Origin of the sequence: Acinetobacter variabilis, from assembly GCF_000369625.1 — a bacterium.
GTDB lineage: Bacteria > Pseudomonadota > Gammaproteobacteria > Pseudomonadales > Moraxellaceae > Acinetobacter > Acinetobacter variabilis.
In genome coordinates, this window is the sequence record NZ_KB850112.1 from 337,997 (window position 1) to 395,667 (window position 57,671).

The window sequence follows — 57,671 nt, forward strand, 5'->3', positions numbered from 1 at the left end:
TTTGCGGGTACATTGACAGGCATAAACCAGACCCTGCTGGCGCAGTTGCTGAATGACATTTTCGTAAATATCCAGACGCTCTTTCTGGTAGATGATTTCGCCATATGGCTCGAATTCAAAAGCATCCATTGCACGTAGAATATGTTCTTCGCTGCCGGGATAAATACGAGGGATATCGGTATCTTCAATGCGGACTAGCCAGCGCCCCTGATGGGCTTTGGCATCGCAGTAGCTAGCGACTGCGGTAATGAGGGAACCAAAATGCAAAGGGCCGGTTGGCGATGGCGCGAACCGGCCCACGTAATTCTCTTCAGCTTTCCCTCCCTTTGATAAAGGGAGGGTCAGGGAGGGATTACTTAAAGACATGCTTAACCGTTATTTTGCTTCTCTTTGATCTCTGCCAAAGTCTTGCAGTCGATACATAACGTTGCAGTTGGACGTGCTTCCAGACGGCGCAGACCAATCTCGATACCACAAGTTTCACAGAAACCGTAGTCATCATTTTTAATTGCTTCGATAGATTGCTCGATTTTGCGGATCAGTTTACGTTCACGGTCACGAGTACGAAGTTCGATGGCAAATTCTTCTTCCTGAGTCGCACGGTCGTTTACATCAGGGAGCGCAGTGTTTTCGTCTTGCATCGTATTTAAAGTACGATCAACTTCTGACATCAGTTCAGCTTTCCATGCCATCAAAATTTGGCGGAAGTGTTCAAGCTGCCCTTCAGACATGTATTCTTCATTTTTTTTAGGTTGATAAGGTTCAATACCAAATAAGCTAGCAGTAGAACCACCCTCAGTCGTTTTCGGCTTAGATTTGCGCACACGTTTTGTAGGTTTTTCCTCTACAACATCAGTTTGTTCGTCTAAGACTTGATTTTGGTTGTCATTCGCCATTTAGGGCATTCCTCATCATATGCGTATGTAATACGCAAAAAATATGGTGATATGCAATTTTTATCCACCCTGTAGAAAGATTATCCTCCTACGGGGGTCGTCATCATATAGACTTTTTATGCTTTTTGATAGTCTTTGATGTCTGGATTATAGATATCACATTTCCTTTGGTTGCAATAAAGTAATTCAAAAAAAATAAAATGCAAAGTTAATAACCTGAAATTTCGGTATTAATATTTTGCTGGCTTAAGGTCACACGTTCGATATGTGTATCGAACTCCCCATTTTGTTTCAAATGTAATACACGATAGCCAGGTGTCGCCTGGTCTAGCGCGAATTCATCACTCTTGGGTTTGAACTGTACACTGGTCGATGGCGTTGATAAAAACTGGATACCGTGCCATTTATTGCAGGAATCCTGATGTACATGACCAAATAGAACCAACTTCACATTCTGGTGCCGGGCCAGTACATCTTTTAGATCTTCAGCATTCTTTAGCCGGTGCTGATCAATCCAGTGCGACTTCATCGCAAAAGGATGATGATGGCAAGCCACAACCACATACTGATTTCGGTATTCAAGCAATAATTGATCCAGCTGTTCCAGTTGAGCCTGTTCTACCCAACCATCTATCCGATCCTGGACTGCACTATTCAGTAAAATCAGGGTCCAGTTGCCAAAATGAATCGCATGAGCCTGATCTCGATCCTGATAAAAAGGAAAGACCTTGATGTCATCATGATTGCCCGGAATCTGGTAATAGGGCACCTGGCAAGACTGGATATATTCTAAATAACGCGTATAGGTTTGTGCGAACGGCACCTGTGCCAGATCACCAGTATGTACGAGTGCATCCATTTCTGGAAAATTGTGTTGAATATGCTGCATGACTTCATGGAAGCTCTGCTCGGGATTCATATTCGCGAATTCCAGATTGGGCTGATCCATCAAGTGGGTGTCAGAAATCTGGATAATGGTCCATTCTTGTGGTGATGCAGGATTGAATTGTTCCGATGTCATGTCTGCTCCCTTAAACCTGACGGGACAGCCTGCTGATGCTGCTGTAGCCATTGCAGTGCCATAATCACAGGTGCATTTCTAAGGCGACCATTACTCAGCAGGGTCGGAATATCGGCATAATCCAGAATGTGCAGCTGGATATTTTCCCCTTCATCCGGCATGCCAAAAACACCGCCTTCTTCAGGCAGTTCAGTCTGGGCGACATAAAGATGAAACAGTTCCGAGCAGGCACCGGCAGAAGGATAGAAACTGAAAAGATGCTGCAAGGAATCAATGGTACAACCTGACTCTTCGAAAACTTCGCGGCGAATACAGGTCTCAGGCGTTTCATTGCCATCCAGTACACCGGCAATGACTTCTAGTTGCCATGGCGTATCCTGATCATCCAGTCCCCCAATACGGAACTGTTCAATCAAGCCGAATTTTTGCTGCTGATCGTTATACAGCAGTACCCCAGCGGCTTCAGGACGATGGATGAGCTCACGCTGCAATGCAGGTGTATAAGATTCCTGATGGAAGACACGGTGACGTAACGTGACTTTTTCCACCTGAATAAATCCCCGATATAAAAACTCACGGGCCTCTATCCTAAAATCTTTTTTATTATAAGAGGCTTGTTTAATAATATTCATAACTCAGAAAAGGATGAAATAACTTATTTTTTTCATCCTATCTGAGATTTTTATGAAAACAACTGTTTTTTTTACAGTTTTACACCTTGTGGTACAATTTTTGACCAGAGCTATGGAAATCGTTTTTCATCTGGTTAAGTCCGGCTTCAATCTCTGCCTGCGTTACAGCCGGGGTCTCATCAGCAGATAACTGGCTGGCATAATCCCGCACATTCTGGGTGATTTTCATTGAACAGAACTTCGGTCCGCACATCGAGCAGAAGTGAGCTGATTTATGCGCCGCTTTTGGCATGGTTTCATCATGCATGCTGCGTGCTGTGTCCGGATCCAGGCTCAGGTTAAACTGGTCTTCCCAGCGGAACTCAAAACGGGCTTTAGACAGGGCATTGTCACGGGCTTGAGCACCTGGATGACCTTTGGCCAAGTCGGCAGCATGTGCAGCAATCTTGTAGGTAATGATGCCGTCTTTCACATCTTTCTTGTTCGGCAAGCCTAAATGTTCTTTCGGTGTCACGTAGCAAAGCATTGCCGTACCGTACCAGCCAATCATCGCGGCACCAATCGCCGAAGTAATGTGGTCATAACCCGGTGCGATATCTGTGGTTAATGGCCCAAGTGTATAGAAAGGTGCTTCCTTACAGACTTCCAGCTGCAGATCCATATTTTCCTTGATCATATGCATCGGTACATGCCCCGGACCTTCGATCATCACCTGAACATCATGTTCCCAGGCACGATGCGTTAGTTCACCCAAAGTGCGCAGTTCAGCAAATTGTGCTTCGTCATTGGCATCCTGAATACAGCCCGGACGTAAGCCATCCCCGAGGCTGAAAGACACATCATAGGCTTTCATGATTTCGCAGATTTCATCGAAATGGGTATAAAGGAAGTTTTCCTGATGATGTGCCAGACACCACTGTGCCATGATCGAACCACCACGTGACACAATACCAGTCAGACGATTTGCGGTCAGCGGTACATAACGCAATAACACACCGGCATGAATCGTGAAGTAATCCACGCCCTGTTCAGCCTGTTCAATCAAGGTATCTTTAAATATTTCCCAAGTCAGGTCTTCAGCTACACCGTTGACTTTTTCTAGAGCCTGATAAATTGGGACTGTACCAATTGGCACTGGTGAGTTACGGATAATCCATTCACGGGTTTCATGGATGTTTTGACCAGTCGACAGATCCATAATGGTGTCGGCACCCCAGCGGGTGGCCCAGGTCATTTTTGACACTTCTTCTTCAATACTTGAACCCAGCGCAGAGTTTCCGATATTGGCATTAATTTTTACCAGGAAATTGCGACCAATAATCATTGGTTCCAGTTCAGGGTGATTGATATTGGCAGGAATAATGGCACGGCCTGCAGCTACTTCCTGACGGACAAATTCAGGCGTGATTTCCTGTAAATTTTTGGCACCAAAATTCTGTCCCGGATGCTGGCGCATATCGGTACCTTCCAGCTGACGCAGGTTTTCCCGGATCGCGATATATTCCATTTCCGGCGTAATAATGCCCTGTTTGGCATAATGCATCTGGGTCACATTCTGGCCATGTTTAGCCCGGCGTGGTTTCTGAATATGGGCAAAGCGGATGTTGGCAGTACGGATATCACGTAAGCGTTGGCGACCGAACTCAGAGCTTAAATCGTCCAGCATTTCTGTGTCATTACGCTGTTCAATCCAGCCTTCACGTAGATTTGGCAGGCCTTTATTCAGATCAATTTCAACGTTTGGATCGGTATAAACCCCTGAAGTGTCATAGACCATCAGCGGTGCATTATATTCACCACCTAGGCCAGTCGGGGTTTCGCTAAGAGAAATTTCCCGCATGGGTACCTGAATATCAGGACGTGAACCTTGCAGATAGACTTTACGGGAAGCCGGCAGAATGCGGGTCAGATCACGCGCTTCCTGTTCGTGTGGAGTAAGGGGAGTTTCAGAAGAAAGATTCGTTAACTGGCTCATTGCAATGATCCTTATGAATGACATCAACGAATCAAGCACGACCAAAAACGTGGACAGAATTATCAGGGAGTAGATAAAACAAGGGTAGTCGTTTTTAGATGGCTTGATTCCTACGCAGGTATTAACCTGATCAGGTTCAACGGTACTCACTATCAAATGGCCGAAAAGGCTGATTTAAGTGATCTCAGCGAGTTATTACTCGCGCTCCGTCAAGCGAGGCTAAATCTTAGCTTAGTTGGTATTTAAAAAGTAGCTTTAAATTGGAAGGGGATGCTGATTTTTGGCTATCTCATCGATTTTTAAGAAAAGATTGTTTTAAAGACAGATGGCATCCTTAAAACAGTCTTTACCGTAGTTCTGTGAGGGTGGGGTGACTTGGGCATAATATAAAATCTGTTCAGTGCTGGAACGGTTACGATAATCCGCAGCTAAGGCACGCTGACGCTGTTCAGGATTCATGTCCAGAAACTCTAAAAATAATTGTGCCTGTGTCGATAACTTGGATTTCTGACCACGCGCCAGACCGATAATAGTTTCCAGATGGCTGGTTTCTACCGAATAACGATCACGATAATCTTCAGAGATTGGTGATTGCTCGCTGCCTCTAAACAGGAAATAAGTATATTGTTTCAGCAGATATTCGGCATCACGCTGATAGCTGCTTTTCGGATAGGTTTGCAGATAATCTTCCCAGAACAGAGCGCGAGCGGCAATATTGGCGGCTTCAAGCTGCAAACGTTTTTCGACCAAGACCGGTTCCATATTCTGCTCAGCCAGATTTTCAATAAATACCTTTTCGGCAGCCGGTAAATACGGTGCAAAGATACGCGCCAAGTATTCCGGGCTACGACGATATTGCAGCGTGCCATTGCCCTGATCCAGCAGTTCTACATAGGCCTGACCTTTATGCTTCAATAAATACTGGTCACGCGTAGTTAACTGTTCAAAGTGGCTTTGCTGAATGGTGGGATGTTGAGCCATTTCCAAGGCATATTGCTCGAAAGCACGTTGCTGGAATTCGGTACGTTCCACATGCAGGAAGCGTTGATACATTTCAGTAGAACGCTGCATCAGGTGTTTCTGCTCGGCCAGTTCCATCAGCGGCAGACACACTTTAAGATCCTGATTAATCTGTTCCAGTGCAAAAGTGGTGCGCTGTTCATTAATCTGGGACATGTTTTTTTCAATATTTTCACACATGAGGGTGAAATCGTTCGCGGGAGATTGAACGGTTTTAACCTCGGCCTGTTCCATTTCAACCTGCGGTTCTGAGGATTGCTGGCATCCGCCTACGAACAGCAAACTGCTGAAAACAAAACAAACTTTGAATATCGAATGAATTCGCGTTAACACTATGCTTCAGGACTCTATATAGATGAAATCAGAAATAACTGCCTTACTGGGAGCTATATTGTATAGATCTAATTCAAGTTCTATGTGTAGTATTGTGAATGGCTTTGTTAAGCTAGGATGCAGGATGGGGAAAGTAGGAGGAATATTGAATAAAATCGTGGATCTATAAGAGAAAAGTAATAAAAGTCATACGTAAAAAATCAAAAGAAATCTTTAGTATTGCTGGGTTTAAAGCGCCTTAATCTGATGATTTAAATGGCTGTAGGGGTGAAAACTATAAAATGAAATTAAAACTCATCGTCAGTGCCTGTTTATTGGGGGCCAGTCCCACACTGTTTGCGCTGGATCTGCTCGAAGCTTATCAGCGTGCCCAGCAGAATGATCCGAACTGGCAGGCGAATCTGTTGCAATACCAGTCGGATCAGCTCAATCTGGGCATTGCCAGCGGAAATTTATTGCCGACTGTGACTTTATCTGGAAATGTGACCCGTAAAAACCAGTCTGCTGATAATTCATCGATAGAAGGCTTGCCTGTTGAATTTGGGGAATTACAAGGTTCGAGTACGACCACACGTCAGATTGCAGTCACTGCACGTCAGCCACTATTTCGTTGGGATGCCTGGCAAGGTTATAAGCAGGTCAAAACTTCAGTAGAACTCAGCGAAGTTAATTTGCGTCTGCAAAAGCAGCAGCATATTTTGCAGGTGGCAGAAGCCTATTTTAACCTGAGTTCGACATAAAAAATAAATAAAAAAAAGCCTTAGCATCTGTAATATCTTGGTTACGAAGACAAAACATTTCAGAGCAAGGCTTTTTCATGGACTATATTACCGAATTATTTTGTATCTTGGATGATTTCTGCAAAAAGTTTAATGAATCTTTAGAGAAAGCTCTAATTTCTGATCAAAAAACAACAATGAAAAAGTCAGCTTTAAGCTTGTCTGAAGTCATGACCATTGTCATTTTATTTCATAAATCCGGGTTTAGATTTTTCAAATATTTTTATTGTCATATGATCATCCCATTTTGGAAATCAGCTTTTCCCAAGCTTCTTAGTTACAATCGTTTTATTGAAATTATGCCGCGTTGTTTGCAAGCTTTGAGTAGTTTCTTCCATCAAGTTAAAGGAGAAGATACCGGAATTTGTATTATTGATTCGACTAAATTGGTCGTTTGCCATAATCTTAGAATTAAAAGACATCGTGTATTTAAAGGCTTAGCTGGTCGTGGTAAAAGTAGCACAGGTTGGTTTTATGGATTTAAAGTCCATATTGTTATCAACAACTTGGGTGAAATTATTAATCTCAAGATTACATCGGGAAGTGTTCATGATGTTGCTGTACTTGAATCTTTAACCCAAGAGTTAAAAGGTATTTTACTGGGCGATAAAGGCTATCTGAGTAAAGCAAAAACTGAAGCTTTAGCAGCAAGGGGGCTCAGACTATTAACCCCGTCACGCAAGAATATGAAAAATAAACCCATCCAAACTGAAGAAGAAAAACAATTGCTTTGCAGAAGAGGATTGATCGAAACAGTGAATGATCAGTTAAAAAACTTACATCAAATTGACCATTCACGTCATCGTTCGGTGAATAACTTTATGGTGAATATTATGGCTGCTATAGTGGCTTATTGCTTAAATCCAAATAAGCCAACTTTCCAAAACTTGCTAAAAAGCTAAAATATTTCATCGAACTCAGGTTATTTTAATGTTTTACGTCAGCAGTCTTTAACTACGGCTTATCTGCAAGAAGAGCAGGCTTTATCAGAACAGTTAAGGATGATGAATGCCAAACTTCGAGAAGGGCTCGTGGCGAGAAGTGATGTCAGTGAAGCCAATGCCCAATATCAGAGTGCGCAAGCTAACCGGATTTCTACACAGGTGCAGTTGGTTCTAGCTCAGGAACAGTTGGCTAAGTTGATTGGAGCTTATCAGGAAAATCTGGCGGTTCTGCGTGAGGATTTCCAGTTCCAGAAACCTGTTCCGAGTAATATCGGTTCCTGGACCGAACTGGCACAAAACCAGAATCTGGAAATTTTGCAGGCACGTTTGCAGAAACGCTATTCTGAAGATGCCAAACGGGTGGAGCAGGCGGCTCTCTATCCTCAGGTTGAAGCCGTTGGAACCTATGGCTATTTAAAGCAGACCCCTGAAACAGTGTTATCAACCAATGGGGATTTTGACCAGATTGGTGTCGAGATTAACTGGAATCTGTTTACCGGTGGCCGAACCCAAAAAAGTATTCGTCAGGCGGGCGTGAATGTACAGAGAAGTGAGGCCCAACTGGATGCCGCCATTCGCAAAGCCAACACCGATGTCAAACAGTCTTATCTGCAGGTAGAAACGGATGAGGCTAAACTGAATGCACGTAAAGCAGCGATGCAGTCTTCAGATATCGTTTCTCAAGCTTCCAGAGCTCAATATCAGGAAGGTTTAAAAACCATGGTGGATGTATTACTGGCGCAGCGCAATGCCTTCTCTACCAAGACCGATTATCTGAATGCCAAATATGATTATTTGCTGCATGTACTGCAATTACAGGCTTCAGTAGGACAATTGACAGAAAAGGAACTGGCAGAGATGAATGCCTGGCTCATTGAATATGACCGTTCTTAAAGAAGGCTAACAAGTTGTCATCAAACTTTCATGATAGTCATGCTTTAATCACAGTTCATGATGTATTTTTGCCTTTTCCTGTTCAGGAGTAGATTTCCTTGAGTCCCAATAATCCTGTGCTCAGTCATCACATTTCTTCGCAATTCAATGAAGAATTGCAGGATGTAAATACCAAGTTCATGACCATGGGTGGCATGGTAGAACAGCAGGTAGCCAATGCCATTCATGCGCTGCTGGATACAGATGCTGCCATGGCGGTCGATGTGCAGTTTCAGGACAATACTGTGAACCGCTTGGAAAGTGAAATTGATGAGGCGCTCACCCTGATTTTGGCTCGCCGTCATCCCGCTGCCATTGATCTGCGTATGGTGCTTGCCATGTCCAAGGCCAATACCGATCTGGAACGGATTGGAGATGAAGCATCGAAAATTGCCCGTATTGCCCAGACTTTGTGTGAAGAGGGTGGTTCACCACGCGGTTATATGGAAACCCGACATATTGGTAATCAGGTTCGGGTGATGATTCATGATGCATTGGATGCCTTTGCCCGTCTGGATGTAGACCAAGCGCTACGCGTGATGCAGGCAGATGCTGACATTGACCGGGAATATCAGTCCGCTACCCGTACCTTAATGACTTATATGATTGAAGATCCACGGCATATTAGTCGGGTGATCAATGTGCTTTGGGTGCTACGCTCACTGGAACGCATTGGAGATCATGCACGTAATATTTCGGAACAGGTTATTTATATGGTCAAGGGCCTGGATGTGCGTCATAGCAGTGTTGAAGAAATTGAACAAAAATTTCAGCGTTAAGCAAACCTAAATAATGATAAAAAGCTTGCATTGTGCAGGCTTTTTTTATTTCAAAAATATGCTCTTGATATTGGGAAAGCTAGACAGGATAGGCGTTCCCTAATATTACTATGAGAAAAATCACATAAATAACAATTACTAATAAGCGTTATAAATTTAATTAAAAGAAATGTGAACTATTTATCAAAAAACATACAAAATTTGTATGTAATTTAGCAAAACGGGGGTTGATTTATGAAAATGGAATTATTTTCAGAAAGTGAAAAGATTTTTTCATGTGCTCATCAAACCAATAGATAAGAAAGAAAAACGAAGCTCTTTTGTTATCAGTCACATACTTCTGGTCTAAACCTAACCCTGCTTTCATTTACTCAGTGAAATTATACATTTAAGAGAAAATTCATGATCATTGATGAAAGTCAAAGAGAAGCTTCCCGAATTTACTTTTCTGTGCAGTTAAAGTTTGTGATCGCGTTAATGGGTGCGTATTTTTGAACCGTATTTTCCATCTGGATTGCTCAGGACTGGATGCATGATTTGAGCACTTATGTTGGTTACTTTTGGGCTATTTTTCTGATTTATGGTATTGCCATTATTCCAGGATTTATGAACTCATTTGCGGCATTGAGCCTGATGATGGACAGACGCCCTAAACGCCAGCCATTAGCAGTTTATCCAGGGATTACCACGTTGGTGGCTGCTTACAATGAGGCCGCGTCAATTGAAGACACTTTGGTCAGTATTAACAAGCAAAAATATCCGGGAAAATTACAGGTTATTGTGATTAATGATGGTTCTCAGGATGAAATCGCAGAGATTGTCCGCAAAGCAGAATCAAGATTTCCCTGGCTGACTTTACTGGATTTAAAGCAAAATGCAGGGAAGGCGCATGCCTTAAATGAAGGCCTGAAACTTGCCGAACATGATCTGGTGATTACCGTCGATGCGGATTCTTATCTCCATCGTATTGCTCTGATTAATATTGTTGAGCGTTATGTGGCAGATCCTCCAAATACACGTGCGGTTGCGGGTAAAATTCTGGTACGTAACTCGCGTACCAATCTGCCGACCAAAACTCAGGAATGGGACTATTTTCTGGGAATCTCGGCAACCAAACGCCTGCAATCTCTCTATCAGGGAACTCTGGTAGCACAAGGTGCTTTCTCTATTTATGGCCGTAATGCCCTGATTGAAGTCGGTGGCTGGCCTGAATGTGTAGGTGAAGATATTGTGCTGACCTGGGCCTTGTTAAATGCAGGTTATCGGATTGGCCATTGTGAGGATGCCTGCCTGTTTACCAATGCACCGACGACGCTTAAAGTGTTTGTTAAACAGCGTCAGTGTTGGGCTCGTGGCATGATTGAAGCATTTATTAAGCATCCCAGTATTTTAATCAAGCCAAGACTCTCTACATTTTTTATTTACTGGAACCTGTTTTTCCCGTGGCTGGATATTGCCTTTACCTTTGGGTTTATTCCGGGAATCATTCTGGTATGTTTTGGACACTACTGGATTGTCGGGATCATGACCTTGGTGTTATTACCAATGGCATTCCTGTTGGGCTTCTTAAATTATTCGATTGAACGCAGAATGTTTAATGACCTGGAGCTGAAGGTCCGCAAAAACTTCAGTGGCTTTTTATTGTATGTATTGGCCTATAGCTTCCTGCTTCAACCTGCCAGTATTTTAGGCTATATGGATGAAGTGTTGAGAACACGAAAAACCTGGGGAACAAAATGAACACTATGAAAATCGGATATGTATGTGTTCCTCTGCTCATGAGTTTGAGTACTGCCAGCCTGCCCAACGGATTAGATGAAAATCAGACATCAAGTGAACGAGCGGCTGGAACAGAATTCTTTCTGAGTGACGATAGCGAAGGCTTCCAGATTCGTAAATTGTCAGCGGAATTCTTGCCTCAATATGAAGATGCCGATCATTATGTGGGTATCCTTGGCAGCGCTTATCAATATAGGGCAGATGACTGGAAACGTGATGGTCAGAAAGTCTCATTTATTGGGCGTGATAGAGTCCGCTACAGCCAATGGCTGGACCTTAGAAGCAGGGTTATTTGAGCAAGGTGATCATACTTTATTGACCTTTGATGGCAGTTACCGTACCGCACTTGCAGAAAAGACAGCAGTAGAACTTTTTGCTAATCGTGACTGGGTTGAAACCCAGCCTGCACTTGATGCAGGAACGAATTTTACTTTTGTTGGTGCAGCACTGGATCAGGGTTTAGGTGAACATGTCACTCTCGTGGGGTTAGCGGGAACACAGTTTTTCTCGGATGATAACCGCCGTGATCATGGCCGCCTTAGACTGATTTATCAGCCTTCACTAGATCTAAGTCTAACGCTTCAGGCTCGTTATCGTATGTATCGCAGCAGTGAAGAAGATGTGGGTAGAGAGTACTTCAACCCAGAAGATTATCAAGAATCGATGCTCGCTCTTGGCTGGCGTCAGCGTTTTGCTGGCTGGTCTGCAGGCTTAACGGCAGGCTTTGGCCGAGAAAAAATCAATCAGGATCCGAGTCAGTCTGCCCGATTATTCGACTTAACTTACAAAGTCCTGTTCGTGGCTCGCAATTTCTGCGGATGAATGCCGGATATAATCGTAGTGCTTCGTTCTATGGTCCGAATTACGATTACCGCTATATTAAGGGTGAATGGATTATGCGGTTTTAGCACTGGATAATGAATCTTGATTTTAAGCGGTCTTTAAAGACCGCTTTTCTTTTTTAGAGAGAGTTGAATGAAGAGCTAACCTAACTATGCGTTTCTTCCTCTGCATCATCTTCAAAAGTCTTGGCAATTTTTTCAATATTCAGGCTCTTCGCCATCGCATCAAAAATTTCCTTATACACGCCGTCTTGATGATAAAGCGCGTCATGTTCACCGTGTTCGGCAATACAACCTTCTTTCATCACGTAGGTATAGTCTGCATCAATAATTTGAGACAGGCTATGCGAAATAATAATCACGGTACGGCCTTGCTTGATCTGATCCAGACTTTGTTTGATCTGTTCTGTCGCAATGGCATCCAAACTCGCCGTCGGCTCGTCCAGAAAAATAATCGGCGGGTTTTTCAGGAACATCCGTGCAATGGCAATCCGCTGTTGCTGACCGCCAGACAGTTGCAAGGCATCGGAATCATAACCATCCGGTAGCTGTAAAATCTGTTCATGAATCGAGGCTTTTTGAGCAGCAGCAATCACTTCATCCATACTGGCATTGGTTTTGCCATAACGAATATTGTCAAAAATCGTGCCCTGGAAAATATGGTTTTTCTGTAGTACCAATCCAATATGATCACGCAGATATTGAGTGTCATAATCTTTTAAATCAATCCCATCCAGTTTGATCTGGCCTTCCTGTGGTTCATAAAATTTATCCAATAGACTGATCAAGGTTGATTTTCCCGCTCCCGATAATCCCACCAGTGCAGTAATGGTATTGGGACAGATTTCCATATTGATATCCTTTAAGGCATGATGCCCATTCGGATAATAAAAATTCACGCCACTTAGCTCAAATCGGCCTTGGACAGGTGGTTTTTGCTGTCCGCTTTGCTCAATTTCAGCATCTGCTTCCAGAATATTAAAGAAGCTTTCTGAATAAATCATGGCATCATTCACTTCATCATAAATCCGGTGCAACGAGCGAATCGGGGCAGAAACGTTATTAAAGAGCAGCACATGATACATGATCATGCCGATACTCATCTGGCCATCCAGTACAAAATAGGAAGTCAGGATGATAATCAGGACTATGCCGATCTGTTCAATAAAGGTTTTTAGGCCATCAAACAGGAAGCTGGTCTGCCGGGTTTTCATCTGGTTATCGGTCAGTTCACGCTGCAAGCTCAGCTGCTTGTCTGATTCAATCGATTCCCGGTTAAAGGATTTGATGACTGTAATTGAATTGATGATGCTGAGAATCCCTTGGCTCTTTTTTTCCCGGCCATCTCTTAGACTACGGCGCCATCCACCAAGTTTTTGTGCCTGTTTATAGGTGAGCCAGAAGTAGATCGGTACAATCGCTGTGGCGACCAGTCCGACATAAAAATTGGCATAGTACATCAGCCCGAGTGCGACAATTGCACTGGTAAATAGAGGAAAAATATCAATAAAAAAGATCTGAACCAGTCGGGTGAGGGAGCCAATTCCGCGGTCGATCCGGGTCTGTAATTTTCCAGCCTGGTTATTGTCCTGATTAAAAAATGCCAGCCGGTATTTTAAAAACTTTTCAATAATGCCTTGAGCCAGATCTTGGGAAATAAAAATCCGCAGCTTTTCTCCATAAAACTTCTGCCCAAACTGGACCAGTGCATTCATCACCTCTTTACCAAGTAAAATGGCAGAGATAGTAATCAGTATATGCCAGCCTTCATCCAGCCCTTGTCCTTGTTCCAGCAAAGCATTGATACTGTCGACTGCATATTGCAGGGTCAGTGCATTGACCTGAGCAGTAAAGGAACCAATCAGGGTCAGAATGAGGGTCGCAATCACCAAAAGCCGATAAGGGCTGACAAAGGGACGAAGTTTTAAAAACAGCTGCCATAAATTCATAAGCAATTATTTTTATTGTCAAAGTTGGATTTAGTCTAGGCAGGAATAGAGGTGCTCACAAGAGTAAATGTTGTATTTATTTGTGAAATTGGATTGTAATTTTTCTGGATAAGTCTCAATCTTTTCAGCAAGATACTAAAATTTTTAGACTGATTTTAAATGACTTTGGACCTGTTTACGCCAGAACCTCAAGTGAATTTATTACCCTTTGATGGGGTGGCAGAGGATTATGGCCAGATTTTAAATGAGCAGCAGAGCCAGCAATATTTACAGCATTTTTTGGCTCATCTAGCCTGGCAAGCGGATGAAGTCACTTTATTTGGCAATCACTATGTCACTGGGCGAAAAGTCGTCTGGTATGGCGATGAACACTATCAATATCATTATTCCGGAAGTTTCAAACAAGCTCATATCTGGACACCGGGGCTATTTCGGTTAAAGCAGCATATTGAGAAATTGGTGGGTCATTCCTTTAATTCCTGTCTGGCTAATTTATATGAAGATGGTTCGCAGGGTCTGGGCTGGCATAGTGATGATGAAGCGGCTTTATATCAGGGGACATCCCAAGAAAATGTGATTGCATCCCTCAGTCTGGGTGCAACCCGCAAGATGAGCTTTAAACATAAGACAGAAAATAAAACAGTAGATCTGCTTTTGCAAAGTGGTCAATTGATTGTGATGCGTGGACAGACTCAACACTACTGGAAACATTGTATCCGGAAAACGACTCGGATTTTGGAACCCAGAATTAACCTGACTTTTCGTTATTTTTTTTCTTAATTAAATTATCTTTGATAAAACAAAAAATATTAGTTCATTAGCATTTAAAATTCTTTCTCCCTCAGGGAGAAAGTGAGGATGAAGAAATTTCTTTGGTCATTGTTTTATGATTAAAAAATGATTGATGAAGGCACTCTATTCTTGTAGATTGAAAGTATCCCAATGAACTAAAAAAGAGATTCTTTAATTCAAAAAAATAGCATCTCGAAAGATGCTATGGCTGATATTCAAAAAGAAATTTAAGGTTGTAGTCCAACCGGATGCCGATACCAGCTTTCAATCAAGAGGGCAGCAGCAATACTGTCCGCTGACAATTTTTTGCCGCGACCTTGTGCTTGATAATGATCCAGTTCATCCCGTGCTTCACGAGTGGTCAGACGTTCATCCACCATCAAGGTTTCAATATTGGTCTGATGACGTAAACGGCGGGCAAATTTTCGTGCTCGTGTCGACAGTTCAGATTCACTATCATCCATATTCAGTGGCAGGCCGACCAAAAATAAGCCTGGCTGATAGCTTTTTACGATTTTTAGCAACTCATCCCAGTTCGGGATCCCATCTTTCATGGGAAATAAAGGGAGGGGATTGGCACTTTCAATCAGGGATTGGCCGACTGCCATTCCCATTTTCTGTGTACCAAAATCAAACGCTATAATGGTGTTCGGCGCGTTTACATCAGGCATGTCCAATCTCGGAAGATAACCAGGTTCGGTCTACGCCCATTTTTTTATAGGCAGCATCCCAGCGGTCGTTATAAGGTAAGTTAAAAATCAGGTCCATATCGGATTCACAGATCAGCCAGTCACCTCGGGCAATCTCTTCTTCAAGCTGATGTTTACCCCAGCTCGCATAACCCAAGGCGATCTGATAGCGGCCTACACCTTCATTATGCGCAATCGCATCCAGAATATCTTTAGATGTGGTAATACAAACATTTTCACCCACAGCAATAGAGGAATGCCAGGTCGGCTGACCGGTATGCAGGACAAAACCAGCCTCTGGTCGCAAAGGTCCACCTTGCAACACTTCATGGGGATTGACATTATCCGCTTCAATATCCAGATCATTCAGCAATTCTTTAATTTGAATGCCAGCAGGGCGGTTAATAATGATCCCTTGAGCGCCATCTTCATCATGACGGGCCAGATAAATGACCGTGTGGGCAAAAAAATCGTCACTTGCATGGGGTGGCGCAATCAGACAACGATGAGTCAGATATTGTTTAGTCACCTGAGCGGCTCTCCAAAAGTCTATATCGTTTGTGATCGTGGTAGATGATTTATCAGGGCAAAAGACTGGATTTTCAATTCTGCAAATTGTCTATTCCTTTATTTACTTATCCCACAAAAATGCACCACTGACAACTTAGCTTTGTAGATGCTGAGTATAAAAAAACTACAAATAGGTATTTTTTATTTTTTCAATAAATCAATAAAATCAGTTTTATTTTATTGATTGATGCGACAGAATGTTCAATAGAACGTCCGAAAAAAAATCAGAGTAAGTTCTACAGTGGTAAAAGAAGAACCATACGCTAAAAGCACAAGTGATCTATCATCCGAATAGCAAAAAAAATCATAGGGTTAGATATATCGAATGGCAGTCAGCATGATATTAAATTGGCAAGAAAAACGGTTAAGAAATTCAAACATTGTGAATATGTTATGACCGATTTAGGGTACTACGGATTAGAGCAAGATGGCTTTAAGTTATTGATGCCAATAAATAAAAAGAAGAATTTACCCTTATTTAATGTTGAGAAAAAGTACAATAAAATGATTGGAAAAATACGAGTTGTGATCGAACACATTAATAGTCAATTGAAAAGATTTAGAATATTAAGTGAACGCTATCGAAATAGACGGAAAAGATTCGGTTTACGCATTAACTTAATTGCTGCACTCGTAAACCGGATAAACTTGCAATAATGACTTTCGCAAGAGATCTATTTTTAATTGTTTAATAATCAAACTAAATAATTAAATAGAAGAAAATATTAAATTTTATATTTAAAGCGGAGTGCTTTATTTTTTATTAATTTTTTATAAGTTATTTTAAACTAAAAGACTATTAATAAAAAATCCCTGCACTAGTCAGGGATTTTTTATGAAGCATGATTTATGTTTGCTGAAACTTTAACTGTCTTAACTGACGTGCATGCTGCAAGGTGGTTTCATTAATTTCCACGCCACCCGTCATACGTGCAAGTTCCTGTATAATTTCACTTTCTTCCAGATTAATAATGGTACTGCTGGCCGGATCAGTCTGACGTTTTTTCACCAGTAAATGCTGGTCGGACTGTGCAGCCACCTGCGCCTGATGGGTGATACATAGAATTTGTACATGCTGTGCCAGATCAGCCAATAAGCGACCCACGATTTCCGCAGTTCCGCCACTGATCCCGACATCGATTTCATCAAAGACCAGTACTTCAGCTTCGGTTTTTTCTGCATTCATCACCTGCATCACCAAGGCGATACGGGATAATTCACCGCCTGATGCCACCCGTGCCAGAGGTTGGGCTGGAATGCCCTTGTTGGCAGTAAACAGAAGCTGGATAAAACTCAAACCCTCACTTGATGGATGTTCCAAAGGCTCAAATTTAAATTCAAAATGTGCTTCAGGTAGGGCAAGCTGTTTCACCTGTTCGGTCAGTTTCTTCGCCAGCGGTTCGGCCGCATCACGGCGAATCTGATCCAGATGTTGGGCTTTGCTTAGAAACTCCTGATAAGAGACCTCGACCTGTTCAGCCAGAGTTTCCGGGTCTTCTAGCTGATGCAGTTGTTCAAGTTCAGCCTGCCAGGTCTCATATTCTTCTTTCAGCAATTCTGGCTGGGTGCGGTATTTGCGTGCTAAACGGTGAAACACTTCCAGTTTGGAATTCAGTTCTTCCATACGTTCCGGATCAAAGCTTTGCCGATCCATAAACTGGCGTAAGGTCGCCGTCGCATCTTCGAGTTCACTTTGGGCATTGAGCAATGAAGTGTAAATCTGGGAAAGCTGCTCGCTACGACCGGCATGCGATTCCATACGGCGTAAAATTGAAGCCAGTTCCTGCGAAATATTCTGTTCACCTTCGTCCAGGCCATTCAGGCTATAGACACAGTCCTGCATAATCGCTTCATGATGTGAAAGACGGTCAAACTCCTGCTCAATTTCCTGATAATCCGTTTGGACGACTTCCTCCAGTTCTTCCAGTTGCAGCTCCAGAGTTTCCGTACGTTGCTTACGGGTTGCTTGTGCATCTAGCGCGGCCTGATGCTGGCGAATATTTTTATGCCAGGTGCTATAAGCGTCACGTACTTCCTGAGCTGATGCATAAAAATTGCTATAGCGATCTAGCCAGTGTTTGGGATAAGGCGGTTCTAGAAGTTGCTGCTGACTATGCTGGCTGTACAGCTGAACCAGTAAGCGACCAATTTCTTTAAGTTCTGACAGGCTGCTTGGGCGGCCATTGATCCAGGCCTTGCTACGTCCAGTGGCAAAGATCACCCGGCGTAAATGAATTTCCCCTGACTCATCATCGAGTTCATGCTCTTTTAACCAGCCTGCTTCAGGGCTGTCTTCCTGATAGCTAAAGGTCGCGGTTACATCGGCTTTTTCGGTGCCATAACGCACATAATTGGTATCGGTTCGTTCACCCAGGCAAGCAGATAGAGCATCCAGTAACAGGGATTTACCTGCACCGGTTTCACCAGTAAGAACGTTAAAACCTTTATCAATATCAATAGCAAGATGCTCGGCCAAAGCAAAATTGATCAGAGTTAAATGTGTCAGCATAAACGCATCCGGGCTGCGAAAAGTTTGAATGAAATAGCATGTCAGTTGCTTCAGTCTAGCAACGCGGCTGTTATTATAAATCAGGATAAATCGATTTCATTCTATCTTAAATTTCATGGATTAATACACGCTTATTTGAATGTTGTGTCACAGGAACCAAGATCAGGCTACTGAAGTTACAAAAGATATTTTCATTTTTCTGACATGCTTGAAGGTTAAATTAAATCAGATCGGAATATATTTTGCTTATAAATGGCGGGAAAAATCACGGCATTTTCCAAGATCTGCTGAAATCACTTAAACAGCCTGGAATAAAGACAAGCAGGGGTACCCCATAATTTCATTCAAGTCAGATAAACTTCGATTGATTAGTTGCGGGTGCACATTTAAACTACAGCAATCAAAATATTACAAAATGCTTTATCTGGAGAAATGGCATGTCAGCTCAGTTTGATCATGTATCAGTACTTAAAAAATCGAATGTGTATTTTGGCGGGTTATGCATCAGCCATGTGGTGCAATTTGAAGATGGCACTAAAAAAACCTTAGGGGTAATTTTACCTTCAGAAAATGCATTAACTTTTGAAACACATGTCCCTGAGCGTATGGAAATCATTTCAGGTGAATGCCGTGTGCAAATCGCTGACAGCGAAGAGAAAGAACTGTTCCGTGCTGGTCAGTCGTTCTATGTGCCAGGCAATAGCCGTTTCAAAATCGAAACTGATGACGTGCTGGACTATGTTTGCCATTTTGAAGGCTAAACAGACCTACAGATGAGCTGTAACCGATCAAGAAATTTTGTTCTGAATCGGTTAAACTAAGCTTGATACAGAATCCTGTGAAGTTGGCTTTGCAGGATTTTTCTTTTGCTACCTATTTCCCAATTTATTTTCGAGGTCGTTCATGGCTAAACCTGAGTATTATTATGGCGTCCATTCAGTAGAATCACTGCTGGAGCTTGAGCCTGAACGTGTCTTGACTCTTTTTACCCTGAAAGGTCGTGATGATCAGCGCCTGAAACGTGTGCTGGAATTGGCTGAGCCTTTCGGCATCAGTGTCCAGCAGGCCAGTCGTGACAAGCTGGAAAAACTGGCAGGTTTGCCTTTTCACCAAGGCGTTGTGGCGGCAGTTCGTCCGCATCCAACCTTAAATGAAAAGGATCTGGAAGATCTATTGAAGCAAGATTCTCAAGTACTTCTATTAGCACTCGATCAGGTAACTGATCCACATAACCTGGGTGCTTGTATTCGTACTGCCGCAGCGATGGGTGTAGCGGCTGTGATTGTACCGCGTGACCGTTCAGCAAGCCTGACGCCAACTGCACGTAAAGTAGCAGCGGGTGGTGCAGAAAAAGTGAAGTTTATTCAGGTGACCAATCTGGCGCGTACTTTGGGTCAAATCAAAGATGAATTTAATGTACGTGTGGTTGGTACGATGCTGGATGAAAAAGCTTTACCTATCCAGAAATTTGATTTTACCGGAACAGGTGTATGCGTGGTGATGGGTGCGGAAGATACCGGTTTACGTCCAATTACCCAAAGCCAATGTGACCAGACGGTTTATATTCCGATGGCAGGCAATCTGCAAAGCCTGAATGTAAGCGTGGCAACAGGGATGGCTCTTTATGAGGCCTGTCGTCAGCGTCAAGCTTAAGTCCTTTTTATTGTTTATTCATAAATACTGTTAAAGAAGAAGTCTATGTCTCCCCGAACCCAAGGTTATGCCTTTGTCTTAATTACCATGTGTATTTGGGGAGGTTTTACCTTAAGCACGCGCTTAAGTGCCCAATGGGGGATTAGTGCCTGGGATCTGGTTGGATTACGTTTTCTATTGGCTTTTCTGATTCTGATGCCAGTCCTGATTTATAAAAAGGACACAGCCTTTTTATGGAGTAAGGAATCCTTTCTCTTAGCCATGGTCGGTGGAGTGGGGTATTGCCTGACCGCCTATACCGCTTTCCATTATGCACCTGCAGCTCATGCTGCCGTATTTCTCAATGGCTGTATTCCGCTTAGTACCGCAGTGGCTGCTTTTGTATTATTTAAACAGGGGTTTGACCGACATACCTGGATTAGTATGGCGATTATGCTGCTTGCGGTTGGTAGTATGAGCTGGCTGATGTTCCGGGAGTCTGGTGTTGCCTTGGGATTAGGCGATCTGCTGTTTTTCATCAGTGCGATGTGGTGGGGTGTGTTCACTGTACTGCTACGTCAATGGAAGCTATCTGCCTGGCATTCTATGGCTAGTGTGGCGATCTGGTCAGCCATCGTTTATGTGCCAATTTATCTGCTATTCTTCCCCAAACATCTGGATGCGGCTGAACCTTGGCAAATGGCTTCCCAAGTTCTCTTTCACGGTATTTTTGTGGTGATTGTAGCGACACTAACTTATGTGGAAGCGATTAAGCGTTTAGGTGCATTTAAAGCGGGCAGTATCGTGACCCTCGCACCATTCATTGCTGCCATACTGGCTGTACCGTTATTAAATGAACCTCTAAGTCTCGCGATTGTCTCTGGTTTGGTAGGTATGGCAATTGGTGCCATACAGCCTTGGCGCTGGTTGATGCATCAAGATAGTCTGAGTCAAAAACTGGAAGAACAAAAAAAGCAGTCCTAAAAGGGCTGCTTTTTATGTGAACTCTGACTGAGTTCGGGTTAATGATTTTGAGCAGCCATCTGAAGATACTTTTCATGTAAAGGCGTGAGATGGGCATAAAGATGTTCCAGCTCACCATCATTTAGCACAATATCATCAGCCATGGCACACTTTTGTTCACGCGGCATTTGTGCGGCAATGATCTTCTGAATTTGCTCTACATTTTGTCCATCGCGCTGTGAAGCCCGTTGAATTTGCAGTTCAATAGCAGCATCAATTAATAATGTATGTTGTGTCAGTTCATGCTGATTGGTTTCAAACAATAAAGGAGACACTAAAATCGCATAAGGACTTTGTGCTGCATGCAACTGTTGAAGAATTGAAGTGCGAATAGCAGGGTGAGTGATGTTTTCCAGTGTTTTTCGTGCTTCTGGAGAATGAAAAATATGTTCGCGCAAAGCACGGCGATTCAATGAGCCATCCTCAAGCAAAAACCAATCGCCAAAAGCTTGCTGAATCTGCTGTAGGGCTGGTTGACCAATATCAACGACTTCACGAGCGACAATATCTGCATCTACGACAGCAATCCCTTGTGCTTCAAACCATTGACTGGCAGCAGACTTGCCACTGCCAATTCCACCAGTTAAACCGAGTACAAATTTCACTTTACTGACCTAAATAGATTTTCATGATCTGCTCACCCCATAAAAAGGCAATCCAGCCGGCAATAGCAATATAAGGGCCAAAGGCAAAGGGCTGATTTTCTTTACGGACTTTAAGCAGGATAATCCCAATAATCGCACCCACTAATGAGGACAATAATACAATTAACGGTAGAAGCATAGGGCCCATCCAAGCACCTAGGGCCGCTAACAGTTTGAAATCCCCATAGCCCATACCTTCCTTACCGGTCACCAGCTTAAACAGATAGTACACCACCCATAAGCATAAGAAGCCAATGATATATCCCCAGATGGCAGAATTAGGGGTCGTATAAATCGCATAACTATTAATACCCAGGCCGAGTGCAGCCAGCGGTAGGGTATAGCGATCGGGTAATAACTGGGTGTCGAAATCAATAAAGGTGAGGGCAATCAGGACATAGGTAAAAACCAAACCAAACAGCATCTGTATTGTAGGCCCGAATACTGCCACCACTATCAGTGCACAAGCAGCTGTCAAAAGCTCAATAAATGGATAGCGGATACTGATAGGATTTTGACAGTTACCACATTTACCACGTAATAAGATCCAGCTAATCACCGGAATATTCTGATACCAGCGAATAGGAGTCTGACATTTCGGGCAGGTTGAAGCTGGCTTGCTTAAAGTAATTTTGCTTTCATCAATAATGGGCTGATCTGGATGCAAAAACAGCTGGCAATCTGTACGCCATTCCTGTTCCATCATTTTAGGGGTGCGGTAAATGACAACGTTTAAAAAGCTACCAATACAGAGACTAAAAAGCCCAACTGCGAGATAAAGCGCAGTTGGGTTTTGACTGAAATATAAAATAAAATCTTGCATTAAACCACGGAACCCATTTGGAAAATTGGAAGGTACATTGCGATAACAAGGCCACCAACAAGGACACCAAGAATTGCCATAATCAAGGGCTCCATCATGGAAGTTAAACCGTCGACCGCATTGTCGACTTCATTTTCATAATGGGTTGCGACTTTATCCAGCATGGCATCCAATGCACCTGATTCTTCACCAATTGCAACCATTTGTACGGCCATAGAAGGGAATTTATCGGTGACACGCATGGCAAATTGAAGCTGTTGACCTGTCGCAACATCTTCCTTGATTTTTAATACCGCCTCCTCATAGACCACGTTATTGGTTGCACCAGCAGTCGATTCAAGCGCATCAATTAATGGCACACCGGCAGCAAAAGTGGTGGCGAGAGTGCGGCTATAACGGGCAATGATTGCTTTATAGACCAGATCACCAAAGATGGGCGCTTTGAGCGCAGCTTTATCCAGTAAATCGCGAAATTTTTTGCTACGCTTTTTCGCTTCAAGGAAAGCAGTAATCACTACGCCAATTCCAATAATCAAAAGGAACCAATATTTTTGCATCCATTCGGACATATTGACTACCATTTTAGTAAATGCAGGTAAGTCCGCACCGAATGAAGAGAATAAGTCTTGGAATACAGGGACTACTTTCACCATCAGGATAATTGTGACGATCACAGCTACTACAATAACTGTAGCTGGATATTTCATGGCTTTTTTAATTTTTTGCTTTAACAGTTCACTTTTTTCTTTATAAATTGCGACACGATCCAGCATGGTTTCCAGAGCACCCGATTGTTCGCCAGATTCGACCAAAGAGCAGAATAGATTATCGAAATATTGCGGGTACTTACGTAGAGCACCAGCGAAAGTATTCCCGCCTTCGACTTCACCTTTAATTCCAAGCACAACCTCGCGCATAGAAGGATTTTCCAAACCTTCCGCAACAATTTCAAAGCCCTGAACTAACGGTACCCCAGCTTTCATCATAGTAGCGAGCTGACGGGTGAAGATAGTGATATCCAGTGTAGAAACTTTTTTCTTCATCAAACCTTCGAGAATATTTTTTTTCTTTTCTCGAATAGTTTTGATCGTAATGCCTTGTTTGCGCAAGTTCACTTTTGCTAAGGCCATATTTCGTGCCGGCAATTCCCCCTTGATCTTGGCGCCTTTGCGGTCAACCCCTTCATAACTGAAGATCGGTGTCATCTGGCCTTTTTTTACTGCTGCCATAGCTTTATCCTTATTTTATATTCAGCACGATCATTCGCTGGTTACACGATTGACTTCCTGTAAAGAAGTCACCCCCTGCATAACCTTCACTAACCCTGATCGGCGTAAATTGTTAAATCCTGCACGCGCGGAAGCTTCAGCAATTTCAATGGCATTGCCATCTTCCATAATAATTCTTGAAATTTCAGGTGTGACTTTCATGACTTCGTAAATACCGACCCGGCCCTTATACCCTTCACGGCATTCATTACAGCCGACTGGCTCATAAATCTGAAATTCAGGGCTTTGTAAATCTGATTCGGTAAAGCCCATTTCCAGCAAACTTTGCTGAGGAATATCAGCCGGCTTTTTACATTGTGAACACAAGCGACGGGCCAGACGCTGCGCAATCACTAGATTGACCGAGGTCGCAATGTTGAAAGAAGGGACGCCCATATTACGTAAACGGGTCAGGGTTTCCGGAGCACTGTTGGTGTGCAGGGTTGACATCACCATATGACCTGTTTGGGCTGCTTTAATTGCAATTTCAGCTGTTTCTAGATCTCGGATCTCACCAACCATGACGATATCTGGATCCTGACGCAAGAAGGATTTTAATGCCGCTGCGAAAGTCAGGCCAACTTTATTGTTGACGTTCACCTGATTAATCCCTTGCAGATTAATCTCGACTGGGTCTTCCGCAGTAGAAATATTGGTATCTTCACGATTTAAGATGTTTAAGCCCGTATAAAGGGATACGGTTTTACCGGAACCAGTAGGACCGGTAATCAGTAACATCCCTTGCGGTTTATCTAAGGCTTCCATGAATAACTCTTTCTGCTCAGGTTCATAACCTAAAGCATCAATTCCCAGCATGGCACTAGACGGATCTAGAATACGTAGAACCAGTTTTTCACCAAACAGGGTAGGGAGTGAGTTAACACGGAAGTCGATAGCTTTGTTTTTTGAAAGCTTTAATTTAATACGGCCGTCTTGAGGCACGCGTTTCTCAGAAATGTCCATTTGCGACATAACTTTTAAACGTGACGCCAAACGGTTTGCTAGTTGTAGCGGCGGTGTTGCAATTTGACGTAAGACTCCATCAACACGATAGCGTACCCGATACATTTTTTCATAAGGTTCAAAATGTAGATCCGATGCGCCCATACGAATGGCATCAATCAGTAATTTATTAATATATTTGACAATCGGGGCTTCTTCACCTTTGTCTTTTTCGTCTTCTTCTTGAGTCGGATCGGCTGTATCGACATTTACATCCAGATCGAAATCATCGTCGAAATCAAAAGTACTTTCTTCAGTAAAGTTTTGCTCGATCAGTTTCTCGAGTTTATTGTGTTCAACAATAACGGTTTCAATATTCAGTTTGGTGGCAAAACGAATTGCATCCGTTGCTTCAATATTGGTTGGATTGCTCGTGGCAACATAAAGAACATTGGAATTCTTATAAATTGGCAAAATTCGATGTTTAGTAATTAGCTTTTCATCGATATCTTCACGCAGGATTTGTCCTGGATCATAAGCGCCAATATCAAATAAAGGCTCACCAAATTCTACTGAGATCGTTTCAGCAATGGTGGTAGGGGAAAGATTATGGTGACTGACCAAATAGGCCACGATATCCGTTTTTTCTTGTTTGGCATTGGCTAAAGCAGTACGCATATCTTCAGCCGATAATACCCCTTCATCGACCAGGCGACGAATAAACCCCGTAAATCTTGGTGACCCCTGCAATGCTGTCATGCTTCAATATGCCTATCAATTCAATTTTTTTAATTTACTATTCTAAAATTATACGTTTGTTATACAAAAATACCATAGCTGAGAATGCTGCAATCTTCCTGATATTCAGTAAAAGCTTGAACTGGTCGGAAGAACCGGGCATTTTTTTCAGTGATAACAAAAAATATCCATTTTGAATAGTCTAAACTGAGAAATAGGATGAATAAAACTATTCTTTAAATTTTACAATTCCGTGTAGAATGTGCCCAATTCAAGATATGTCAGTGAAATAGGTTATTTATGTCGGTTTCGACGATTACCCCTTGGGTAGTGGGCAACTGGAAAATGAATCCAATGCAAGCAGATGCCCAGGCTTTGGTTCAAAATTTCAAAGACTTGCTTGAGTCTGCGCCAGTTTCAACAGAGAAATGTCATTTGGGTGTGGCACCGACAACCCTTGCCTTAACTCAAATTCAAACTGCATTTGCTTCTGCAAATCGCCCTGTATATACCGTAGCACAAGATGTATCACGTATTTCAGGTACAGGCGCTTATACCGGGGAAGTAAGTGCTGAATTATTGGCTGATAGCCAGATTCGCTATGTATTGATTGGACACTCTGAACGTCGTGAAATTTTTGCTGAAAGTTCACAGATTCTAAATGCTAAAATCAAGAATGCCTTAAATGCCGGCTTAACCGTAATTTACTGTGTGGGCGAAAGTCTGGAACAGCGTGAAGCAGGGCAGGCAGAAGCAGTGGTTCTGCAACAGATTTGTGATATCGCGACTGTGGTTGTAGGCGAGCAGTGGAAAAATATCGTGATTGCTTATGAGCCAATCTGGGCCATTGGTACCGGTAAAACAGCTTCTCCGGAAGATGCGCAGGCCATGCATGCTCAGATCCGTCAGGGCTTGAGCCAGATTACAGGTTATGCTGCGACTATGGCGATTTTATATGGTGGTAGTGTAAAACCGGAAAATGCAGTAGAGTTAGCAGCCTGTCCTGACATTAACGGGGCATTGGTGGGTGGTGCATCACTCAATGCTGAGTCGTTCCATCAAATTGCTCAAGCATTTGCAAATACACAATAATTAGGAGTTCAGCATGCAAACTTTTGTGCTGGTAGTACATATTATCTTAGCGATTTTGATGATTGTCTTGATTTTGGTTCAGCATGGTAAAGGTGCGGATGCAGGTGCATCATTCGGTGGCGGCGGTGCGGCAACGATCTTTGGTGCCTCGGGTTCGGGTAATTTCATGACCCGTTTGACGGCAGTTTTTACCGCATTGTTCTTTGTAACCAGTATTACTTTGGCGATTCTTGCCAAGAAACAGACCACTGATGCGTACAGTTTGTCTTCAATTCAATCAGCTCCAACTGCGCCTGCGCAACCGGTTGAAACTTCACCAACTGCACCACAAACGACCGAATAATTTTAATTAAACCTTTCTTTTTTTCAGTGATGCGACTAGAATGCGTCACAGCTGCGGTGGTGGTGGAATTGGTAGACACGCTACCTTGAGGTGGTAGTGCTTTCGGGCGTGGGGGTTCAAGTCCCCCCTTCCGCACCAACTTATAATCCAGAACATAAGTTGGTGTATGCAGCTAAAAAAACTTCTGTTGTTGCGGGATGGAGCAGTCTGGTAGCTCGTCGGGCTCATAACCCGAAGGTCGTTGGTTCAAATCCAGCTCCCGCTACCAATCAATCCTTTTTTAAAGACGCAAACTTTTAAAAGGCAGCTTAAATCTGATTTAAGTTGAGAAGGATTATTTGCATGTTGTTGCGGGGTGGAGCAGTCTGGTAGCTCGTCGGGCTCATAACCCGAAGGTCGTTGGTTCAAATCCAGCCCCCGCTACCAATCCTTTAAAGATGCAAACTTTAAAGGCGGTTTAATGATAGAATGTTAAGCTGAATGTTATTTGTATGCTGATGCGGGATGGAGCAGTCTGGTAGCTCGTCGGGCTCATAACCCGAAGGTCGTTGGTTCAAATCCAGCTCCCGCTACCAATTTTTCAGTAACAGATAACAAATATGCAGAATGATGTGGTTGTGATTGAAAAGTTCGCATCTTTTGTATATAATTTTTGCACGTTGATGCGGGATGGAGCAGTCTGGTAGCTCGTCGGGCTCATAACCCGAAGGTCGTTGGTTCAAATCCAGCTCCCGCTACCAAGTTTCTTAAAAGAGGCTCACAACTATGGTGGGCCTTTTTGCACAGTGGGATTTGAAAAAAGTTCAAATTGTGTATTAATTGGGGCGATTTACGCCCTTTTTTATTGGCTATCGTGTAGTGTCGACAATATTTGGTCAAATCTCCATGTTTCACTACTACTATAGTTTGTATTGGTTTGTAGTGGTCAAATAGATCATAAAATCGCACCAGATGACGAGAGTAAATGAAGCTATCAAATAAAACTCAAGCACTTCAGGACTTGATTGCACCAGCAGTTGAAGCCTGTGATGTAAACCTGTGGGGGATTGAATTCCTGCCACAAGGCAAACGTTCATTATTACGGATCTATATCGACAAACCGGTCGATGAAAATGCAACACCTGTTGTCAATGAAGATGGCGAAGAAGAGCAGGGTCGTGGTATTGGGGTTCAGGACTGTGTGCGTGTCACACAGCAAGTCGGCGCGATCTTGGATGTACATGATCCAATCTCAGGTGAATATTCGCTTGAAGTGTCTTCACCAGGTTGGGATCGTCCATTCTTCCAGCTCGAACAGATGTCAGGCTATATTGGTCATACCGTAGCACTACGTCTGATCAGTGCGGTAGATAACCGTCGTAAATTCCAGGCAAAACTGATTGCAGTCGACCTTGAAAATGAAATGATTCAAGTTGAAGTAGAAAAGCAACAGATTTTGGATATCGACAGTCACAATATCGATAAAGCAAACTTGGTCTATCAAGATTAATTCAATTAATAAGAATCTGAACGAATAGGTGACTTATGGCACGTGAAATTCTTACCGTGGTTGAAACGGTTAGTAACGAAAAAGGTGTAAGTCGTGAAGCAATTTTTGAAGCGCTAGAACAAGCTTTGGTTGCAGCGACTAAGAAGAAATTCTACGAGGGGACTCACTCGGAAGAAGCTCGTCTTCGTGTAGAGATTGACCGTAAAACTGGGGATTACCGTACTTTCCGTCAATGGGAAGTGGTGGCTGATGAAGATCATGAAATGCCTGCTTGTCAGGATGCGATCTCTGATGTGGATCCAGCACAATGGTCGATTGGTGATATCCGTGAACTGGAAGTAGAATCAATCGATTTCGGTCGTATTGCTGCCCAGATCGCGAAACAGGTGATTGTACAGAAGATTCGCGAAGCAGAACGTGCGCTGGTTGCCGATGCGTATGAATCTAAAGTCGGTGAGCTGATCTATGGTGAAGTGAAAAAACAAACCAAAGATGGTTTTATCATTGACTTGGGTGACAACGCAGAAGCGTATCTGGCACGTGAAGAGATGATTCCGAAGGAAATCCTTCGTCCGAAACAACGCGTAAATGCGATTCTATATAGCGTTAACCGTGAAGGCCGTGGTGCACAATTATTGTTGTCACGTGCTAAACCGGAAATGCTGATTGCATTGATGAAAAAAGAAATTCCTGAAATTTCTGAAGAAATCATTGAAATTAAGGCCGCAGCTCGTCAACCGGGTGTTCGTGCTAAAATTGCAGTGAAAACCAACGACCACCGTATTGACCCGGTGGGTGCTTGTATTGGTATGCGTGGTACACGTATCCAGGCTGTACAGCAAGAGCTCAATGGCGAGCGTATTGATGTGGTGGTTTGGTCTGATGATCCTGCGCAATATATCGCAAGCGCATTAGAACCAGCAGATGTATCTAGTATTGTGATCGATGAAGATGCACGTACTGCAGACATCATTTTCGCGACTAGTGATCAGCTAGCTCGTGCAATTGGTTCACAAGGTCAAAACGTTCGTCTGGCATCTGAATTGACTGGCTACAAGCTGGATATGATGCTGGAAGAAGAATACTACGCACGTCAGCAGAGCGAAGCACAAAAATACCTAGACATGTTTGTTACACGTCTGGATATTGCTGAAGATTTGGCGATGGCGTTGGTAGAAATGGGCTTCACCTCGCTTGAAGAAATTGCTTACGTACCGCCAGAAACGTTTGATGAAATCGAACTGGATGCGGAACTGGTTGAACTACTGCAAAGCCGTGCGAAAGAAATTGCACTTGCTGATGCATTACAACAGCAAGAAAACGTACAAGCGCCAAGTGAAGAACTTGTTGCAATGGAAGGCATGACAGCAGAGATCGCGCAAGCTCTCGCAGCTCGTGGTGTGGTAACCGTAGATGACTTAGCTGACCAAGCGACTGATGATATTGAAGATATCGAAGGTCTCGGTGCTGAGAAAGCCGGTCAACTTATTATGAAAGCGCGCGAATCATGGTTTAACTAGGAGGTAGTATATGACGGACAAGTCGATTAAAGAGTTAGCACTCAGCGTGGGTCGCCATGTTGATAAGCTCCTAGAGCAGGTTCGTGAGGCAGGTTTACCACAGCGTAAAGCTGACGATATTATTACCACCGAACAACAAGATCGCTTAATGAATCATGTGAAAAAGACACAAGGTTCAGATGGCCATGCAGGACAAATCACGTTGAAACGTAAAACGACCAGTACTGCTAAAGTGGCAAGTACTTCAGGTAAGGCGAAAACGATTAATGTAGAAGTTCGCAAGAAACATACATTCGTCAAGCCAGACCCGGAACAAATTAAAGCAGAAGCTTTAGCGAAGGCTCAAGCTGAACAGCAAGCGAAAGCAGAAGCTGAACAGAAGTCAGCACCAGCTAAAAAACCTGCTGATGCACCTAAATCAGGTACAAACAATGCAAGCAAAGCACTAGAAGCAATGCGTGCAGCTCAGAAACAAGAAACTGAGAAACAGGAAACACCTAAAGCCGCTGTTGTGGTAACACGCAAATCAACTAATAAACCGATTGTGAAAGCAGCGGTTAAACAAGTTGAAACAGCAGAACAGAAAAAAGCGCGTGAAGCTCAAGCCGCTCAATTAAAAGCAGCTGAAGAAGCAGCACGTCGCAAGGCAGCTGAAGAAGCACAACAACGTACCCTTGAGCAAATGCGCAAGATGGCGTCGAAGTATTCTTCTGAAGATACCACTGCAACCATTCGTGTGATTGATGATTCTCCACTTGCGGCTGGTCTGGTTGGCCAGGCATATGAAGACTCATTTGCGAAAGAAGACCGCGAAATTAAACGTGGTACTAACACTTCAAATACACGTTCACCGAAGAAAGGTGGTCGTCGTGGTGAAGAGCAGTCTTTCCGTGATAACTCACATAAACGTGGTTTGAAATCTAGCCAAGCGAATAAGCATGGTTTTGAAAAACCAGTGAAAAAACAGGTTTATGACGTTGAAATCGGTGAAACGATTGTCGTGGCTGACCTGGCTGCGAAAATGGCAGTTAAGGTTCGTGAAGTCATCAAGTCACTAATGAAAATGGGTGAACTGGTTACTCAAAACCAGGCGATCGATCAGGAAATCGCGGCACTTGTGGTTGAAGAAATGGGTCATAACCCGGTACTGGTTTCTGAAACTGCAGTCGAAGATAACCTGCTTGAACAGGCTGAAGAAGCACGTGGTGCGCAAACTACTCGTGCGCCAGTTGTTACGATCATGGGGCACGTTGACCATGGTAAAACATCGCTTCTAGACCGTATCCGTCGTGCCAAAGTGGCGCAAGGCGAAGCAGGTGGTATTACCCAGCATATTGGTGCTTACCATGTAACGACTGATAAAGGCACTATTACATTCCTTGATACTCCGGGACACGCAGCGTTTACTGCAATGCGTTCACGTGGTGCCAAAGCGACTGATATCGTAGTTCTAGTTGTAGCAGCAGATGATGGCGTGATGCCACAAACTGCAGAAGCAATCGATCACGCTCGTGCGGCGGGTACGCCAATCATTGTTGCAATCAACAAGATGGATAAAGACTCTGCTGATCCAGATCGCGTATTGAATGAATTGACCACCAAAGAAATCGTACCTGAAGAATGGGGCGGTGACGTTCCTGTAGCGAAAGTATCTGCACATACTGGCGCGGGTATTGACGAACTTCTTGACCTGATTTTAATTCAGTCTGAATTGCTTGAATTGAAAGCATCTGAAGAAGGTGCGGCACAAGGTGTTGTGATTGAAGCACGTGTTGATAAAGGCCGCGGTGCAGTAACTTCTATTCTTGTACAGAACGGTACGTTGAAAGTGGGCGACCTGGTACTTGCTGGTTCGTCTTATGGCCGCGTTCGTGCCATGACCGATGAAAACGGTAAACGTATCAAGTCTGCAGGTCCTTCGATTCCAGTCGAAATTCTGGGTCTTCCAGAAGCGCCGATGGCAGGTGACGAAGTTCTTGTTGTGAATGACGAGAAGAAAGCACGTGAAGTTGCCGATGCGCGTATGGATCGTGAACGTCAAAAACGTCTTGAACGTCAATCTGCAATGCGTCTTGAAAACATCATGGCGTCTATGGGCAAAAAAGATGTACCAATCGTCAATGTAGTATTGAAAACTGATGTACGCGGTACATTGGAAGCACTGCATGTTGCATTGGCTGAGCTTTCAACGGATGAAGTAAAAGTACGTATCATTGGTTCTGGTGTTGGTGCGATTACTGAATCTGACGTAACACTTGCTGAATCTTCAGAAGCGGTTCTTCTTGGCTTTAACGTACGTGCCGACAGTACTGCACGTCAAAAAGCAGATGCAGACAGTATCGACATTCGTTACTACTCAGTGATCTATCAATTGATTGATGACGTGAAAGCAGCGATGAGCGGTAAGCTGGCTCCTGAACACCGTGAAACCATCTTGGGTGTTGCTCAAGTACGTGAAGTATTCCATTCAAGCAAATTTGGTGCTGCAGCAGGCTGTATGGTACTTGAAGGCGTATTACACCGTAATAAACCGATTCGCGTATTACGTGATGACGTGGTGATCTTCCAGGGCGAGCTAGAATCTCTTCGTCGCTACAAAGAAGTGGTGGAAGAAGTTCGTGCCGGTATGGAATGTGGTCTTGCGGTGAAAGGCTATAAAGACATCAAACCTCTCGATAAAATCGAAGTGTATGATGTGCAATTGATTAAACGGAGTCTTTAATGGCGGGTAGTCAACGTCTGAAGCGTATGGCGGATACGGTACAACGCGAGTTGTCTGAACTGATCCGTCAGGAGCTGAAGGATCCACGTCTGGGTGGTCTGGTGACCATCTCAGCCGTGAAGGTGAGCCCAGACTTAGGATATGCAGAAGTTTATGTCACAGTAATGGGTCGTGAACTTGGTGATGAGCAAAGTGAAGCGGCAAATAAAGAAACACTCGATGTCCTGAATAAGGCATCCGGGTTCTTGCGTCATGAACTGAGCCGTCGGATCAAGACACGTATTACACCTCGTCTACGTTTCCATTACGACAAAACCAATGCATATGGTAACTATATGTTTGGTCTGATTGCTGAAGCAGTGAAGGACTTACCTCCTGCTGAAGACAAGAAAGATGAAGAATAAGCTTTTATAAAGCGCAATAAAAAAGCCACCTTAGGGTGGCTTTTTTATTGTTGAACTTTTAAGTAGAACTGGCTAACTATTACTTTGAATCCTGGTCATTCATTTTCTTTTCATAAAATGCACGACGGCGGGTTTTCTGCCAAGGCAATGGACGTTCCAGCGTTTCTGGCACTTCACCACTCATCGAGCGTAAACGTAAATGCAAGGCGGCTTGTGCCATCAGGTTGGCAGATACCGGTGCAGTAATGAAGGCAAATAGGGTAATCAGTACTTCGGCAAAACCTAAACGGCCATAGATGGCTGAGAAAATAATAGAAGCGATCAGGAAGCTTCCCAATCCTAAGGTACTGGATTTGGTCGGTGCATGCAGACGCATAAACAGGTCGGGTAGACGTATCATCCCAATACCGCCCACCAGCATAAAGAACGCGCCAATCAATAAAAAAATCGAAACTAGTATTTCTAAAATCAAAGGCATTTAAAAACTCCTAGTCGATGACATGGCCAGTGGTGAAATAGCGGGCAAGGGCAGCGGTAGAGACAAAACCCAGCATGGCCACCAGTAAGGCACCTTCAAACATGAAAGTGCTGCTCCAGTAGATTCCCAGAATCACCACCAGACAGGTTGCATTTAAAAATAGGGTGTCCAGTGCCAGCAAACGGTCGACGATTGATGGACCCATGACCAGCCGGATCAGACACAGCAACATGGAAATCGTGACAGCACCCAGACAAATCAGCAATGCATAAGGCAGAATGGTCATGCTTCAGCTCCTGATTGTGCGCTAAAAATTTTAATCAATGGTTGTTCATAGCGCTGTTTGATGGTTTCGATTTCGGCCTCTTCATCATCCGTACTTAAGGCATGCACCAGAATATCGCCACGGTCCTGATCAATCCCCGCAGAAACTGTACCTGGTGTGGTGGTAATAATCATTGCCAGCAATGTATTCACTTCTTCATGTTCGGTATCCAGAGGAACACGAAACCATTTTGGATGCAGATTTTTGGTCGGTCCCAGTACTAAAATTGCGACTTTAATGTTAGCGACAATGATGTCCCAAACAACGACCCAAAACAGACGCATTGCCGGGATCCACCGGATATTCGGTGTGTAATCAATGAAAGGGGCGACTATTCGGGGAATCAAAATGGCCAGAAATATTGCCATGAGTAGTGTCCCGGCTTCCATATTATGAGCCAGCATGACCCAGCTCATCGCTACAATGACCGAAACGAAAGGATGTGGGAACCAGCGTTGAAGTAATGATTCAGCCATTAAAGTCCCTCCGCCGGTTTAAGTTGATTGTCGTCGTATTTGTTCTGTTCAATATACTGTTTATCAATCTGACGCTGTTTAAATTCAGAAATATGTTCGCCATTTAAGGTATTTTCTGAAATGACATAAGGAATCAGATGGGCATTTGGATCAGGCGTTTCACCACCGTATTTGGTTTCCGGTAAATAACCCGGATCAAATGGCTGTACACTGATGAACTTACCTTCAGCATCACGTTTTAGCAATGCGGCTTCATAAATCGAATTGGTTTTAATCTGTGCTGCGGTCTGATAATTATATTGATAGATCGGTGCAGCAAAAACAACGTAGGCTGTCAGACTGAGCAATAGTAGATAAATAACCCGGTCATTACGTGCCGGTGCCTTACTTGGTAAGGCTTCATACTTGCTAAATTCTTCAGAATTTTCATCCTGTTCAGGTTTGCTTGAACGCCAGAATAAAATAAAACCGACCCGGGTAAAAGCCAGAATACTCAGTAAGCTGACCAGTAGAACAGTGAAGATAATCAGCATTTGATGCTCAGACTGTCCTGAAGCTTGCAGAATAAACACTTTACCGAAGAAGCCACTGAAAGGTGGCAAACCGGCCATCATTAATGCAATGATGAAATATACAATGGAAACCAAAGTATTCTGTTTCATCTGTGGGGCAATTTTAAAATGGTCTTTAAACTCGCCACGCTGTGAGGTAATCCAGCCGGACAGAATATAAAAGGCTGCGCCAATCAGGGTACTGTGCACCATATAGTACAAAGCACCTGCCCAAGCTTGGGTGCTGTTCATGGCAATCGCAATCAGAATAGTGCCGACTGAAGACAGGATCATAAAGCCGACGAAACGACGTAGACGTTCAGTTCCAATTGCACCGAATGCCCCATACAGTGAAGTAATCACCCCGATTACCAGCAGACAGTTCATCAGGATCTGATGGCTATATTCATCATCAAATACGGTGCCATTGACCCGGATAATCGCGTAGATCCCAACTTTGGTCATGATGGTAAACAGGGCAGCAACCGGAGTAGTTGCAACAGCATACGTTTTAGGAAGCCACAGGCCTACCGGTAACATGGCTGCCTTGATCCCGAACACCACAAATAGCATCAGCCCGCCTGCAACGGCCAGCTTATGTTCATCGCCTGCCAAAGTTGGCATCAGACGGGCAACATCAGCCATATTCAGGCTGCCAACACTGCCATAAATCATGCCGAGCCCAATCAGGAACATGGCAGAAGCAAGCAGGTTAATAGCCACATAATGCACACCGAGCTGGAAGCGTGCCTTGCCTTGCCCATGCAAAAGTAGGACATAGGATGCCATTAATAGGATCTCGAAGAACACGAACAGGTTAAACAAGTCACCGGTCAGGAAGGCACCACTAAGCCCCATTAATAAAAAATGGACCATGGCGTGGAAATAGCGTCCGCGAATATCCCATTCTTTGCTGGCATACCAAACGATTGGCAAAGCGAGTGTATAGGTCAGTACCAGCATCAAGGCAGAGAGTTGGTCCAGGACCAGTACAATACCAAAAGGGGCGGCCCATTCACTTAAAGTGTAGACACTAATTTGCCCTTGGCTGCTATTGATCAGATAGCCAACCGCCATAATCAAACCCAATAGGGTCGAAATATGACTCACGCCACGACGCCATGGCTGACGCCAGTCGGTAATCAGAGAACCAGAACCCGGGTTACCTAACAGTACTAAAATAAAGGCAGTAAAAGCCGGTAAAAGAATACTGAAAATAGGAGTGTGCTGATTCAAGAAGTTAAGAAGATCAGTCATTACGGCTCATCCTCACGTGGGTCATGTTGCGGTATTTCTTCTTTGGAATCAACGTGATCTGTTCCTGATTCATAACGGCTACGTAAGGCCAGCTGTACAATAAAGGCGGTGGTGGCAAAACCGATTACAATTGCGGTTAAAACCAAGGCCTGAGGTAAAGGGTCGGTGACCTGCGTGGCTTCGGTGAGCACTGCAGGCGAATTCATCTGAATACGGCCCATGGCAAATAAAAACAGGTTCACTGCATAACCAATCATGGCCAGTCCAAGAACGACCGGAAAGGTACGTGCCCGCAGAATCAAATAGATCCCGGTGGCAGTGAGTAGACCAATTGCTGAGGCTAATAAAAATTCTAAACTAATCATTCTATTATCCTCTTGGTACTGGACCAGTCATACTTGAGTGACGGGAGTCACCCAGAACAGAAATCATCAGCATGGTCGCTCCGACTACGGTGACATAGACACCGACATCGAACAGGGCAGCAGAAGCGAGATGCATATCGCCAAGTAATGGTGGATGGACATGAATATGGGCACTAGTCAAGAAAGGACGTGACCAGAACCATGCTGCGATGCCAGTTAGGCCTGCAATAGTCAGGCCGACACCAATCCAGATTTCATAGAGACGTCCAGATTTAGCTCCCAGCATTTTTTCTGCATGATCCTGACCAATAGCAACGTATTGAATGATCAAGGCCAATGAGGTGACCAGACCGGCAATAAAACCGCCACCCGGAAGATTATGGCCGCGCATAAAAATATACAGACTAACTACCAGTGCTACCGGTAAAATCCACGATGCTGTAATACGCAGCATCAAAGGGGAGGGGTTAAAACGGTAAGTCAGGCCTTGGGTAATGGTGGTACCATGAGCACGCATACCATCCATCAGACTCAGCACCCCAATTGCAGCAATCCCGAGTACAGTAATCTCGCCGAAGGTATCGAAACCACGGAAATCGACCAGAATTACGTTAACGACGTTTGTACCGCCACCAAGCGGAATCGATTGTTGGATGAAGAACCAGGAAATTGAATTATGGTCACGCGTCATAACCAGCCAGGCAACTGTTGCAATTCCTAGACCTCCGCAGATTGCAATCACTGCATCTCGCCAGCGTCGGGTCGGGCTGGATTCATAAGGCGTCAGTTGTGGCAGTAAAGACAGGCTCATCAGTAGCAGAACCGTCGTTACTACATCGACTGTAATCTGGGTTAAAGCCAAGTCGGGTGCCGAGAAACCAATGAAAACCATGGTGACGACCAGACCGACCGCACCACTGATCAGGATGGCCTTAATCCGTTCATGATGGAACCAAAGCATCATCCAGCAGGCAGAGAACAGCAATAACCATAGAACGATGGCCAGAACCGGTGCATGGGTCAGTTCCCGGCTACCGGTATCAATCCCATTGACTACAAGAGGGTAGCCCACCAGACCAATGGTAAACAGTACAATCCATAAAATATAACTTTGCAGTTTGCCATTTTCAGTCGCACGGCGGAAACGTCTTGAGTTCAGTAACAGATTTTTCAGGAACAGATCAAATAGTACACGACCTTGAAGTTTGCCGAGTTTTGGATCCAGATCAATTTCCCGGATTGCGCCACCTTTGGCCAGTGCAAAATAGAAAATCGCACCGCCGAATATCGCAATAATACTCATCACCAAAGGTAGATTAATACCGTGCCAAAGGGCGAGATGAGTGCCTTCAAAGGCAAAATTCTGGGTTGACGCTTGTGTGGTGCTATTTACAATCTTTTCGACCAGTAATCCTGGTAACAGGCCGACTGCGATACACAGGAAAGCCAGTAAAATAGCCGGTGCACGCATACCAAATGGTGGCTCATGCACATCTTTATTTGGGACTTGCTGGCCTAATGGACCATCAAAAAACACGCCATGTACCAGACGAATCGAATAGGTGACAGCGAAAATCCCGGCCAGTGTTCCTGCAATAGCTGCACCGATCATGACTGGGCCACTTAAGTTTGCGACCAGTTCGGTAAAGAACATCTCTTTGGACAAGAAACCATTAGTTAATGGAATACCAGCCATGGAGGCGGCAGTAATCATGGTCAGCGTTGCGGTAAAAGGCAGCATTTGCCAAAGACCGGACAATTTTCGCAGATCCCGGGTACCGGATTCATGGTCAATGATCCCGGCAATCATGAACAAAGCAGCTTTAAAGGTTGCATGGTTAATGATATGGAAAATTGCTGCTGCGACGGCGAGTGGTGAGCCAATACCCAGCAGACACATGATCAGGCCTAAATGGCTAATAGTTGAATAGGCCAACAGACCTTTCAGATCTTCTTTAAAGATGGCAAAGAATGCTGCCACACATAGGGTAAATAACCCGATAAAAGTAACAATATTATGGAACAGTGCCGCGCCTGCAAAAATTGGCAATAAACGCGCAACTAAAAACAAGCCCGCTTTGACCATAGTGGCAGAGTGCAGATAGGCAGACACCGGCGTCGGTGCTGCCATGGCATTTGGTAACCAGAAGTGAAATGGGAACTGCGCACTTTTGGTAAAAGCACCGAGTAAGATTAATAATAATGTCGGTACAAATAGAGCATGCGCCTGAATCTGTTCGCCCATCATCAGGATCTGGTCAATCTGATAGGTACCCGTAATCTGTCCAAGCAGAATAAAACCACCCAGCATAGATAAGCCGCCCATCCCGGTAATGGTCAGAGCCATACGAGAGCCGCGTTGAGCCGCTTCGTAATTGCTCCAGTAACCAACCAGCAGGAAGGAAGAAATACTGGTGAGTTCCCAAAAGATCAGGAGAATCAGAAGATTATTAGACAATGAAATGCCGAGCATCGCTGCCATAAACAGCATCAGCAGGAAATACAGTTTACTTAGAGAGTTTTTAGGGCTGAGATAGTAATAGGCATAGATATAAATCAGGGTGCCAATTCCACTAATCAGCAGAGCAAACAGCATGCCCAAAGCATCCAGCCGGAAACTGAAATCGATTCCAAGCTGGGGTAGCCAGGACCAAGTCTGGGTAATTACCGTTCCATTAAATACAGCAGGCGCCTGACTCAACAGTAATAAGAAACTGCTGAGACTGACGGCAATTGCTCCTAAAGCCGTTACCCCGCGTGAAAATTGCTTCAGCCACGAGACAAGGGTTGTGCCTAATACTAACGGTAACAATATAATAATTGGCAGCACACTCGTATCCATTGTCGTGATATAGGTTAAGGTCAACCTAGGGTGAATCTTTATCTTTCAAGGATTACAGGACCGCAAAGAGCGACCCAAAACTTCTCGATCTTGAAAGCCAGAATGATATTCAAACAGAATAAAACAGTTGTATTGCGCAACTTATAAACGATAGCAAATTCCGATTTTACAACGAAAATTGCAAGTAAAACCGATCATATTACAGGATAACCACAACATCAATGTTTTTATGTAGAACTTGTAGATTATACGTAAGCTTGATTTTGATATGGGGTGCATGCTTGAACATCTCGTACAAATTTGACCGAAAATAAAGATCAAACTCCCTGCATTTATTGATAAAAATTTATAACTTCTTGATCAGGAATGCAGAAAATCCAAACCTATTCTTGCATCCTGATTTTATTTTTTAAATTGCATTATCGTTTCAGGACTATTTAAGAAGATTGAGGCAAGCTTTGTGAATTATCCTGACTCAAGAGCTGTAAAAGCTCCTGTTGCTGTTCTGCGCTTAGCTGTTCCTGAATCAGTTGCAGAACAGACTGAGCCGTCAGGTTGGCTGTTTCTGGTTCTTGAAGTGCATCTTCAACTTTTTCTATATCAGTATGATTTTGGCTAATTTCAAGCAGCAACTCTGCATAGAAATGATCATACTGAACCTGCATTGGATTCAGATGGATGTGATGCAGCTGTTTATTTTCCAGTTTTAGACACTGAAAATCCTGAGCCTGTTCCAGCAATTCCGGCCGGTTTCCAGTCACAATAATCTGCAAGCTAGGAAACGCCTGATGCAGACGCGGTAAAATGACGGCAGCCATGTCCTGATCCAGTTGATGGTCAATTTCATCAATCAGCAAAATACCAGTACCCTCCTGACAAGGAAATAAGCTGTGTGGATTAAGCAGACAAAGGCGTCGTACAATATCTCCCACTAGTGCAATCCAGTTCCGGATACTGCTCGACAGCTGCTGAAAGCTAAAAGTGTGATCTTGATAACGCACCATTAATTGCAGCTTGGGCTGGTAATCGAGATAAATCTGGCGAAGTTCCGGCAGCACAATGGATAAAGCTTCACGCAAGGCAGTCAGGCTTGGCGTATGCATATGCGCTTTGGCTTTTTCAATTTGCTGGGCCAGCTGATCTGCTTGAATATTGTCCGATTGCTGTAACGCCTGATCTAGAATCTGGTCAATGATCTTGGCACTTTGTGCATTTTCAATATCACTGACTTCACGAAACCATTCAAAGAAACGTGCAAAAGTCGTAAAAGGAATGGCGGTAATTTCATAGGCATGCGCAGTCTGAAAAATGGCCTGATTATTTTTGCTGAGTAAATTAATTTCATTGACGAAGCGCTCAGCCGGATAGTAGGCGACCATAGGCAGACCGAGCAAAGGGTCATGTTGCCTTGCCTTTTGATAGAGACTCACCATGGCCTCGAGTTGCTGGGTTTCCGCTTTGGTAAAGCCAATGCCCTGACTATTTAAAGTTTTGTATAACTGCCAAGAACAGGATTGGGCAGGGGCTGCCTCTCCCTGTGCCGATTCAGGCAATGACCTCAAATCGTCAGGAAAACGCACCTGGATATCAATTTTGGATTGCAGGCGGTTTTGCAGGATATCCTGATCCAGCATGCTTAAACCTGCGGTACGTAAGTCACGAAAACGTGCAGAAAACCAGGTCAAAGCCTGATAACTCAAGCGCAGCAAGGTGGTTTTACCCGAACCCTGATCACCTAGAATTAAAGTCACAGGTGTTTTTTGCAGATCAAAATCAAGTTGGATATTAGAAAAGTGCAGAGCATGTTTAAGTTGTATTTTTTCGATGTGCATGGATCACCTGTAGCGTGATTTTTACATCTATGTTTTACCTTAGCCGACGGCTTGGCGCAGTGACTGTGGCATCCTGATTTTCAGTTGTTGAATGAGGTCATAAATGTGATGAATATTTAAGCTTACTTTAGCACGAGTACAGGCCACGTACAGCAGACGTAACTCTTCGTCACTAATTTTATGGTCTTTCTCGTTCAGCTTGAACTGGTAGTCATCCTCAATGTGTACCCGATCCCATTCCAAACCTTTGGCCTTATGCGCGGTAGAGATAATGTAGTCTGCTTGCCCGATTGGGGTGATTTTGGCGAGAGCAGTTTTCAGGGGATCAGTACCATGTTCATCGACCAGTTTGACTAAAGGTTTGATATCACTACCTTCATTGGTCTCGCAGTACTCGTGCACATCATGCCAGGAATTAAACCAGGCCAGCTCAGGTACATCAACCACACGCTTGCCTTGTTTCAGCATCGCAGCGGCATCAACAAAACGGTTTAATTTGACATGATCCGCTTGCAGGCTGACTTTATCGCCACGTACTAAACCGGCAAGTAATAGTTCCATAGCACGCGCATTGGTCCGACATAGAATCGCATCGCGTAGTTTGGTATGTGGTTTATTGACCACTTTGGAATTTAAGTGCGGATTACCGAGTAGGGGCACAGTTTCATTCAATGCTCCTAAAATGGCATTGGCATTCAGCGCAATTTCAGGCCCGAAACGGAATGAAGTGGTTAGACGAGATTCAGGTAGTGGCAGCTGCTGCATGGCATTCACTGCACCACGCCAGGCATAAATCTGCTGATGTGCATCACCGACGTAGATGACCTGAGTACTACGCTGTTTTAGTAAAATTCCCAGCATCAGTGGGTCGGCATCCTGTGCTTCATCAAACAGCACATAGTCGGTAGGAATATTAGGCTCAGACAATGCCCAAAGTTTCAAGTAAATATCATGACCAATCCCGGCCTGATGATTTGGATCTATCGACTCTAGCCAACGGCGTTCTACAGCGGGATAAAGTTTCTTTTGCAGCGCTTCAATATCATCTGGATGTAGCCAGCTCGGTGCCTGAATATGCCGCGGGGCAGGATATTGCGAACTGGTCGAGCAGAAATAGCCAACTGCATTCGCGACCAGACTGGCCAGACGCGAAGGCATCAGTACATATTTTTCATAACGTCCGCCCATCATCCGGCGCAAGGTCATAGGCTCAAGGCGATATTCTTTGGCAATGAAGCTCGGACTTAAACGTGGTAGACGTAACTTATCCGTGACTCCACGTGGAACACTGCGAAAAGCCAGAGAGTGAAACGTACGGCAGTCCACACCCCGATGAAACTTGTTTTGTGCTTCTGAGGCAATCGATTTATTAAATGCCAGATACATACCGCGCCGTTCCGGCATGGCATCACTGATCATTTGCAGGGTCGTGGTTTTACCTGTGCCCGCATAGGCAATGACTTTAAAAGATTTTCCCAGACGTGCGTTATCAATGGCAGTTGCCTGCTCATAGGTCGCTTTAGGCTTTTGCAGATCAGACACAGGTAGATTCATTCACGACTTAATGTTGACGATTGGCTTTTTCAACCAGACCAGATAGACCCTGACGGCGTGCCAGTTCATTCAGGACCAGTTGCGGATCCAAGTCGAAGTAACCGAGCATCACAATGGTATGGAACCACAGATCAGCCACTTCATAGATCAGGTCATTCTTGTTGTCTTCAGAGGCTTCAGTTTTAAAATCTTTAGCCGCGATCACAGTTTCAAAGCTTTCTTCACCGACTTTTTCCAGAATCTTGTTGAGGCCTTTATGGTACAGCTTGGCCACATAAGAGGATTCCGGATCAGCTTTCTTACGCTCTGCCATCATCTCGCCCAAGTATGACAATACTTCAACCTGTTCAGACTGAGCGGTTGAGGCATTCATGGCAAGCGTATGTGGATTTGTTGATTTTTCACCGTAAATTGCAGCAGGATCTTTGATTTGTGCATCCACAATTTCCCAGCCATTTGGTGTCAGTTTACGATAGAAACATGACTCACGGCCGGTATGGCAGGCAATACCACCTTGCTGTTCAATCTGTAAAATAATCACGTCCGCATCACAGTCCAGACGGATTTCATGCACAGTCTGGAAATGACCAGATTCTTCTCCCTTATGCCATAACTTATTGCGTGAACGGGAGAAATATACCGCCTGATTTTTTTCAGCAGTTAAAGTCAGCGCTTCACGATTCATCCAGGCGACCATCAATACACGACCAGTTTGATGGTGCTGGGCAATGGCAGGGATCAGACCTTGTTCGTTAAATTTTACTTCATCGAGCCATTGCACGTTGTTCATAAGGGTTTCCATTAATTGAATCAGAATATAAAAAGATGGATAGGAAATATCCGTCCATAGTGTACGTGATCTCGTCGCATTTGCGGCAAAAATCTGTGCCTGAAAAGACAGGATGTGTCGTTGGGCGTATTCAGATTATAAACCTGAGCGATTGAATCTCTAAAGTGCAGAAATAAAATAGCCGCCCTTAGGCGGCCAGAATATTCTTGACGAAATTACCAGTGCTCACCCGGGAAGATTCGCGCATAGGCCTTTTGTACCCAGTTCAGTTTTTGTGGCTGACCCACTGATGCTGAAGAGCTTGGGAACAGGTTATAACCGATCGACATCAGGACATTGTTGATGTCTGGTGCAATCGCATAGGTAATCGAAGCCAGACGTCCCAAATTGGTTGCGACTTTCTTCGGACGTTTCACAATCGCATAAGCAACCAGTTCAGCTGCCTGTTCCGGAGACAGGGTAGGCACATATTTATAGATCTTGGTCGGTGCGATCATTGGTGTACGAACCAAAGGCATATAAATTGAAGTGATTGCAACTTTATGTGAATGGACTTCTGCAGACAGACAGCGGCTGAAAGCATCCAGTGCGGCTTTAGATGCGACATAAGCCGAAAAGCGGGTGGCATTCGCCAATACACCAATCGAGCTGATATTGATGATATGACCTGCACGGCGAATCATCATTTGCGGCAGGATATTCATCACCAGACGTACTGCACCAAAATAATTCAGCTGCATGGTACGTTCAAAATCATGAAAACGATCCACTGATTCATGCACCGCACGGCGAATCGAGCGGCCCGCATTGTTAATCAGGATGTCGATATGATCGACTGAAGCAATAATCTGTTTGGACACTTCATCAATGGATTCCATGTTGTTGAGATCACATGGAAATACTGAAGCTTTACCGCCCTTGGATTCAATTTCTTTTTTTACTTGTTCTAGGGTGTCTTTGGTACGCGCGACCAGTAAAACATGTGCGCCAGCATCTGCCAGGTGATGTGCTGTCGTTAAACCTATACCACTGGATGCGCCTGTAATAAGAACAGTTTTACCTGCAATACGTTTTTCCAATTGTTTCTGTAGTCTAGTTTTCACGTTTGTTATCCCTAATTTGAAGACTGCGTTCAAATTATTTTTATTAAAAAATCAAAGATGGCTCTAACAGAGATAAGAGCGAAGATGAGTACTAATATGATAACTAATTATTTAAAAAAATCTATACATTAAACTATTGAAAATAAAATAAAAATTAGAGTAATTGCTCTATTTGTGTTCGCCGTTTCAATTGATTTTTATCATGAAAATAAATAACAAAGCAAGTGATTGTATTCAAAAAATAAATAAAAAAACTCCAGCATTTTTGCTGGAGTTTTCTGCTTTAAAATGGCGCTTAAACTGCTGTGAGAGATTGTTCCAGATCCGCAATCAGGTCATCAATATGTTCAATCCCGATTGATAAACGAACCATATCTTCACTCACACCTGCTGATTTAAGCTCTTCAGGATTGAGCTGGCGGTGGGTGGTGGTTGCAGGATGACAGGCGAGACTCTTGGCATCCCCAATATTGACCAGACGGGTGAACAGTTGCAGGGCATCAATAAAACGGGCACCGCCTTCACGACCACCTTCTACACCAAAAGTCAGAATGGCAGACGGTTTACCTTTCACATATTTTTGTGCCAAAGCATGCTGCGGGTGATCTTTCAGACCGGCATAATTGACCCATTTTACTTTCGGATGTTGTTGTAAATATTCTGCAACCTTCAGCGCATTTTCAGTATGACGCTCCATACGCAGGCTCAAAGTTTCCAAGCCTTGCAGAATTAAAAATACATTTTGTGGGCTGATCGCTGCCCCGGTATTACGCAGAGGTACGACACGAGCACGCGCTATATACGCCGCTTCACCTAAAGCTTTGACATAATTCACACCATGATAACTCGGATCCGGTGTATTCAAAGCAGGGAAACGCTCGGCATGTTGCCCCCATGGGAACTTGCCACTATCCACGATAATGCCGCCAATCGAATTCCCGTGACCACCAATATATTTGGTCAGTGAATGCACCACGATGTCGGCACCGAAATCAAAAGATTTCTGTAGGACTGGGGTGGCAACTGTATTATCAACGATGACTGGTATGCCATATTCATGGGCAATCTTGGAAATCGCTTCCAGATCAATGATATTGCCCAGCGGGTTACCGATCGATTCCACAAAAACCAGTTTGGTTTTGTCATCAATTAGGCCACGTAATGCCTCTGGATTTTGATAATCAAAGAAGCGAACTTCTATCCCTTGTTTAGGCAGCGTATGCGCAAACAGGTTATAGGTGCCGCCATATAAAGTAGACACTGAAGCAATATTGTCACCCGCTTCAGCAATGGTCTGAATCGCATAGGTAATCGCAGCCATACCCGAAGCCAATGCCAGCGCACCAATTCCGCCTTCCATAGCTGCAATACGTTGTTCCAGCACTGCCGTGGTTGGGTTCATGATACGGGTATAAATATTGCCCTGAACTTTTAAATCAAACAGGTCTGCACCGTGCTGAGTATTGTCAAAAGCATATGAGGTAGTTTGATAAATGGGAACCGCAACAGCTTTAGTAGTAGGTTCCGGGCTATAGCCTGCGTGAATCGCTAAAGTTTCTGCTTTATAAGTCATGATCGTTGGTCTTCTTGTGTTTTTTGCTGTATTGAAACTGCTCAAATATTAGCACTTGAAATATGAAGAAAAGTGCATATTTATTCAAATGAATATCTTAATTTACGATATAGCATCACCAAAATAATGCAAGTTTAGGTGTCAGAAATACTGTTTGAAAAATAAACAGGATTAAACTTGTAACAAGGCATTAACTTCACGTGAATGGCTTATGTTTTGAAGACTTTCTGCGTATAATAGCCGATTATTTTTTCGCTCATGATTGAGCAGGGGAAGTTTGTTTCTTCCCCATTTGGTTTTTCAATTGAGGAGTCCTACGTGGCCCAATATATTTATACGATGAACCGAGTGTCCAAGATGGTTCCGCCAAAGCGCGAAATTCTCAAGGATATCTCCTTATCATTTTTCCCAGGCGCAAAAATTGGTGTGCTTGGTCTGAACGGTGCAGGTAAATCTACTTTGCTTCGTATTATGGCGGGCGTAGATAAAGATTTCTCTGGTGAAGCACGTGCGCAACCGGGTATCAAAATCGGTTACCTCGAGCAAGAACCACCACTTGATCCAACCAAAGACGTTCGTGGCAACGTTGAAGACGGCGTACGTGAAGCACTTGATGCATTAGAACGCCTTGATCAGGTATTTGCAGACTATGCAGATCCGGATGCAGACTTCGATGCTTTGGCGAAAGAACAGGAAAAACTGGAAGCAATTATCCAGACTTGGGATGCGCATAACCTGAATAACCAGTTGGAACAGGCTGCAGCAGCATTAAATCTGCCTGCATGGGATGCAGATGTAACCATGCTTTCAGGTGGTGAACGCCGTCGTGTTGCATTATGTCGTTTACTGCTGTCTAAACCAGACATGCTGCTTCTCGACGAACCGACCAACCACTTGGATGCAGAATCTGTATCTTGGCTGGAACGCTTCCTGAAAGACTTTCCGGGCACCATCGTGGCGATTACGCACGACCGTTACTTCCTGGATAACGTGGCCGAGTGGATTCTGGAGCTTGACCGCGGACATGGTATTCCTTACCAAGGTAACTATTCTTCTTGGCTGGAACAGAAAAATGCGCGTTTAGAACAAGAGAACAAGCAGGAAGAATCTTTTGCTAAAGCATTGAAAAAAGAACTTGAATGGGTTCGTTCAAATGCGAAAGGCCAGCAGAAGAAAAACAAAGCACGTATGGAACGTTTCGAAGAGCTTAACTCTCGTGAATTCCAGCAACGTAACGAAACTTCTGAAATCTACATTCCACCTGGTCCACGTCTGGGCAACAAGGTGGTTGAAGTTGAAGGGATTAGCAAATCGTTTGGTGACAAACTGCTGTATAAAGACTTGTCTTTCACAGTACCACCAACAGCGATTGTCGGTATCGTAGGTCCAAACGGTGCAGGTAAAACTACACTGTTCCGTATGATGACGGGCGAACAGCAACCCGATACCGGTACGGTAACTTTAGGTGATTCTGTAAAAGTTGCTTATGTGGGTCAGATCCGTGACACCCTAGACGATAATAAAACCGTTTGGGAAGAAGTGTCTGGCGGTCTGGACATCCTGAAAGTGGGTGATTATGAAATTGCATCTCGTGCTTATATTGGACGCTTTAACTTTAAAGGCCAAGATCAGCAAAAACGCGTAGGTGAATTGTCAGGTGGTGAGCGTAACCGTTTACAACTTGCGAAAATCCTGCAACAAGGTGCGAACGTAATCCTGCTCGATGAACCATCAAACGACCTGGACGTAGAAACTTTACGTGCGTTAGAAGATGCAATTCTGGTATTCCCAGGCTGTGTGATGGTGGTATCGCATGACCGCTGGTTCCTGGACCGTATTGCGACTCACATTTTGTCATTTGAAGATGAGACTCCAGAATTCTTCACCGGTAACTATACCGAGTTTGAAGAGTATCGCCGTAAGAAATATGGCGATGATCTGGCAGCGAAGCGTCAGAAATACCGAAAAATTGGTGCTTAATCAAAGCGCATAAAAAAAACCAGCCTTCGGGCTGGTTTTTTATTTAATATTGGAAACTCATTTGGCTATAAGTATTCGATAACAACCGCGCAGCTTTTAAATGACCTTGCTGTTTAGCCTTATTCAGCCATTCTTCAGCATGAAAATAATTCTGATCTAAACCTAGACTACCTTTAAGAAAGTGTTTACCCAGTCTATATTGCGCTTCGACGTGTCCACGTGTTGCTGCACTTAAGTAGTTCCAGAAAGCATTGCGTTGATAACTTTCTTGCTGCTCTAGTTGCGCAATTTGAAAATGTTCGACTTGGCGTTGCTTTAAAGCATGGCAAAGCTTTTCAAGTTGCACAGCTTCCAGATAACAGGTGTCTGCTTCAGACATAGAATTTTCCATATCTGAATTTGTTGGTTCATCGTGAGAAAACAGAAAATGTATGACTTTTTTGAGTTTAAGCATTTTTTGTTCCTCATGTTTGCCATTATTAATAATTAATTAAACTATCCACTAAAGACTACAATATTAAGCGGTTTTATTTCGGTAATGAATTGCATGCTTTTAGTCTCATGTTAATATTTTTGTGTATTTAATGAGCAAAAACAAGCAGTAGAAATAAAAAAACTTCATTTTAAAAGTGAAGCAAATTGGAAGAAATATGAATTTGTTGTTCTAGTCGACATTTTTATATTAGGGGTTAGAAGATTTAGTTTTACTAATAAAAAAATCTTGCATAAGCATGCAAGATTTTTCGGCTTTGAAAATGAGTAAACTATAGAAATCAGATCTCCCACTCATGATTGCATTCACGGCATTTCCATTTTTTTTGACTTTGCATGAAAGCCTGCATGGAAATTTTAAAATCAGGTAAATCTTTATAGAACATGAAGCCTGCGATCAGACAGATTATAAACACGATCACAGTAGCGGTCTGTAAAGTCGTACCTGCACCATCTCCAAAAATCCACATCGCGATGCTAATGATGACCAATAGCAATAATACAAACAGGGCAGGCACCAGCATGATCAGGCTTTTAGGCACGACAGGACGCGCCGCCGGTTGACCTGGCTGAGCCACGGGCATGATTTTTGGGCTTTGACATTTAGGGCAACGATATTGCATTACAACTCCAAAATTCTAAATTACTGATTATTTTATCGGAAGATACGCAAAAACCGAAATACCGCCAATATAAAACAGACAGACAATAAAAAACCCAAGTCACAATGCTTGGGTTTTTTATTAAGATGTTGCCATCTTGAATATGGCGTCCCTACGGGGATTCGAACCCCGGTTACCGCCGTGAAAGGGCGATGTCCTAGGCCTCTAGACGATAGGGACAAATGAGGCAAATACACAGGTAAAGCAAGACTTATTTGGTGGAGTCAAGGAGGATCGAACTCCTGACCTCTACAATGCCATTGTAGCGCTCTACCAACTGAGCTATGACCCCAGTCTGTGTGAGCGCTATATTATGGATATAACGCTCAGCCGTCAACTAAAAAATAAATTAAGCTTGATCAACTGCTTCATTTTTCGGCAGTTTCAGACTCTCATTCAGTTTCTCCCAAGCTTTTACTTCCTTTTTGCTAGGGCCACCGACAACTTCCAGCGCGTGGCGCAGACGAGCAAAAGTCAGATCCGGACCAATGGTAACCATGGTCTGCATAACTGGGGTAGAAGCGGTTGAACCGGCAATCGCAATAAAGAACGCTGGCATAAAGTCACGTAATTTAATACCCATCTGATTCGCCAAATCCATCAGCGTTTGGCTGACAGTGTCATTGTTCCAGGTGAACAGGCTTTCCAGACGCCAGATCGCAAATTGCAGGCTTTGACGAACTTGTTCTTCAGAAAGTTTTTTGCTTTCGAACTGTTCTTTAGTCAAAGTCGGGAAATGGTTGAAATAATGCGCTGACCAATTCACTGCTTCAGACAGCAGATTGATCCGTGGTTGAATTGCAGCAGCGATTTCTTCCAGTTTGGCACGGTCTGCTTTCCAGGTCAGTAGGGTATCTAACAGTTCAGCAGGAGAGAGGGCTTTAATCCACTGACCATTTAACCAGTTCAGTTTCTCAACATCAAAGATTGGACCACCCAGAGAGACACGGTTAATATCAAAGTGTTCAATCATTTCAGCCAAAGTGAATTTTTCACGCTCATCTGGCATTGACCAGCCCATACGGCCCAGATAGTTCAGCAACGCTTCTGGCAATACACCGATGTCTTTATAGTAATTGATTGAAGTCGGGTTTTTGCGTTTCGACAGTTTTGATTTATCCGGATTACGCAGTAGCGGCATGTGGCACAGGACTGGCATATCCCAACCAAAGTATTTGTACAGCAACTGATGTTTCGGTGCAGATGGAATCCATTCTTCACCACGAATCACATGCGTAATTTGCATTAGGTGATCATCAACCACGTTTGCCAGATGGTAAGTTGGCAGACCATCAGTTTTTAGCAGAATTTGCATGTCGACTTGCGCCCAGGGAATTTCTACTTCACCACGGAGCATGTCATTAAAGGTACATACCCCTTCAGTCGGCACTTTCATACGGATCACGTGCGGTTCACCAGCTGCCAGACGACGTGCCACTTCTTCTTTAGACAGTTTTAGACCGCGACCATCGTAGCGTGGAGTTTCGCCACGCGCCTGCTGTTCAGCACGCATTTCATCCAGTTCTTGCGCTGTTGCGAAACAGTAGAAGGCATGACCTTTATCTACCAGTTCTTCTGCGTATTTTTTATAGATGCTCATCCGTTCTGACTGACGATATGGTGCATGTGGACCACCGACATCTGGGCCTTCTGACCAGTTCAGGCCTAACCAGCGTAGTGAGTCCAGAATCATTTTTTCAGATTCAGGAGTAGAACGCAGCTGATCCGTATCTTCAATACGAAGAATAAATTCACCACCGTGCTGTTTGGCAAAACACAGGTTGAACAGGGCAATATAGGCAGTTCCCACATGCGGGAAACCGGTAGGAGAAGGTGCAATACGAGTACGAACAGTCATAGCTGGATCTAATCTTAAATATAAAATTGCAGCTATTATAACGAAAAAGCCACATCACTTAATGCTTTATTCAACATTGAATGATGTGGCTTTTCAGGATGAGCAAAATATAACGAAGGTGGAGAACTAAAACTAAGTCTTATGAATTGCTCGGAGAAAAAATACTTTGCACAAAACGGGTAAAGCGCAGGTTTTGAGCTGCAAAAAAGCTTTGAGTCGGATTTGATTTGAACGCAGTCAGCGCTTTAAGTTCATCCTCAGTATGAAAAGCATTTTTATCAGCTTTATGTTGCTGAATTGCTTTTTCAATTGGTGAGGTTTTCACTTCAATTGCATTTACAGAGGCTTTAGGTAGCTCTGTTTTTACAACTACAGCATGGCCAAGTTGAATCGAGAACAGCATGATAAGACTTAGGATGCTGGCTGTGAATATTTTAAATTTCATATCCAAACTTCCTCCTTAGCTCTGGTTAATCTTGTTTTGTTAAAAATGTTGTTATAATACTGGCTACAATCTAATCACATTCAGATATAAAAAAGTAGAACCAGGTCACATTTTTTACAAAAAACTAATATTTCTCTGTGGAAAATTACTAAATTTCAGAATTTCCACATTTAAGTTGCCTATTTGTAACAGATAACTGTGTAGAGATCGTGAAGAACTGTCTTATATTGTAGCAGGATATTAAATTTTTAGGTGAAAATGTATCCGAAATGAATTGTGAGCATATATATCAAAAATAGAATATGATTGGATAAAATATTATAAGCACATGATTGTTAAGTGCTTTTTTATTTATATAGTGCTGGATAAAGATAAATTAGCAATGAGCTCCAATCATGAAAAAGATAATAACTTCTACTATTTTAGTATTACTTGGCGGAAGTGCCATTCCTGGCTATGCTGCTAAAGACTTTCTCAACGTTTCCCATGATCCGACCCGCGAATTCTATCAGGAATATAATGAAGAATTTGGCAAGTTCTGGAAACAGAGAACCGGGCAAGCAGTCAATTTTAAACAGTCGCATGGCGGTTCAGGCAAACAAGCACGCTCTGTGGTCGGTGGTTTGCAGGCCGATGTAGTCACATTGGCACTGGCCAATGACATCGAAGAAATCGTTAATGCAGGCTTAATCAAAAAGGGCTGGCAGAAAGAGTTCCCAAGTAATTCGGCTCCTTATACCACTACGATTGTATTTCTGGTTCGTAAAGGCAATCCAAAACAGATTAAAGACTGGAATGATCTAACCAAACCAGGCGTTGAAATTATTACGCCAAACCCAAAAACCGGTGGTGCACCGCGCTGGATTTATCTGTCGGCTTGGGGTTATGCCCTAAAACAGCCAGGTGGTAATGATGCCAAAGCCAAAGAACTGGTGAAAAAACTCTATGCCAATGTCAAAGTATTGGATTCAGGTGCGCGTGGTTCCTTAACGATCTTTGCTGAACGCGGGATCGGCGATGTATTACTCTCTTGGGAAAATGAAGCGTTATTGGCGACGCAAGGTCTGGGTAAAGATAAATATGAAATTATTTATCCTTCAATTTCCATTCTGGCTGAACCTTCAGTGGCGATTGTCGACAAGACCGTGGATAAAAATGGTAACCGTAATTTGGCCAAAGGTTATTTAAACTATTTATATTCACCAAAAGGGCAGGAGCTGGCAGCAAAATACTACTTCCGTCCACGTGATGCCAAAGCAGCAGCGAAATATGCAGCTCAATTCCCAAAAATCCAGACTTTTACTATTGATAAAGTCTTTGGCGGCTGGGCAAAAGCGTAGAAAACCCATTTTGTGAATGGAGCAATTTACGATCAGATCTCTGCGGAAAACCGTAAATGATTTTAATTACCGAACCTTAATTTAGAAAGTGGATAATTAATTATCCGTTTTTTTTATATCTAAAGCATAAAATGCTATAAAAATAGAATAAGTCTTTAATCTAGATATTTTTATTACGCAGATTCAAATCCCAAGTGCAACACATTTGTAGTTAGTTGAAAAAGTTAGGTGTATTCATAGAATCATTAGACTTTTTCAACTCGCAATTGGAAAGCACACAATGAAGAAATACACCCAACTTTCTCAAGATGAAAGATACGAAATTTATGCTACTTTGAAAAGTAAAAGTTCAATCGCTACCCTTGCTCGGGAATTAGGACGTTCACGATCAACCATCTACCGTGAATTAAAAAGAAATACTGGGCAACGTGGATATAGAGCTCAACAGGCAGCTAAATTTGCAAGTCAAAGACGGTACCGTCCTTCATCATCAATGACAGCATTTGCCTTCGCTTATATTGATTATTTGATTGGTTTGGACTGGTCACCCGAACAAATTTCAGGTGCTTTAACACAACGCGGTTGGCTGGATGTACCTTCACATGAGTGGATTTACCAGTACATTTATCAAGATAAATCAAAAGGCGGTAAACTTCATCTACATTTAAGGCATCAGAAGAAATATCGAAAACGCGGTTACAAAAACACGGATCGTAGGGGTCAAATCATTGATAAAACAAGTATTCACTGCCGAGACCAGGTCATTGATCAACGACAACGTTTAGGAGATTTCGAAGGTGACACGGTGATTGGTAAACATCATAAAGGTGCTTTATTGACTCTCGTTGATCGAAAGAGCCTGTATGTACATATTGTTCATTTAGGGCCAACAAGAGCATCCTCTCAAACGATTACTTGTGCATTAGATCGTTTACAAATGAGCCATGCTTATAGTGTGACATTTGATAATGGCAAAGAATTTTCCGAACACAAAAGAATTACTGATGCTGGCATAGAGACGTATTTTGCTGATCCTTACAAGTCTATTCAGCGAGCTAGAAATGAAAATACGAATGGTTTAATCCGTCAATATCTGCCAAAATCATCATCGTTGGATGGCGTGTCAAACGAACAAATAGAGCAGATAGAATTTGCACTCAACCATCGTCCTAGAAAAACACTAGGTTGGTATACACCGAGTGAAGTTATGGCTGGTTTTTATACTGTTGCACTTGCCGCTTGAATCCGCCTTATATAAAACATGAAATTAAAACAAAAAATAACTAAATATTACCCTGTATGCACTTTGTTTGCTCAATTGCGAAAAATAACTTTATTTCATATAGTTATATCTAATGAAGATAATCTCCCGATGCTCTTATGAAAACTCAATTAAAATCACTGGTTAGTGTTGCCTTATTGGCAACAGGTCTGACATTTACTGCAACTGCGAGCCAAGCCGCGGATCGTGAATTCCTGAACGTTTCTTATGATGCAACCCGTGAATTCTATGACGAATTTAACAAATCTTTTGGTGCCTACTGGAAAAAACGAACCGGTATTGATGTGAACTTTAAACAGTCACACGGCGGTTCAGGTAAACAGGCCCGTTCTGTGGTCGACGGTTTAAAAGGTGATGTGGTTACCTTGGCATTGGCAAACGATATTGAAGAGATCGTAAGATCTGGCCAGATTCAGCCAGGCTGGCAAAAAGAGTTCCCGCATAATTCTGCACCTTATACTTCAACGATTGTCTTCATGGTGCGTAAGGGTAACCCTAAAGGAATTAAAGACTGGAAAGATCTGACTAAACCGGGCGTAGAAATTATTACACCAAACCCGAAAACGGGTGGTTTGCCACGTTGGGTTTACCTGTCAGCTTGGGGTTATGCAGAGAAACAGCCGGGTGGTAGCAAAGCCAAAGCCCAAGAATTTGTCGGCAAGCTTTATAAAAACGTCAAAGTGATGGACTCTGCTGCACGTGCATCGATGACTACATTTGCTGAACGTAATATTGGTGATGTGCTGTTAACTTGGGAAAATGAAGCTCTGGTAACGCAAAAAACTCTGGGTAAAAATAAGTTTGATATCGTTTATCCATCTTTGACCATTTTGACTGAACCCTCTGTAGCCATCGTAGATCGTACAGTGGATAAAAATGGCAACAAATGGTTAGCTAAAGGTTATATCAACTATCTTTATTCTCCACTTGGTCAGGACATGGCAGCACGACATTTCTATCGTCCACGTAATGAGAAAGTCTTAGCCAAATATTCATCACAGTTCCCGAAAATTAAAACCTTTACCATTGATGAAGCGTTCGGTGGCTGGGCCAATGCACAGAAAACTCACTTTGTGAATGGCGCGATCTTCGACCAGATCTATAATTCGAAGCGTTAATCCATTGATTAAAAAATAAATTTAAAATATAAAAAAAGCTTCCTCGATGGAGGCTTTTTTATCGACTGTCGAAAAATAAAAACGGTTTTCTCTATAGAAATTAATATTTATCTACAAAAAGTCGTTTGGAGCTTTAGCTAAACAGAGTGATAATGTGCAGTTAAATTTTTCGCCCTATTGATTGAGTTTTTATGTCACATATTTCTGTATTACTTCACGAAACGATTGATGCCTTATTGGCTGGTCGCAATACGGGAATTTATGTGGATGGAACCTTTGGCCGCGGTGGGCATACACGTTTATTGCTTTCCAAATTGGATGAAAATGCACGCGTCTACGCCTTCGATAAAGACCCGCAAGCATTGGCTGTTGCTGCAGAACTGGAACAGGAAGATTCACGGTTTAAAATTATTCATGCCAGCTTCGCTGATTTAAAACAGGCACTGGCTGAGCAGGGTATTGCAAGTGTAGATGGTGTGATGGCTGACTTAGGGGTGTCTTCACCGCAGCTGGATCAGGCAGAACGTGGTTTCAGCTTTATGAAAGATGGCCCGCTGGATATGCGCATGGACAACTCGCAAGGTCCGACTGCAGCCGAATGGCTGGTAGATATTGAAGAAGAAGCACTGGCTAATGTGATTTTTCAGTATGGTGAAGAGCGTTATAGTCGCCGTATAGCCAAAGCGATCAAGGCTGCTGGATATATTGATACCACAGCCAAACTGGCGGAAATTGTGAAAGTTGCCCATCCAAAATGGGAAAAAAATAAACATGCTGCCACCCGAACTTTCCAGGCAATTCGTATTGCTATTAATAAAGAATTAGAAGATATTGAAACTTTCCTCCCTCAAGCGGTTGAAATTTTAAAACCAGAGGGACGTTTGGCTGTCATCAGCTTCCACTCACTGGAAGACCGGTTGATTAAGCAGTTTATTCAAAAAGAATCAACGCTTGAAGAAGATTCAGGCTGGGGAATGCCGCAACAACAAAAGGATACGCGACGTTTAAAGAAAATCGCCCGGGTCAAGGCAAGTGATGAGGAAGTTAAAGCCAATCCTCGTTCACGTAGCGCATGGCTGCGCGTGGCAGAACGTTTAGCTTAATAGGCACATCATGAAAACTGAAGTGGTTGATAAAAAAACAGAAAAGTTATGGCTGAAAAAAGTCATTGTTTACCTCATATTAATGTTGATGGTCTTCATCAGTGCGGTATTTGTCGTCTTCCAGGTCTTTGAATACCGTCAGGATAACCGCAAACTGAGTACCTATCTGCGTGAACGGGATGACCTGAATGCAGAGTGGGGACGTTTGCTGATTGAACAGCAGACCTTTGGTGCGACCGCGCAGATTGGTACCCGTGCAGTGACTCAGTTAAGGATGTATTCACCTCCGATTTCACAGAGTGTCGTAATTTCCTTACCACAACCTTCAGATGAGAAAAAATAAGGCTAGCGCTCGAACATGGTAGACAAGAGAAAGAAGCAACCGGTACGTAAAAAGCAGTCCGTCACCGAGAAAAATGCCTTAAATGTTTATATCAACCGTTTTTACATCATGTGGGCCGTGGTGCTGCTGTGTTTTGTAACACTGATCGGCCGAGCTTTTTATGTGCAGATTATTAATAAGGATTTTCTGCAAAATAAAGCCAATGCCAATATTCTGCGAACCAATACCATCAAGGCTATGCGTGGAGTAATTTATGATCGTAATGGTATTCCGCTGGCGATCAGTACGCCGATTATGAAAATCGTGATTGACCCACGTGACTATTTTGATAATAAAAAACTTTATGATGAGACCATGCTGGCGCTACAGAAAGAGCCGAATAGCCGTAAACTGAAACGTCAACTCCCAGATAAAAACCTGAATCTGGATGAGCTGGCTGATGCAGTGGGTATGGATCGTGCTGAATTGCGCAAAAAAATGGAAGAGCGTCCACGTTCACGTTATCTGATCCTGAAAAAAGAAGTGCCGCCACAACAGGCAGAACTGATCATGAAGCGTAATTTCCAAGGCGTCTATACCGAGAAAAACTATAAGCGCTATTATCCGCAGCCGCAGCCAAACTCCCAGATTATTGGTCTGACCAATAGTGAAGGAACTGGGATCGAAGGTCTGGAGATGCAGCTGAATACCCGTCTTGCCGGTCAGGATGGTGAACAGCAGATTATCCGTGACAAAAAAGGCAACCGCGTTAAAGAGCCGGAAGTGATTAAAGAAGTCGAGCCGGGTGAAAATATTACCCTGAGTATCGACTCACGTTTAC

General features: G+C 43.4%; 51 protein-coding genes, 7 tRNA genes, 3 pseudogenes and 1 riboswitch (2 of these 62 running past the window's edge). Of the genes and pseudogenes, 30 read left to right on the forward strand and 31 right to left on the reverse strand.

Annotated features, from left to right (window positions below):
* The 6 genes from gluQRS to F897_RS04150 form a co-directional block, all read right to left on the reverse strand.
* Positions 1–366, reverse strand: the start of a protein-coding gene (gluQRS, locus tag F897_RS04125) for a tRNA glutamyl-Q(34) synthetase GluQRS (protein ID WP_005233493.1). The gene continues 555 nt to the left of window position 1, outside the view; the window shows 366 of its 921 coding nt (coding positions 1–366); the start codon lies at positions 364–366; its stop codon lies off the left edge, out of view.
* A gap of 2 nt (positions 367–368) precedes the next feature.
* Positions 369–896, reverse strand: coding sequence for an RNA polymerase-binding protein DksA (gene dksA / locus F897_RS04130; protein WP_004787252.1), 528 nt, complete (start codon positions 894–896; stop codon positions 369–371).
* A 208-nt stretch (positions 897–1,104) separates the two neighbouring features.
* On the reverse strand, positions 1,105–1,917 hold the full coding sequence (locus F897_RS04135; RefSeq protein WP_005233494.1) for a metallophosphoesterase: 813 nt from the start codon (positions 1,915–1,917) through the stop codon (positions 1,105–1,107).
* Positions 1,914–2,549 carry an NUDIX domain-containing protein gene (locus F897_RS04140; protein WP_005233495.1) on the reverse strand — a complete coding sequence of 212 codons (636 nt, stop codon included), beginning with the start codon at positions 2,547–2,549 and terminating at the stop codon, positions 1,914–1,916. Before F897_RS04140 ends, F897_RS04135 begins: the two co-directional genes overlap by 4 nt.
* Positions 2,550–2,628: 79 nt before the next feature.
* Complete coding sequence (gene thiC / locus F897_RS04145) at positions 2,629–4,524, reverse strand: phosphomethylpyrimidine synthase ThiC (RefSeq protein ID WP_005233496.1); 1,896 nt, start codon at positions 4,522–4,524, stop codon at positions 2,629–2,631.
* A gap of 90 nt (positions 4,525–4,614) precedes the next feature.
* A riboswitch (TPP riboswitch) is annotated at positions 4,615–4,743 on the reverse strand.
* A gap of 96 nt (positions 4,744–4,839) precedes the next feature.
* Positions 4,840–5,877 (reverse strand): hypothetical protein, encoded by a 1,038-nt coding sequence (locus F897_RS04150; protein ID WP_051069696.1) that lies wholly within the window; start codon positions 5,875–5,877, stop codon positions 4,840–4,842.
* Between the two features lie 281 nt (positions 5,878–6,158).
* Between F897_RS04150 and F897_RS04155 the strand changes: the two are divergent.
* The 7 genes and pseudogenes from F897_RS04155 to F897_RS17915 form a co-directional block, all read left to right on the forward strand.
* Positions 6,159–6,605, forward strand: a pseudogene (locus F897_RS04155) (TolC family protein); the annotation flags it as partial.
* Between the two features lie 89 nt (positions 6,606–6,694).
* Positions 6,695–7,558 carry an IS982 family transposase gene (locus tag F897_RS04160; RefSeq protein ID WP_004729973.1) on the forward strand — a complete coding sequence of 288 codons (864 nt, stop codon included), beginning with the start codon at positions 6,695–6,697 and terminating at the stop codon, positions 7,556–7,558.
* Positions 7,559–7,579: 21 nt separating this feature from the next.
* Positions 7,580–8,494 (forward strand): annotated as a pseudogene (locus tag F897_RS04165) (TolC family protein); the annotation flags it as partial.
* A 98-nt stretch (positions 8,495–8,592) separates the two neighbouring features.
* Positions 8,593–9,312, forward strand: a complete 720-nt coding sequence (phoU, locus tag F897_RS04170; RefSeq protein WP_004787240.1) for a phosphate signaling complex protein PhoU — start codon at positions 8,593–8,595, stop codon at positions 9,310–9,312.
* A gap of 528 nt (positions 9,313–9,840) precedes the next feature.
* Positions 9,841–11,052 carry a glycosyltransferase family 2 protein gene (locus F897_RS04175; protein WP_005233509.1) on the forward strand — a complete coding sequence of 404 codons (1,212 nt, stop codon included), beginning with the start codon at positions 9,841–9,843 and terminating at the stop codon, positions 11,050–11,052.
* Positions 11,049–11,387: a hypothetical protein gene (locus F897_RS17910; RefSeq protein WP_005233510.1), complete on the forward strand. Its 339-nt coding sequence runs from the start codon at positions 11,049–11,051 to the stop codon at positions 11,385–11,387. Before F897_RS04175 ends, F897_RS17910 begins: the two co-directional genes overlap by 4 nt.
* Positions 11,308–11,913, forward strand: a complete 606-nt coding sequence (locus tag F897_RS17915) for a hypothetical protein (protein ID WP_224213975.1) — start codon at positions 11,308–11,310, stop codon at positions 11,911–11,913. The genes F897_RS17910 and F897_RS17915 overlap by 80 nt, the downstream gene beginning before the upstream one ends.
* Before the next feature lie 166 nt (positions 11,914–12,079).
* On the opposite strand, the gene F897_RS04185 is transcribed toward F897_RS17915, so the two are convergent.
* Positions 12,080–13,882 (reverse strand): ABC transporter ATP-binding protein, encoded by a 1,803-nt coding sequence (locus tag F897_RS04185; RefSeq protein WP_005233518.1) that lies wholly within the window; start codon positions 13,880–13,882, stop codon positions 12,080–12,082.
* 159 nt (positions 13,883–14,041) lie between these two features.
* On the opposite strand from F897_RS04185, the gene F897_RS04190 reads away from it, so the two are divergent.
* Entirely contained in the window at positions 14,042–14,662 is a 621-nt protein-coding gene (locus F897_RS04190) for an alpha-ketoglutarate-dependent dioxygenase AlkB family protein (RefSeq protein ID WP_005233520.1), read from the forward strand.
* A 239-nt stretch (positions 14,663–14,901) separates the two neighbouring features.
* Here the strand turns inward: F897_RS04190 and ruvX are convergent, their stop codons facing one another.
* Together ruvX and F897_RS04200 are read right to left on the reverse strand one after the other, a co-directional pair.
* The gene (gene ruvX / locus F897_RS04195) at positions 14,902–15,345 is read right to left on the reverse strand and encodes a Holliday junction resolvase RuvX (RefSeq protein ID WP_005233522.1); all 444 of its coding nucleotides are present in this window, start codon (positions 15,343–15,345) and stop codon (positions 14,902–14,904) included.
* Positions 15,338–15,892, reverse strand: a complete 555-nt coding sequence (locus tag F897_RS04200) for a YqgE/AlgH family protein (RefSeq protein ID WP_004787233.1) — start codon at positions 15,890–15,892, stop codon at positions 15,338–15,340. The genes ruvX and F897_RS04200 overlap by 8 nt, the downstream gene beginning before the upstream one ends.
* Positions 15,893–16,110: 218 nt before the next feature.
* On the opposite strand from F897_RS04200, the pseudogene F897_RS16960 reads away from it, so the two are divergent.
* Positions 16,111–16,590, forward strand: a pseudogene (locus F897_RS16960) (transposase family protein); the annotation flags it as partial.
* 190 nt (positions 16,591–16,780) lie between these two features.
* On the opposite strand, the gene recN reads toward F897_RS16960, so the two are convergent.
* The gene (recN, locus tag F897_RS04210; protein ID WP_005233524.1) at positions 16,781–18,442 is read right to left on the reverse strand and encodes a DNA repair protein RecN; all 1,662 of its coding nucleotides are present in this window, start codon (positions 18,440–18,442) and stop codon (positions 16,781–16,783) included.
* 437 nt (positions 18,443–18,879) lie between these two features.
* Here recN and ppnP point away from each other — a divergent pair, with 437 nt between their 5' ends.
* The 3 genes from ppnP to F897_RS04225 all read left to right on the forward strand — a co-directional run bounded on the left by ppnP (position 18,880) and on the right by F897_RS04225 (position 21,058).
* The gene (gene ppnP, locus F897_RS04215; RefSeq protein ID WP_004787221.1) at positions 18,880–19,203 is read left to right on the forward strand and encodes a pyrimidine/purine nucleoside phosphorylase; all 324 of its coding nucleotides are present in this window, start codon (positions 18,880–18,882) and stop codon (positions 19,201–19,203) included.
* Between the two features lie 142 nt (positions 19,204–19,345).
* Complete coding sequence (rlmB, locus tag F897_RS04220; protein WP_005233526.1) at positions 19,346–20,095, forward strand: 23S rRNA (guanosine(2251)-2'-O)-methyltransferase RlmB; 750 nt, start codon at positions 19,346–19,348, stop codon at positions 20,093–20,095.
* Between the two features lie 45 nt (positions 20,096–20,140).
* Positions 20,141–21,058, forward strand: a complete 918-nt coding sequence (locus F897_RS04225) for a DMT family transporter (RefSeq protein WP_005233528.1) — start codon at positions 20,141–20,143, stop codon at positions 21,056–21,058.
* Positions 21,059–21,096: 38 nt separating this feature from the next.
* Here F897_RS04225 and coaE read toward each other — a convergent pair whose 3' ends face one another.
* From coaE to pilB, 4 genes are read right to left on the reverse strand one after another with little or no spacing between them, the layout of a single operon-like run.
* Complete coding sequence (gene coaE, locus F897_RS04230) at positions 21,097–21,702, reverse strand: dephospho-CoA kinase (RefSeq protein WP_005233529.1); 606 nt, start codon at positions 21,700–21,702, stop codon at positions 21,097–21,099.
* 1 nt (position 21,703) lies between these two features.
* Entirely contained in the window at positions 21,704–22,564 is an 861-nt protein-coding gene (locus F897_RS04235) for a prepilin peptidase (RefSeq protein ID WP_005233531.1), read from the reverse strand.
* On the reverse strand, positions 22,564–23,793 hold the full coding sequence (locus F897_RS04240; protein WP_004787210.1) for a type II secretion system F family protein: 1,230 nt from the start codon (positions 23,791–23,793) through the stop codon (positions 22,564–22,566). Before F897_RS04240 ends, F897_RS04235 begins: the two co-directional genes overlap by 1 nt.
* A gap of 30 nt (positions 23,794–23,823) precedes the next feature.
* Positions 23,824–25,533 (reverse strand): type IV-A pilus assembly ATPase PilB, encoded by a 1,710-nt coding sequence (gene pilB, locus F897_RS04245; RefSeq protein ID WP_005233533.1) that lies wholly within the window; start codon positions 25,531–25,533, stop codon positions 23,824–23,826.
* 279 nt (positions 25,534–25,812) lie between these two features.
* Between pilB and tpiA the strand changes: the two genes are divergently transcribed.
* From tpiA to F897_RS04300, 11 genes are all read left to right on the forward strand, one after another.
* Entirely contained in the window at positions 25,813–26,604 is a 792-nt protein-coding gene (gene tpiA, locus F897_RS04250; protein ID WP_005233535.1) for a triose-phosphate isomerase, read from the forward strand.
* Positions 26,605–26,617: 13 nt separating this feature from the next.
* Positions 26,618–26,947 carry a preprotein translocase subunit SecG gene (secG, locus tag F897_RS04255; protein ID WP_004787204.1) on the forward strand — a complete coding sequence of 110 codons (330 nt, stop codon included), beginning with the start codon at positions 26,618–26,620 and terminating at the stop codon, positions 26,945–26,947.
* A gap of 53 nt (positions 26,948–27,000) precedes the next feature.
* A tRNA-Leu gene (locus tag F897_RS04260) sits at positions 27,001–27,085 on the forward strand.
* A 53-nt stretch (positions 27,086–27,138) separates the two neighbouring features.
* Positions 27,139–27,215, forward strand: a tRNA-Met gene (locus F897_RS04265).
* Between the two features lie 81 nt (positions 27,216–27,296).
* Positions 27,297–27,373 (forward strand) — tRNA-Met (locus tag F897_RS04270).
* 72 nt (positions 27,374–27,445) lie between these two features.
* A tRNA-Met gene (locus F897_RS04275) sits at positions 27,446–27,522 on the forward strand.
* 88 nt (positions 27,523–27,610) lie between these two features.
* Positions 27,611–27,687 (forward strand) — tRNA-Met (locus F897_RS04280).
* 224 nt (positions 27,688–27,911) lie between these two features.
* Positions 27,912–28,436, forward strand: coding sequence for a ribosome maturation factor RimP (rimP, locus tag F897_RS04285; protein ID WP_005233537.1), 525 nt, complete (start codon positions 27,912–27,914; stop codon positions 28,434–28,436).
* 35 nt (positions 28,437–28,471) lie between these two features.
* Positions 28,472–29,956, forward strand: a complete 1,485-nt coding sequence (gene nusA, locus F897_RS04290; RefSeq protein ID WP_004787201.1) for a transcription termination factor NusA — start codon at positions 28,472–28,474, stop codon at positions 29,954–29,956.
* A gap of 10 nt (positions 29,957–29,966) precedes the next feature.
* A complete protein-coding gene (gene infB / locus F897_RS04295) occupies positions 29,967–32,678 on the forward strand; it encodes a translation initiation factor IF-2 (protein ID WP_005233539.1) in 2,712 nt (903 codons plus the stop codon).
* Positions 32,678–33,082 carry a ribosome-binding factor A gene (locus F897_RS04300; protein ID WP_004810065.1) on the forward strand — a complete coding sequence of 135 codons (405 nt, stop codon included), beginning with the start codon at positions 32,678–32,680 and terminating at the stop codon, positions 33,080–33,082. The genes infB and F897_RS04300 overlap by 1 nt, the downstream gene beginning before the upstream one ends.
* A 79-nt stretch (positions 33,083–33,161) precedes the next feature.
* On the opposite strand, the gene F897_RS04305 is transcribed toward F897_RS04300, so the two are convergent.
* The 11 genes from F897_RS04305 to F897_RS04355 all read right to left on the reverse strand — a co-directional run bounded on the left by F897_RS04305 (position 33,162) and on the right by F897_RS04355 (position 46,228).
* Positions 33,162–33,560, reverse strand: a complete 399-nt coding sequence (locus F897_RS04305) for a Na+/H+ antiporter subunit G (RefSeq protein ID WP_005233541.1) — start codon at positions 33,558–33,560, stop codon at positions 33,162–33,164.
* A gap of 10 nt (positions 33,561–33,570) precedes the next feature.
* Positions 33,571–33,846: a monovalent cation/H+ antiporter subunit F gene (locus tag F897_RS04310; protein ID WP_004787192.1), complete on the reverse strand. Its 276-nt coding sequence runs from the start codon at positions 33,844–33,846 to the stop codon at positions 33,571–33,573.
* On the reverse strand, positions 33,843–34,361 hold the full coding sequence (locus tag F897_RS04315; protein WP_005233543.1) for a Na+/H+ antiporter subunit E: 519 nt from the start codon (positions 34,359–34,361) through the stop codon (positions 33,843–33,845). Before F897_RS04315 ends, F897_RS04310 begins: the two co-directional genes overlap by 4 nt.
* Positions 34,361–36,169, reverse strand: coding sequence for a monovalent cation/H+ antiporter subunit D (locus F897_RS04320; protein WP_005233545.1), 1,809 nt, complete (start codon positions 36,167–36,169; stop codon positions 34,361–34,363). Before F897_RS04320 ends, F897_RS04315 begins: the two co-directional genes overlap by 1 nt.
* Positions 36,169–36,534 (reverse strand): Na+/H+ antiporter subunit C, encoded by a 366-nt coding sequence (locus tag F897_RS04325; RefSeq protein WP_005233547.1) that lies wholly within the window; start codon positions 36,532–36,534, stop codon positions 36,169–36,171. Before F897_RS04325 ends, F897_RS04320 begins: the two co-directional genes overlap by 1 nt.
* A gap of 4 nt (positions 36,535–36,538) precedes the next feature.
* Positions 36,539–39,376, reverse strand: coding sequence for a monovalent cation/H+ antiporter subunit A (locus F897_RS04330; protein WP_005233549.1), 2,838 nt, complete (start codon positions 39,374–39,376; stop codon positions 36,539–36,541).
* Between the two features lie 437 nt (positions 39,377–39,813).
* Positions 39,814–41,208: an AAA family ATPase gene (locus tag F897_RS04335; protein WP_005233551.1), complete on the reverse strand. Its 1,395-nt coding sequence runs from the start codon at positions 41,206–41,208 to the stop codon at positions 39,814–39,816.
* A 39-nt stretch (positions 41,209–41,247) separates the two neighbouring features.
* Positions 41,248–42,750, reverse strand: a complete 1,503-nt coding sequence (locus tag F897_RS04340) for an AAA family ATPase (protein WP_034580623.1) — start codon at positions 42,748–42,750, stop codon at positions 41,248–41,250.
* Positions 42,751–42,769: 19 nt separating this feature from the next.
* Positions 42,770–43,552, reverse strand: coding sequence for a bifunctional phosphoribosyl-AMP cyclohydrolase/phosphoribosyl-ATP diphosphatase HisIE (gene hisIE / locus F897_RS04345; RefSeq protein WP_005233554.1), 783 nt, complete (start codon positions 43,550–43,552; stop codon positions 42,770–42,772).
* A gap of 215 nt (positions 43,553–43,767) precedes the next feature.
* Complete coding sequence (locus F897_RS04350) at positions 43,768–44,655, reverse strand: SDR family NAD(P)-dependent oxidoreductase (protein WP_005233556.1); 888 nt, start codon at positions 44,653–44,655, stop codon at positions 43,768–43,770.
* A 295-nt stretch (positions 44,656–44,950) separates the two neighbouring features.
* Positions 44,951–46,228, reverse strand: a complete 1,278-nt coding sequence (locus tag F897_RS04355) for an O-acetylhomoserine aminocarboxypropyltransferase/cysteine synthase family protein (RefSeq protein WP_005233558.1) — start codon at positions 46,226–46,228, stop codon at positions 44,951–44,953.
* Positions 46,229–46,546: 318 nt separating this feature from the next.
* Here F897_RS04355 and ettA point away from each other — a divergent pair, with 318 nt between their 5' ends.
* Entirely contained in the window at positions 46,547–48,208 is a 1,662-nt protein-coding gene (gene ettA, locus F897_RS04360) for an energy-dependent translational throttle protein EttA (protein ID WP_005233568.1), read from the forward strand.
* A gap of 43 nt (positions 48,209–48,251) precedes the next feature.
* On the opposite strand, the gene F897_RS04365 is transcribed toward ettA, so the two are convergent.
* The 6 genes from F897_RS04365 to F897_RS04390 form a co-directional block, all read right to left on the reverse strand.
* Complete coding sequence (locus F897_RS04365; RefSeq protein ID WP_224213974.1) at positions 48,252–48,587, reverse strand: SEL1-like repeat protein; 336 nt, start codon at positions 48,585–48,587, stop codon at positions 48,252–48,254.
* 394 nt (positions 48,588–48,981) lie between these two features.
* On the reverse strand, positions 48,982–49,323 hold the full coding sequence (locus tag F897_RS04370; protein WP_004787163.1) for a hypothetical protein: 342 nt from the start codon (positions 49,321–49,323) through the stop codon (positions 48,982–48,984).
* Between the two features lie 143 nt (positions 49,324–49,466).
* Positions 49,467–49,542: transfer RNA gene (locus F897_RS04375), tRNA-Glu, on the reverse strand.
* 36 nt (positions 49,543–49,578) lie between these two features.
* A tRNA-Ala gene (locus F897_RS04380) sits at positions 49,579–49,654 on the reverse strand.
* Between the two features lie 57 nt (positions 49,655–49,711).
* Positions 49,712–51,220, reverse strand: a complete 1,509-nt coding sequence (gene gltX, locus F897_RS04385) for a glutamate--tRNA ligase (protein WP_005233571.1) — start codon at positions 51,218–51,220, stop codon at positions 49,712–49,714.
* Positions 51,221–51,359: 139 nt separating this feature from the next.
* A complete protein-coding gene (locus F897_RS04390; RefSeq protein WP_005233572.1) occupies positions 51,360–51,665 on the reverse strand; it encodes a hypothetical protein in 306 nt (101 codons plus the stop codon).
* Positions 51,666–52,060: 395 nt separating this feature from the next.
* Between F897_RS04390 and F897_RS04395 the strand changes: the two genes are divergently transcribed.
* The 6 genes from F897_RS04395 to ftsI form a co-directional block, all read left to right on the forward strand.
* Positions 52,061–53,005, forward strand: a complete 945-nt coding sequence (locus tag F897_RS04395; protein ID WP_005233573.1) for a sulfate ABC transporter substrate-binding protein — start codon at positions 52,061–52,063, stop codon at positions 53,003–53,005.
* 280 nt (positions 53,006–53,285) lie between these two features.
* On the forward strand, positions 53,286–54,248 hold the full coding sequence (locus F897_RS04400) for an IS30-like element IS18 family transposase (protein ID WP_005233574.1): 963 nt from the start codon (positions 53,286–53,288) through the stop codon (positions 54,246–54,248).
* 137 nt (positions 54,249–54,385) lie between these two features.
* Complete coding sequence (locus F897_RS04405) at positions 54,386–55,405, forward strand: sulfate ABC transporter substrate-binding protein (RefSeq protein ID WP_005233575.1); 1,020 nt, start codon at positions 54,386–54,388, stop codon at positions 55,403–55,405.
* A gap of 191 nt (positions 55,406–55,596) precedes the next feature.
* Positions 55,597–56,508 (forward strand): 16S rRNA (cytosine(1402)-N(4))-methyltransferase RsmH, encoded by a 912-nt coding sequence (gene rsmH / locus F897_RS04410; RefSeq protein ID WP_005233576.1) that lies wholly within the window; start codon positions 55,597–55,599, stop codon positions 56,506–56,508.
* A 10-nt stretch (positions 56,509–56,518) separates the two neighbouring features.
* Complete coding sequence (gene ftsL / locus F897_RS04415; RefSeq protein WP_004787146.1) at positions 56,519–56,851, forward strand: cell division protein FtsL; 333 nt, start codon at positions 56,519–56,521, stop codon at positions 56,849–56,851.
* Between the two features lie 15 nt (positions 56,852–56,866).
* Positions 56,867–57,671 carry the 5' end (the start) of a penicillin-binding protein PBP3 gene (ftsI, locus tag F897_RS04420; protein ID WP_005233578.1) on the forward strand. It continues 1,019 nt past the right edge of the window, so 805 of the gene's 1,824 nt are visible here — the first part of the coding sequence; its start codon is at positions 56,867–56,869; the stop codon falls past the right edge of the window.

Coding starts and splice junctions, on each gene's coding strand:
- rsmH (WP_005233576.1), top strand. CDS start 55,597: ATGTCACATATTTCTGTATTACTTCACGAAACGATTGATGCCTTATTG.
- infB (WP_005233539.1), top strand. CDS start 29,967: ATGACGGACAAGTCGATTAAAGAGTTAGCACTCAGCGTGGGTCGCCAT.
- tpiA (WP_005233535.1), top strand. CDS start 25,813: ATGTCGGTTTCGACGATTACCCCTTGGGTAGTGGGCAACTGGAAAATG.
- F897_RS04160 (WP_004729973.1), top strand. CDS start 6,695: ATGGACTATATTACCGAATTATTTTGTATCTTGGATGATTTCTGCAAA.
- F897_RS04185 (WP_005233518.1), bottom strand. CDS start 13,882: ATGAATTTATGGCAGCTGTTTTTAAAACTTCGTCCCTTTGTCAGCCCT.
- pilB (WP_005233533.1), bottom strand. CDS start 25,533: ATGACAGCATTGCAGGGGTCACCAAGATTTACGGGGTTTATTCGTCGC.
- dksA (WP_004787252.1), bottom strand. CDS start 896: ATGGCGAATGACAACCAAAATCAAGTCTTAGACGAACAAACTGATGTT.
- F897_RS04355 (WP_005233558.1), bottom strand. CDS start 46,228: ATGACTTATAAAGCAGAAACTTTAGCGATTCACGCAGGCTATAGCCCG.
- F897_RS04240 (WP_004787210.1), bottom strand. CDS start 23,793: ATGGCAGCAGTAAAAAAAGGCCAGATGACACCGATCTTCAGTTATGAA.
- F897_RS04320 (WP_005233545.1), bottom strand. CDS start 36,169: ATGACTGATCTTCTTAACTTCTTGAATCAGCACACTCCTATTTTCAGT.
- F897_RS04370 (WP_004787163.1), bottom strand. CDS start 49,323: ATGCAATATCGTTGCCCTAAATGTCAAAGCCCAAAAATCATGCCCGTG.
- rimP (WP_005233537.1), top strand. CDS start 27,912: ATGAAGCTATCAAATAAAACTCAAGCACTTCAGGACTTGATTGCACCA.
- F897_RS17915 (WP_224213975.1), top strand. CDS start 11,308: ATGGTCAGAAAGTCTCATTTATTGGGCGTGATAGAGTCCGCTACAGCC.
- secG (WP_004787204.1), top strand. CDS start 26,618: ATGCAAACTTTTGTGCTGGTAGTACATATTATCTTAGCGATTTTGATG.
- recN (WP_005233524.1), bottom strand. CDS start 18,442: ATGCTGACACATTTAACTCTGATCAATTTTGCTTTGGCCGAGCATCTT.
- F897_RS04325 (WP_005233547.1), bottom strand. CDS start 36,534: ATGATTAGTTTAGAATTTTTATTAGCCTCAGCAATTGGTCTACTCACT.
- F897_RS04390 (WP_005233572.1), bottom strand. CDS start 51,665: ATGAAATTTAAAATATTCACAGCCAGCATCCTAAGTCTTATCATGCTG.
- F897_RS04405 (WP_005233575.1), top strand. CDS start 54,386: ATGAAAACTCAATTAAAATCACTGGTTAGTGTTGCCTTATTGGCAACA.
- F897_RS04235 (WP_005233531.1), bottom strand. CDS start 22,564: ATGCAAGATTTTATTTTATATTTCAGTCAAAACCCAACTGCGCTTTAT.
- F897_RS04315 (WP_005233543.1), bottom strand. CDS start 34,361: ATGGCTGAATCATTACTTCAACGCTGGTTCCCACATCCTTTCGTTTCG.
- F897_RS04310 (WP_004787192.1), bottom strand. CDS start 33,846: ATGACCATTCTGCCTTATGCATTGCTGATTTGTCTGGGTGCTGTCACG.
- F897_RS04335 (WP_005233551.1), bottom strand. CDS start 41,208: ATGCACATCGAAAAAATACAACTTAAACATGCTCTGCACTTTTCTAAT.
- F897_RS04135 (WP_005233494.1), bottom strand. CDS start 1,917: ATGACATCGGAACAATTCAATCCTGCATCACCACAAGAATGGACCATT.
- F897_RS04225 (WP_005233528.1), top strand. CDS start 20,141: ATGTCTCCCCGAACCCAAGGTTATGCCTTTGTCTTAATTACCATGTGT.
- gltX (WP_005233571.1), bottom strand. CDS start 51,220: ATGACTGTTCGTACTCGTATTGCACCTTCTCCTACCGGTTTCCCGCAT.
- F897_RS17910 (WP_005233510.1), top strand. CDS start 11,049: ATGAACACTATGAAAATCGGATATGTATGTGTTCCTCTGCTCATGAGT.
- ppnP (WP_004787221.1), top strand. CDS start 18,880: ATGTCAGCTCAGTTTGATCATGTATCAGTACTTAAAAAATCGAATGTG.
- nusA (WP_004787201.1), top strand. CDS start 28,472: ATGGCACGTGAAATTCTTACCGTGGTTGAAACGGTTAGTAACGAAAAA.
- F897_RS04305 (WP_005233541.1), bottom strand. CDS start 33,560: ATGCCTTTGATTTTAGAAATACTAGTTTCGATTTTTTTATTGATTGGC.
- ftsL (WP_004787146.1), top strand. CDS start 56,519: ATGAAAACTGAAGTGGTTGATAAAAAAACAGAAAAGTTATGGCTGAAA.
- F897_RS04365 (WP_224213974.1), bottom strand. CDS start 48,587: ATGTCTGAAGCAGACACCTGTTATCTGGAAGCTGTGCAACTTGAAAAG.
- F897_RS04300 (WP_004810065.1), top strand. CDS start 32,678: ATGGCGGGTAGTCAACGTCTGAAGCGTATGGCGGATACGGTACAACGC.
- hisIE (WP_005233554.1), bottom strand. CDS start 43,552: ATGAACAACGTGCAATGGCTCGATGAAGTAAAATTTAACGAACAAGGT.
- rlmB (WP_005233526.1), top strand. CDS start 19,346: ATGGCTAAACCTGAGTATTATTATGGCGTCCATTCAGTAGAATCACTG.
- ruvX (WP_005233522.1), bottom strand. CDS start 15,345: ATGCCTGATGTAAACGCGCCGAACACCATTATAGCGTTTGATTTTGGT.
- F897_RS04400 (WP_005233574.1), top strand. CDS start 53,286: ATGAAGAAATACACCCAACTTTCTCAAGATGAAAGATACGAAATTTAT.
- F897_RS04140 (WP_005233495.1), bottom strand. CDS start 2,549: ATGAATATTATTAAACAAGCCTCTTATAATAAAAAAGATTTTAGGATA.
- F897_RS04395 (WP_005233573.1), top strand. CDS start 52,061: ATGAAAAAGATAATAACTTCTACTATTTTAGTATTACTTGGCGGAAGT.
- F897_RS04330 (WP_005233549.1), bottom strand. CDS start 39,376: ATGGATACGAGTGTGCTGCCAATTATTATATTGTTACCGTTAGTATTA.
- thiC (WP_005233496.1), bottom strand. CDS start 4,524: ATGAGCCAGTTAACGAATCTTTCTTCTGAAACTCCCCTTACTCCACAC.
- F897_RS04190 (WP_005233520.1), top strand. CDS start 14,042: ATGACTTTGGACCTGTTTACGCCAGAACCTCAAGTGAATTTATTACCC.
- F897_RS04175 (WP_005233509.1), top strand. CDS start 9,841: ATGCATGATTTGAGCACTTATGTTGGTTACTTTTGGGCTATTTTTCTG.